Origin of the sequence: Chryseobacterium metallicongregator, from assembly GCF_031324065.1 — a bacterium.
In the GTDB taxonomy this organism is placed as follows: Bacteria; Bacteroidota; Bacteroidia; order Flavobacteriales; family Weeksellaceae; genus Chryseobacterium; species Chryseobacterium metallicongregator.
In genome coordinates, this window is record NZ_JAVIXS010000016.1 from 1 (window position 1) to 57,671 (window position 57,671).

The window sequence follows — 57,671 nt, forward strand, 5'->3', positions numbered from 1 at the left end:
CTATAAATGAGAAAATCAATGTAGAATCAGAATTGCTTACTCAATACGAAAATCAAAAAAAGTATTTATTGCAAAATCTTTTTGTTTAAGAGACTAGCTTTTCAATCCAGCCTTGTCAAGGTTTTAAACCTTGACAAGGCTTCGTTTTTCAAATAAACAAATTAGATAAAACAAATTTTTTCTGAAGCTATAGCTTTTCTCAAATTTGTTTTTCTATTGCTATTTTATGTTCGATTAAGGAAATGAACTTACCTATAACTTTTTGTTCGGGTAAGCTTGGAAGACTAACCTCAACATCAGAAAATGATTTAACTGATATTGTAAATCGAGTACTCCCTGTTGCAAACTTTGATAATTGACTTAAAACAATTGGGACATTACAGAAATAGTGAGAATATAATATGTCAATCTCAATTTCTGGTCTAAAACGCATCAAGTGATAGCTAAACACAGCATTTTCAAGATTTTCAGAAATAACAACGGAATGACCAATATCATCAGGTGTTTCTGATGATGGAGTAAAAAGAATATCTCCTTTTTTTAAATTACAACTACTAATTTGCTGTTCTTTCGCAGTTACTTTTTGAAATGATTTTATTGTACTAGAATTTATATCTTCGTGTCTGTAAACGTTCATATAATTTACTAGATAGACCTCATTTTCGTTTTCCCTTGAAAGTTTATCAATACTACTTGTCTGAAAATTTCCAATTTCACCAAGTTTTAATTTTTCCCAATTAGGAAAATCATATCCTTGTTCGTTTTTGAATCTTAATTTTTGAGAAAAAATATTTGTACGGCTTACCTTCATTAAGGTTTCTAACTTCTCAATTATTTTCTTTTGGGTTTGAATTCTTTCATTTATTAAAGAAAGAAAAGATGCAATTTTCTGTTGCTCTAAAATTTCAGGAAAATACGCTGAACATTCATAAATATCTCCCAAATTTATTTTCTTTGGAAATGCGACGTGAATAATTCGTTTATGTAATTCATTTTTAAATTCCTTAGTCTCAATTCTTTGAGATAAAAAATTAATATTGTCTGAAGTTTTAATTCTGATAAGAGCTAAACTAACATAATATGCTAAAGGATTATCATTTTGCACTATTGCTGTCGCACCTATAATCCCAGCAGTAATTCTTGTCATCAAAATATCACCTTTTCTAGGTTTTATTTTATATTCCTTTTCAAATGCTTTTTCTGAAATAAATTTATCAGTATTGTATAAATCATTTATATTTTCTACACTAACAAATTTAACTCCATTGCTCGTATATTTTGGTGTCTGATGAGTTCCATCATAAATGTCAGATATTTCACCAAGTTTCTTATTTTTCCATTCCCCTTCAAATTCCGGAAATCGTAAATTAGGAAAATTCTTCACACTTTTATTTTTTTTTGTCATCTCGGTCATTTATTGTTATAGCTATAAACATTAAGGATTAAAAAAAATAAAAATTAGCTTACTAAGCCTAATTCTTTTAAATATACTTCGATTTCTGCATCTAATTGAGAACGCTTTGCTTCAAGCTGTTTAATTTCAGCCATTACCGCTTGAATATCAATTTCCTCCTCTTCTTCGAAACTATCAACATAGCGAGGAATATTCAAGTTGTAATCATTATCAGCAACTTCTTGTAAGGTAGCTTTATGACTGAATTTTTCAATTACTGTACGATTTTGATATGTGTCAACAATTTTGTCAATATGTTTATTGAGAAGCACATTCTGATTTTTTTGTTTTTCAAATTCTTTACTGGCATCCACAAACAGAATATCTTCATCGGCTTCACGACATTTCTTAAAGATTAAAATACAAGTCGGAATACTAGTACCAAAGAAAATATTGGCAGGTAAACCAATTACTGCATCTAAATAATTTTTTTCTTTAATTAGATATTTTCGGATAACTAATTCGGCTGCTCCTCGGAACAGAACACCATGAGGCATAACGACTGCCATAATTCCATTTTCATCTAAATGGTGAATCATGTGCTGGATAAAGGCAAAATCTGCTTTTGAAGATGGTGCTAATTTTCCATATTGTGAAAATCTTTCATCCAAAAGATGGAGTTCATTAGCGCTCCATTTAGCAGAGAAAGGAGGGTTAGCAACAATAGCGTCAAAAGTTTTATCAAGGTGTTGCGGCTTTTCAAGTGTATCTTCTTGACGGATATCAAAATTACTGTAATTAACACCATGAAGAATCATATTCATTCTTGCAAGATTGTAAGTAGTACGGTTCATTTCCTGACCATAAAAGTCACTTACTTTTGCTTCACGGGCAACACGTAAAAGTAAGGATCCACTACCACAAGTAGGATCATAAACAGACTTTAATTGTAATTTTCTACTGGTAACAATTCTTGCTAAAATAGTAGAAACTTGTTGCGGGGTATAGAACTCACCTGCTTTTTTTCCCGCACCGCTGGCAAACTGTGCAATTAAATATTCATAAGCATCTCCCAAAACATCAGCGTTAGTATCTGATAAATTGAAATCAATATCATCAAGGTGATATAAGACTTTTGAAATTAATGTGTTTTTTTCGTCTTCTGTTCTTCCTAATTTTGCAGAAGTAAGATCCAAATCATCAAACAATCCTTCAAAGTCATCTTCACTATTAGTTCCCAGAGTAGATTGCTCAATATTATTAAGGATTTTTGAAAGTTCGGCTAAGATGAAATTAGATTTACCTTCCTGCTTCTGATGTCCTTTTTTAGCAATATTACTAAAAAGCTCGGAAGGTTTTAGAAAATAACCCAGATCTTCAACAACTTCTTCATAAATAGCCTCAACAATTTCTTTTCCAGATTCAGAATTTTCATCAACATCATTATAATCAATATCTTCTCCAGAATCTAATAAAATTTTGTTTGCCGTAAAATGAATTTTTTCAGAAAGATATTTGTAAAAGATAAATCCTAAAATGTAATCTCTGAATTCATCAGCATCCATTTTACCACGTAAGGTATTAGCTATATTCCAAAGTTGCTGTTGTAACTGTCGTTTCTGTTCTTCTGACATTTTATCCTTAATTAAAAACTTTAAAGATATTTTATTTTGGATTAAAAAGAAAGAATAGAACTAAAAATTTCACCCAATATCATGATGTTAATCATAAAGTGTTGTAGTATAGACGGATGATTGTTGTATTTGACGCTAATTTTTACCCCCAAACTTCTTCACCCTGATCACCTTCTCCCTTACCTTAATCACAAAAGGCTCCAGCTGCACTATTTTCCCGGCTTCCACTTTGAAGGTATCAGTAGAGCGTTCACAATAAGTATTGGCAGGCAGGGAGTTTTTGTTCAGCTCAATCCTGTAGTTTCCGGAAGGTAGGAAGGAGGCAAATTCTCCGTTATCATCGGTGATAATATGATGTACTAACTGTTCATTGCGGTAAATATTGAAAAGAATACCTCCGACTTTGGGTGTGAAATCTACTGCTGTTTTGGTGTCAAAATCGTAGGTTATTTTTCCCTGGGTCGTTCCGTTTTGATGAAGAGGAATTTCAAAAGAGTAGTGGTGCTTGTCTACGGTAAATTCGGTTTCATCATAATACCAGCCTTGCTGGATCACCTGTTTCAGGGCATACTTTCCGTAAGGGATAGAACGGTAGCTGATAGAACCTGACGGATCGGTTTTAAATGAAATATTGTTGAGCATAATAAGGTAGCCTGCCGCTTCTTTATCGCCTTCATCATAGATATTATTTTCGTTCAGGTCATAATAGACAAATGCTTTAATATCACCTTTTTTACCCGGATCAAGGGTGCTGTTTCTAAGGTTGATAGTAACACCAGCTTCGATGGTCAACAGGTTATTGGTGAAGCTTCCTGCAGTATAACTGAAGTAGGAAGAGTTCAGGTACAGGGCATATCTTTCCTTTGAATATTTGAGATTTATAAAGCCTGAAGGCGATTTTCCATACAGAACATCATCCGTATAAGAAACCCCTGAAGTGACATTCAACTGACGGTTGAAGAAATTTTTATTGACAAAAGCAGAAAGCGAAAGCTTTTTGTAGGGAGTGCTTTGGTTCATCATTTTTGAAAAAGCATATTCGGAAAGGAAATAACTTCCATGCTGATAAATACCGTTCACAGTAAGCCATTTGTAGCCATAGGTTCCGCTTACTTTCATCTGGAACTGCTGTTTGTCTTTGTCCGGATATTGTACCCATCCTGTCTCCATGCTCAGGATAGAGGTATGCTGTTTATCAGGGCTCAGCCAGGTAAGATATTCCGTAAAACGTTGTGCTTTGAGTTGTTTCGTATTCTCGTAAGGCTGGGCATTGAAAAAATTATTATAAGAGTTGGAATTTTCTTCCTGATACTGATAGCCAAGTCCCATCCCGAAATTCCCTTTTTTAGGGAAGTTGATTCCTGTATCCAGTCTTATATTGCTTGAATTCAGTGTGTTGTCGTAAAAGTAGAACTTAGGCGAAAAATGGGAAGCCACAATGTTGGCATACACATAATGGTCTTTGAAAATCATGGTGGAAAAATTTTGCTGGATCTGCAAAATTCCTCTTCGGTTTCCGGGATAATAATCTGTGCTGTAGAAATAATTTCCGTTCAGATTGACCTTTTTTATCATTCCTGAATATTGGGATTCCAAAGCTAATGAAGGCTTAGCGGGCTGGTTGTTTTCGTAGAAACTCAGTCCGCTATACACCTTGGTATTGGTTTTCCAGTCTTTGCCGAAAGCATACTGAAGATCTGTTCCGGCTACATGATGTCTGGCCTTTTCGTAAGGATCATCCCTGAAAATATATGTTCCGGAAATATTGCGGGACGCATTTTGGGCTTCAAGAGTTCCTCTGGTATAGAACCCGTAGCCATACTTCAGAAATGAATTTCTTTCTATAAGGCTATAGGTCTGATCTACAAAACCTGCTTCAATTTTGGTATCCTTATCGGGAGAAGTGTAGGCATATTCCAGCCCTCTTCCGAACAGGGAAAGTTCCAGCATTTTGTTGATGTTTCCGATGGTGAATTCACTGTTTTCGCGGCGATAGGTCAGATAGGTATTGTTAACAACAGGATCGCTCTGGTTCGTCATGGTATAGATATTTCCCCGGATGAAAATATATCCTGACGGAAGATTAAAACCTCCTGAACCTACCAATTGATACATATCCAGGTTTTCTCCGGCATGTCGGTAACTTGCCGTGATGGTATTCCTCGTAAAATTGGAAAAAGCGGTGGATTCTATATCTTCATAGCGCTGCACCGAAGAAACATTCTGGATGGAGACACTGGTATTACCGAATATTTCTCTATCCGGCTCCCTGAAGCCTGCAATATTGACGGAAAGCTGAGTGCTGCGGGATCTGATTCCGGACGGCAGAAAACGGAACACAAAGACTGAATCTTTCTGCACACCAATATTTCCTGTTTTCTCTATAAAAGCATTTCCCTGCTCAGCTTCCGGAATTTTAAATACAACCGTTACGTGCTGCTTTCTGTTCCCAAGATTGGAAACTCTTGCCCTTACTTCTACCGAATCGGTAGCCTTATTTACATAGATCAGAGGATTTTCTGCCGTGATGCGCATGGCATTATTTTCAGTGACGGTGTAGGGCATTTCTTTTTCCGCCATTGTTTTATTCTGCTGGTCCGAAAGGCGGAAACCCAGACGGGATTCTCCTGAAACGGCATTGTTGCTGACCACAATTTTTACCGGTAAAAAAAGGTGTTCACCGGATTTCATTTCGACCTGAAGCTGGTTTCCTGAAATATTTCTGAAGCCCTTAGGAATCGTAATGTTTACTTTTCCTTTGAAATCATTTGTGCTTTGATTGTCAAGAACGATGATCAGATCCAGAATACCTGCTTTATCTGTTCTGGATTCATTACGGATATCAAGACTTACTCCGGAACTGTTCTGTGCCGGAATCCATATCTGAAACGAAATCAAAAAAATGAAAAAGATTTTTTTGAACAGGTCTTGAAGCATGGTTATTGGGGGATAATCTCGTATTGAAGGGTGGTGGAATATTCTTCCGATTTGGTATTGATCAGTCTTTCATCATTGGCTTTGGTGGAATATCGGATATCGTAATACAGGCTGGAGCTTCCGGTTGAGCCTCCTGTTGCAATAAGCTGTGGAGAAGCACTCAGCAGGATAGGATATACATTACCTGTGTTTCCCGAAACGGGGATGAGATTCATTTTTACGGTTCCTAAAGGAATGTAGTTTCCGGCCGGAGAGCTGAACTGCCCCTGAAGAGACCGTAATTTAATCTGGTAATTGGTATTGCTTTTTACGATCAGTCCATTGGAATAAGTGACACTTACTCCGTTGACATAATCCGACATGCTTTTGAATTCCAGTGATCCGTTGACCGCTTTTGCGGAAAACTGAAGCGACATTTCAGGTACATCTGTCGGACTTCCGCTGAGTGGCCCAATGTGGAACTGAAAAATGTGATCTCCTCTGCCGATAATATTGTTGTACTGGTCATACGCTGTAAACTGTACCGGAGCGTTAAATCTGGTCCAGGAAGGGTAGCTTCCCAGATAAGATCCTCCCATAACGGTCAGGCTGTATTTTACCTGCAGGTTATAATAGCCGTTGGGTTGTGGCGGCTGATTGTACAACGCTGCATTGGATTGAGGAATTAAAAAGACTTCCTGGTTGGCCTGAAGAAAAGTATTCAGCGGCATTCCGATCTGAGGAATGGTGGGTACAGGTCCGGGATAACCCTGTCCTGAAGTGGAAACCGGCTGAAATGATATTTTGTTGGCAGGCATCGTATAATTTCCGTCAGTAGAAGTGATAGGCTGTTTCAGCTTCATGGATATTTTCCAGTAAGGAATATTAAACGCTCCATTACCAGCCAGAGTAAAGGTATAAGCATCAGGATTGGTATTTCCGCTGTAGGAATTAATCTGCAGATAGCTGTTTATCCATGAGTTGTAATTGACCTGTGAGAAGCAGTTCAGGGAAACCAACAGAAAGAAACAGAAGAAGTTTTTACTATTCATAGCTGAAACTTAATTCTCCTAATTCCAGATTGTTGTTGTCTCCATAATCAATCATGACGGAAGCGGTATACTTTCCTTTTTCAAGGCTTGCCGGAAGAGGGATATTCATCTCCCTTTTGTTTGCGGGCATGGTGTAAAAGATAACGGGATCCAGCGATACTTTTTTTCCGGTTTGCGTATTCACAAAGTCGGTGTATATTTTTCCGTCTCCCCATATATCGCCCTGATTTTCAAAAAAGAGGTTGATCGTATTGGTTGTTTTTCCGTATACCAGATTCTGGATTTCAAGTTTTTTTGTTTTGGCTGCAGGCAGCTTATGGAATAATTTGATTCCTGAGCGGATGCTTACTTTGATATTCGCTCCTTTATGATCCACATCATCTACCGGATTCATCTGGCTTACGTACAGAACGGCCGTATGGGTAGCCAGCTGGTCTGAAAGCGCATTCGGAGCGGTAAGAGTTACCTCAATATCTTTTTTTTCTCCGGGAGCCAGGGTAAAGTAATTTTCTTCTTTTTTGACCGAAACCCAACTTGCGCAGGAAGTGGGAAGCGTATTGGCGGGATACGTTACATTCTCACCTTTGCCGTCATATTCCCAGTCTCCTAAACTTACAGCGAGGTCCAGAGAATTTTTGGCACTTACATTCGTTACCGTTATGGTCTGGGTATTGCTGTTTCCGTTTCCTGACTCAAAATACAGTCTTGGTGGTGAAACCGAAACCCCTGTTTGTGCATATCCATGAAAAGAGGATAGGAAAAGAAGACTGAAAAGGAGAAGAGAAAGTCTGCTCATGACGGAGATTAGTTTTTAAGTGTTGATAAAGTGCTGTGGTAGGTACAACACTTTATCATTACAAAATGATATCTATTATTGAGAAATAATGGTATACGTAAGTTCAGTAGTGTATACTGTAGGATCTTGTCCGGCAATATAATTGTTCAGGTACTTATTATCTCCGGCTCCTTTGTATTCAATGTTGATTTTTTTGTCTACTCCTCCGGTAGAAGAAGTTACCAAAGTAGCTTCGTTAGTTGATAATTGTACATTCTGAGCATATTGAGCACCGTTTACAGCGTCAGAACCTGCGCTTGCTTTAATCTGGATGCTGTTAGCCTGGATGTTTTTACCTCCATACTCTAATACATCGTTACCACCTCTTACTTTTACCTGGAATCCTCCTGTGCTGTAAATGCTTAAGTGATCTGCGTTTACAGAAGATACACCGTTGGCATAGTCATCTTTAGTGATGTAGTCTAAATTAACGACTTTTTGAGCGTTGTTAACAACAAGAGTCTGGATGGGCTTAAGTCTGACATTTAGTGTTACATTTTGTGCTTGTAATGTTGAGAATCCAAGGATAGCAAAAGATGCTAAGATAAAATTTTTCATAAGGTTAAAGACGTTTTTTTGTATTAATTTTTTTTAAAATTGCGGATGCAAAGGTAAATACAAAGAACATCAGGACCTTTGTGAAAAGATACTTATTATTTGTGAATTTTTACGGAGAAATAGGCGCGCACCAATCAGTACTTTTTATGAATAATTACATAAAAAGTATCTTTTAAATGCTGATAAAATCACCATAAAGTAAAAAGAATGTTTTATTAATCTTAAACATTCTTTTTACTTAATATATAGGGAATGAATAAATTGCAAGATTGTTATTCGTTGCATAGTTATTTTTTCAGGCCTTGCTTAATTTTTTACTGAGAAATTAGAGTTAATATTAAAAAATTTTCGTCGTTACTTCTGTTAACGCTTAAATTTTCCATTGCATTTTCAATCTCATGTTGGATAGGATATTGCTCCTGAACCACTCCTTTAGAATGGTTGATAAGAGTATATTCTTCAAACTTTTCTCTGTTGCTTTCGGAATTACCGATTGTACTGTGATATTCATCATATTTTGCATTGAGCTGAAACCCTGTCGGACTTGAGATGGTCACAGACTGAACTTCCCGGGAGGAAGACTCATTCCCATCGTCCGAAAATCCTGAGCCTATAGCGAGCATCTGTACCGGATAAAGCCTTACATTAAGCCTTAAACCGTCTGCTGCCTGGGCAAATGATTTTGTAATAGCAAAATAGAACAAAATGAATATAATGTACTTTGCAAGCATATAACCTGTATTTTTCCCCAAAAGGTTACTTATGTAAATATACAAATTATTTCATTTCTGAGGGATTTTTTCCGGTATGTTTTTTAATGAAATTGGTAAAATTTCCTTCATTGCTGAAACCCAGATCATAAGATATTTCAGAGATGGTGGAATTTGAAAAATTCAGTGCTTTTCGGCATTCAATAATAAGTTTTTCAATGATGATATGCTTGGCTGTTTTGCCCAGTACATACTCTGTCATCTCGGTAAGTTTCCTTGAAGAAATATTAAGTTCTTCCGCATAATAAGCCACTTTCTTTGCCTTTTTGTAATCTCTTTGTAAAAGAACTTTAAACCGGTTTACATAGTACATATAGTCAAATTTGATGTCCTTTTTGATTTCTTCGGTGGGAATATGTAAAAGGGCATCCAGCATCAGCCTTTCAATGGCATTATGGGCAGCAGATATATACAGGCTTTCGTCCTTTTTCCGGAAACTTTCCATGCGCTCCAGAAATATCATCCTCATCTGTTCTGCATTGAAGAAAGGAGCAATAAATATTTCAGAATTATAATTATAAAAAAGCTGCGAATTGATAAAAAGGCTGTCTTTGGTTGATCTTTCATAAAAACTGGATGAAAATGCAATTGAATACACATCTGATCTTTTGGTTTCTCCAAAAACTATTTTTTTTTGTGGTCCTACGAAAGCAATATTTCCCCCTTTTAATGGGTAAGGAACATTGTCTATCGTTAACTGGATATCTTCCAGAATGATATAGATACAAAAATATTCTAAGGTGTTGAATTCTCTTTTGTTTTTATTTCTATTGATAAGGTAATCTAAACGATTGATACTGAATCCTATATTCTTTAACTGATCCGTTATTTTGTACATACATTGTTAGTCATTCTGTCCAAGAAAAATTCTTGCAAATTTTTGATATAAATATAAAAAATTTACCAAATATCTAGTTTTAAAGAAAAAAATTAAGTCAGTCTTTGCGTAAAAATACCCGGTGATATCATGATCATCCGGGTATCGTTATCTTTTTTTTGATTTTAATTAAATGATATACAGTGCTGTAGTTGTTTTTTAACCAAAAATCAAGGGTTTACCTCTGCAGGTACTGATGCGACTTTGCACATCCATCTTCTCAACCTCCAAACCGGGAGATATACAAAAATTACCGACAGAATTCCTGCCAATGTTCCCACCACGACTGCCATTGCTGTGGCGTCCAGTTTATAATCTTTTGAGAAATTATACTGCCCGATAAAGAGCAGGGATAATACCAATAGTCCTGTAATCAAACCATGTAAGATGCTTAGTCTGGTCATCAGTTTTTTTATATTCAGCTGTTCATCTACCGTAAACTCTATCGCTTCCTGACTGGCGGCATCCGTTACTCTTTTGATGATATCAATGGTAAGGACCACCGGAAGGAAAATGGCCATTGGCAGGGTAAGACGGGCCAGGTTTTGGGTTCCTGAGAAAAAATGCGTGTAGCCTAATTCTTTGAAACTGGCATAAGCAATAATGAAATTAAAAAATACATTCGGAAGGACATAATAAATCGTACGCTTAATGAGAAAGCGTTTGAGGGTGGTTTTCTTTATAGGTTTAGGCTTCGGAGGTTTTATTTTAAATTTCATAGAGAGGTGGTCAAAAGCTCAATGGCTTTATCTTTTATCAGATGAGCTTCCTCTTTGGGAAGAAAATTTTCATTGGACATGAAGGTGAAGTCCATCTGCTGGTTGTATGTACTGGTGACTAAGGTATTTGAGTTCAGCCATGGGAAAGCCACAGTAGGACTGAATACCGTTTCCAGATTGAAATTTTTATAATCATTCGGGATATTGACCTTTCCCATATTGGATAAGGTTACATCATGTCCGCCTTCGCTGGATTTCAGCATATGGATCATGCGTTCCACAATGGGATGCATATGTTCGCCCATCCACAGGAGTTCACGGGCTTCCATTTTACTGATTTTCTCAATAAGATTCCTTTTGATTTCTTTGGCATTGCTCATCACATTTTTGTTGTCTTTCTTTACAGAAAGCTCTACCGTTGGGGCGAAAGCAAATAAATGATCTTCTTTAATTTCCGGAATAAAATGACGCACATCTACAGGACTGATCACCTTACCTTTGGCACGGTCTCCCTGAACATCACGGAATGCCTGCATTACAGAAGAACACAGTAAAGCATGTACAGAGATTCCGTTGGCTTTACATTTTTCAGTGATCTGCTGGGTTTCTTCCGGTGTCATTTTCCAGTGAATCGCGTAGTTTTTTCCTATGTTTCTCTTTTTACTTTTTCGCTGGATGGCAAAGAAAATTTTGGCAAACAGCAGATAAAGACTGGCTTTGTATTTTTTAATTCCCGTATTAAAATCCGAAGGAAGAAAATCATCAACAGATTCAAAAGCAACATAAGGAATTAAAGGAGCATAAGGATTATCCAGTAAACTCAAAAGTTCACGCATTAAAGTTACTCCCGTAGTTCCGTCAGAAATACAGTGAGGCATGATCCAAAGGATTTCGGAAGTGTTCTGTCCTTTTACCCAGACTACTTCCGCCAATGGTTTTTTAGGAGTTTCAAAAAGCTGGAACCATCCTTTTTCAGATTCTTTGAACCAGTCCTCATCCGTTTTTCGCTCTACAATACGAAGCGGAATGGGTTCGATATCTCTCTGTCCCATAAAGAAAGGATATCGTCCGTTGTTATGATCAATGTTGGCTCTCAGCATCGGGTGTTTCTGCTGAATTCTTACTAAAGCTGTTTTAAAATTTTCTTTGGGAATCTCCCCGTTGATTCTTGCTGTATAAACACAGTTTAAAGGCGTTTCAGGATCTACATACATGATCCTTTCCACCATCATTAAAGGTCTTTTGATCATGATACTGCCATTTGTTTCAGTTGTGAATGTATAATCTGCATCACCTCCTCACGGACTGCCAGAGCATCGGTGTAAGGCAAATATCCTTCGCTTCCCATGAATGAAAAATCCATTTTTCCACGGTAAGTAGAGACGACAAGAGTCGTTGTATTTCCTAATGGACCAATGACTGACGGACTGAAAATCGTCTCCACCGTAAACTCTTTGTATTCATGAGGAATCTGTATCCTTCCCAGATTGGAAAACATACAGTCATTGGATGACTTTCCGTTTTTTAACAGCCTGGTAAAATTCTTCAGTGCATCATGCCCGGATTCCATCACCATCATTGTGATGTAAGGATTCAGCTTTGAGGTCTTTTGTTCCACAGATTTCTGCATTGTCCTTAGATTGTCCTCAAAACTTAGCTTTTCATCAGAAGAAACCACAATCATCAGCCCGAAAGCGAAAATATGATCTTCTTTAATCTGATTGGCAAATCTTCTGATATCTACCGGACAGGAAACTTTGTTGAAGGATTTTTCTCCTCTTACTTTTTTAAATGCCTGCAATACGGATGCGCTCAAAAATGTATTGACGGTCACTTCCTGGGATTTGCAGTAATTAATTAACTCTTTGCTGATGGTTTCATCCAGTTTCCAGTGGATCAGGTAGTCGTTCTGTCTTTCCACCGCTTTTTTACCTACCGGAATCCATTTGATTGCAGTAGCAGCCAGTCTTCCGATAAACTTAGCTTTCAGTTTCTGCCTGCGGCTGTTCAGAATATGGGAGGGAACAACATCCTGAATGCCTAAGATTGGATTTTCTGTTCCAATATCGGCAGCCGGATTATCCAGTACCAGAAGAAATTCTTTTAAAAAAGCCATTGCAGAACCACCATCACATAAGCAATGATGGAACGCAAAAAGCATGTCAGAAACGTTTTCCCCTTTGATCCATACAAACCGGATCAGAGGTAATTTTTCGTAATTAAAAATGGTGTTCCATTCTCTCCTGGATTCTTCCTGCCATTGATCTTCACTTTGTCGGGTGATGATTCTTACAGGAATAGAAATCGGTTTTTCAGGAACATTAAACCATGGAATATTTTTTTCATCATGGCTGATCAATGCTCTCAGCCATGGATGTTTATTTTGAATTTGAGCCAGAGCCTGCTGGATCTCTTTTAAGGTAAAAGTACCTCTCAGTCTGAACGGGATGACCGCGTTAAAGGGTTCTGTACCGTCTCCCAATAACATGCGTTCACCAAATAACAATTTTCTTTTCATGTGTTGATTCATAGGCTATACAGAAGCTAATGTTGAATGTTCCTGCACAAAATTTTCTAACAGTTCTACCGCTTTATCGTTCCCTCCGGCAAGGGTAAATGTGTTTCGGACTTCCTGAGCTGCAGCTCTGTATTTCGGATTTTCCAATAATTCAAAAACAGTTTCACGAAGAGCATCTACACGAAGTCTTTTGTATCGGATACTGATTCCGCAACCTGCCTGTTCGATCAGTTTTGCAATATGGAAATGATCATAAGCAATAGGAGTGATTAACATCGGTAATCCGTTTCTAAAAGTATCGTTAACGGTATTGAAACCACCATGGCAGATCACCATATCCATTCTCTGCATCACTGCAGATTGAGGCACGAAACTGTTCACAATAAAATTATCCGGCCATTCTTCAAAGATTTCCGGTGGAGTAGCGGCAATCACCGTAACCGGCTGGTCTTTGAATGCAGCGATAATCTTTTCGAAGAAAGCTTTTCTGATATCTACCAGCAGCGTTCCCAATGATACAAATATCTTTGGAGTGGTGGAAGCGTTCAGTTTATCCCAGTCGAATGAGGCATCATTCGGACGGCCTTTTACCGGACCTACGAATTTCATATGGGAAGGAACGGTTTCAAAACCAGCAAAGGCTTGTGAAGTAAAGACCATATTCAATTTATGAGAATGGATGTAAATTCCTTCTTCATGAATGCCTACTTCTTTTTGAAGATCTTTGATTAAGTTCTGCTGCCATTCCCAGATTTTAGGGGCACTTTTTTCTGTATCTCCCATTACATCCGGAGGAACAGGAGTAGTGGTTACACAAGGAATATTATGTTTGTGAGCGAAAAGAGCACCTCCGAATGTAATACAGTCATTCACGATCACATCGGGCATCCAGCTTTCTGTCAGTCTGGTAAGTCCCGGCATCATCATTTTAGCAAAAGGAACATAGGTTTCTTCCAGTGCCAGTTTCATCACTTCAGGTCCGGAACATGCGGGTCCGTCATCCTGTCTTTTTAAAATTCGGGCAATTTCCTCCTGGTAAGGAACAAGATCTTCTTCAGGATAGAAATAAGAACCTCCTTCAGGAATATGTTTGCTGTCTAAAGGCGTAATTCCGAACCATTTTACTTCGTGGCCACGGGCAATTAAACTTGCTCCCACACTTAAAGTAGGGCTCACATGTCCGAAAAACGGGGGAACTACAAATAAAAACTTAGACGGTTTTTCAGGTTTTGAAGCTTTCAATATGGCTTGCTCCAGTAAGTTGGCTGCCGTAGCAGAACCTCCTGCTTCCACAAAAGACTGTCCCACTTTCTGAGCTGCTTCTTTGTAGCTTGGGTTATTCAGAATCTGCTGTACAGCTTCTCTCAGGTGATTTCCTTTAAATCTGTTAAAATTAAGACGTTCACCTGCTTCTGTACGCACAACGCGTCCGGCAACATGAGACTGGTCATAGGCAATCGGGATCACTACCAAAGGAATACCGTGTGATAGTGTTTCGGATACGGTATTGTGACCGCCATGGCAAACCACACCATCAAGATGAGGCAGAAGATCTAGTTGAGGAACCTGTTGATATACCATAAAGTTATCCGGCCACTGTTCGAAAAGCTGCGGATCGGAAACCACTATAACGGTTAAATCTTCATCTTTAAAGGCATCAATTACCTTTTGGAAGAAAGCTTTTTTATGATCATGATCGAAGGTAGTACCGATACTTACCAGAATCTTTTTGTTGTTTTTACTTTTTAACTTTTCCCAGTCGAATTCACATGAAACACGTCTTTCGGTAAGAACGGGACCTGTGAACTGATATTGAGAAGGCAGATTATCCATTTCACCAAAGAAATAATTGGAGGTCAGCACAAGTGTTAAAAGGTCTGAGGTTGCCAGAGAACGCTCTTCCTGAAAGCCCAGTTCTTTCTGTAGGTCAATGATCTGATTTACTTCCCATTCGTGTACTTTTGGAAGCTCATTCATGATTTTAATGGCGGCCGGAGCGGTAACGGAAGTGGCATAAGGGATTCCAAGAGTTTTTGCGGCAACAGGGGCAGCAAATAACTGATGGTCTCCGATAATTAAATCGGGTTGCTCTATTTTTAATAATGAAACAATACCGTTATAGCAATGTCTGTTCAGCGGAATAAGAACCTCTTCGTACAGGAACTTCACACTGTCTATGCCATACACTACTTTTTTGGAAATAATATCGAGATATTGTTCACTTTCTTTCTTTTCTTCGTCGGTCTGATCGTACAGGATCAGTAATAATTTTCCTCCCTCGGGAAGTTTAGCCTCCAATGTTGGGTCAAGGCTGATCCAGGCTACTTCATGTCCTCTTTCCAGCAGGGTAGCACCGATGCTTAAGGTAGGGTTGACATGTCCTGTCAATGGTGGAACTATAAATGCAAATTTAGCCATGGTTTTGTGTTAAAATTTTAGATAAAAATTGAGCGATTGTTTCCGCAATCAGATTGGGTTCCTGGATAGGAATGTTATGATCGCCCTGGATTAATTCAAGTTCAGATCCGCTGATTTGAGACTGAAGCCACTCACCGGTAGGTCTGCAGTTGGAGTCAGCTCCATAAAGCAATAAAGTGGAAGTTTCCAATCCCTTGAAGTCAGCTTCACCAAGGAAATGTTTTTCCCTGATCATATCTGCTTTAATGGTGGTCTGATTAAAGAGAAATTCATACATACGATGGTTCTTTTCCATTTGTCTTTTACCCATCTGCACTTTGGTAGTATCTGTAAAATTGGCTACGTAATGCTCAAGAAATTCTTTGCTGTATTCATCAATGATGTTACGGGCTTTTTCGTCCTGAGGATCCGGAGCTTCCATCACCACGAGCTGATTTACGCGGTCAGGATATTCTAATGCTGTTTTCAGTGCAATAAGACCTCCGAAGCTATAGCCTACAAGGTGTACTTTTTCCAGTTGAAGGTGATCTATTAAACCTATTAAATCGGATGACATGTTGTCAAGATCGTACCCATCCAAAAAGCGTTCACTCATACCGTGACTTTTCAGATCGTACATCACCACATGGAAATGCTTCGCCAGCACAGGGGCAATATTAAAATAATAAATGGACAGGTTACTGAACATACCGTGGATCAGTACCACGGTTTGTTCGGCTCCTTTGTTGAGTTCCTGTATATGAACTTGTCTGTTATTGACAGTGATTATTGGCATTCGTAGATATAATTGATGATCATACTAAGGTCAAGATTGATCAGCTGGTCAAGATCCATAGAAGATAACCAACCTGTAAAGTCGATCTGATCGCCAAAATGCGCCTTGATTTTTTCTGAGAAAGAAACAATCTCGATGCTGTCCATTTCAAGATCTTTGGTGAATGAACTTTCAGGAGTAATATCCATTTCTTCTACAAATTCAGCCCCAATCACTTCAGTAATAAAACCTTTTAATAAAGTAAAAAGTTCTTCGTGGTTCATTTTTAATGTTGCGTTTACAGTGTCCATCCGATAATATAATTTTTATGTTTAATAGTTTTGATTTCAATGTTGTTGATCCACAGGTGATCGTCTTTTATCATTTCGACTTCGAAGACTTTAGGATTTCCTTTCAGTCCTGTTCCCATGAACTTTCCGTAGGCTTCCTTGGCTACCCAGAAACGGGTGGTCCATTCGGCCTGATCTCTGTCTTTTAATAATGCTAATTCTTTGTCGGTAAATACCATTTCATAGAATCCTGAGCTGCGCTCTTCCATCAGTTCCATATCAATTCCTACAGATTTTCCATATCTCGCGATTCCTACGGCTTCTTTGCCTTTATGAGCTAAAGAAATATGAATATCTTCTGTAAAATCACTGATGAGGTAAGGTTTTCCTACTTCATCAGAGCGGATTTCAAACGTGATCGGGAAGCAGGCATGATTTTTTTCCTGACGAAGGAGATTTCTTACAGCATCTTTCACGGCTACACGGCTTACCATCCAGTTTTTCTTCTTGTTGGGTAATAGCTGCTGGTGATACTGTTTTTCCGTTTGGTTGAAATATCTTTTCAGGATAAAATCCCACGAAGCCACTCTGGTATAAGCCTGATGGAAGAAGAATACTTCAGGAGCAATCTCTTCTGAAAGGCGGTTGTGCAGCGGAGACATGGAAACATTCCATAACGGAGCATCAATTTCCAGTCTTCTGTTCTGCCAGCCTGTAATGGCGCACCATACTTTTCCGTCTCTTTTCAGGATGATATCTGCAATGGCGAATTCATCATTAAGCTCCGTCAGCATACAGGTACATTCAAAAATACCTTCCTGATCATGCATATCTCCGAAGAATTCAATATCTCTGATTTTTACAGGGAATGCAATACGGTCTTTCACCAAAGTAAGCTGCAGCCAAAGTCCAAATAACTGTCCTGCATTGTCCAATAAAGAACCTTTACCACCGTTACCTTTTATTTTTCCGATAATTCCTTTGTCTCCAACGGCTGAAACTTCAGTAATTCCCTGGTATTTATCTCCATGGAACATATGCATGTCATAGATTTCTTCAGGGGTTCTTTCGATAGGTAAAAGATTACCGATGGAAAGATTGAAGGCTGGTGTTGGAACTGAAGCGGATTTTAAAATGACTTCTGCGTTCGCAAAGTTTTCAATATCAAGATAAGCGTGATTCGGTGAACGCCATTCTCCTTTTACGGTTTTTTCGAAAGGTTTGGCAACGTTCATCCATTGGAATACACTTACATTCATGATTTTATGAACCAGTGTTCCCGGAATTTCTGCTTCTGCAATTTCTGCGAGCTGCTCAAAGATCATCGTCATCGGAATTACCGGTTCCATATCAGCGACATGAGCCCAACCTTTAGGCTGTCTCAATAAGCTGTGGTCAATCAGATAAGGGTGGCTTTCAAGCGTTACATATAAGTCTTTTGAGAAGTTTGTACTTCTTGGTGCTTTGGGAGCAACAGGAGCAGCAGGACGTTGGATCGTAATCTCCGGACGATTTTGGAATAAAGTCAATACTTCTTCCTGCATACGGATCATATCGGCAACGTTGTCCTGGAATGCCTGTACCAGCGGATGACCGCTTTTGGTGGCCATAGCTGAAGCTGTTGCGGTATATTGTTTTGGGGTCTCAAATGATTGAGCCAACGCTTTCACTTCTTTAAAATTACGGATGATAGGCGAGCCTAACTCCAGTTTAATTCCTTTTCCTGATGCTCTTTTTGTATGATTCTGAATTTCTAAAAAGTCAAGCGCAATGGTTTTCCCTTCTACAAATAATGAAGCAACTACACGTTGTAACTGCGCCAATGCCGAACGGGTAGGAACGCTGGAAGCAATCGTACTGAAGGCTTTTCCTTTTAAGGTATCATCAATAAATCCTATTAATCCTCCTGTACCTACCTGAATGAAAACTCTTGCGCCTTCTTCGTATAATGTATCTGTCAGTTCACGGAAACGAACAGGCTGAACCAAATGCTCTGCACTCAGTTTTCTGATCGCTGCCTGATCTGATGGATAAGGTTCTAAGGTTGTTGCAGACCACAGTGGAATTTTTGTCTGCTGGAACTGCGCTTTTTCCATTCCCGCAAGGATCACATCCAGTTTATCTGCGATAAAAGGAGAGTGGAATCCTGATTGGAAAGGAAGCACCTGATGGAAAATCTGTTTTGCCTTTAATAAAGGAACCAATTCCTCCAAAGCGGCATTGCTTCCGCAAAGAATCACCTGATTAGGGCAGTTGTCATTGGAAACATAAAGGTTTGAAATTTCAGTAATAAAAGGTTTTATCACATCAATTCCGGCTCCTATGGCGATGAACTTGGAATCTTTTAATTCAAATGTTTCAGGGTGGAGCACATCAATTAACGCTTTTACAGAATTGGCTTCCGCTAATTCGGATGAATATCCTGCCAGCCATTCTCCTAAACTGTGTCCCGCGTTCATATCGGGAATAATTCCCAGTTTTTTCAATGAATTATCAAGGATACTGCAGTTGTTGAAAATGTTTAAGGCATCGGTTAAAAGACCTTCACCTTCTGTTTCAATAGGAGCTGTCAATCCAAAATAACGGCTAACCGTCTCCACTTCACCTTTTGCAAGACCATCTAAGCCTGGAAATACAAAGGCTACTTTACCGCCATCTTTTAATAATGGAGTAGAAGTGTACCAGATATCCTGTTTGTTTTTCCAGATGATATTTTTGGAAACAATTTTAATGGCTTTTTCTATTCTTGCAGGCGTTGGATCGAATATCGCTACTCTGAAATCTCCTTCACCAATGGCGGTTTCATTATTTTGTAATGCGGAAAGCAGTTCTTGGTGTGTAGGTCTGGCTAATATCAGTACGTGGTCTTTTTTCGGCATATCATAGCCTTCCAGAACCACGTGTGCGTTAATTCCTCCAAATCCGAAAGCATTTACTGCCGCTACTTTTGGAAGTCCGGTTTTTGACCAGTTTTTTGCTTCCTGTACCGGTTCAAACCTTGTGTTCTGCATATCCGAAGTTGGATTCTCACAATATAAGGTTGGTGGTAAAGTATCATGGTGTAATGCCAGACAGGTTTTGATTAATCCTGCAATTCCGGCTGCCGGCATAGCATGCCCGATATTGGACTTTACAGATCCGATACCCGCTGCCTGAGCATTTTCTTCTTTTCCGAAGAACTGAGCTAAGGTCTGAAGTTCTGTTTTATCTCCAAGAGGTGTTCCTGTGCCATGAGCTTCAAGATATCCCACTTTATTTTTATCTAAATCAGCATTGATCCATGCCTGTTCCAAAGCTTTTAACTGACCTTTCACAGCCGGACTCATTACGCTGGTTCCGGTACCGTCACTGCTTACGCCAACTCCTTTGATTACCGCATAGATTTTATCCTGATCACGAACGGCATCTTCCAATCGTTTTAACACGACAAAACCGCAACCTTCACCAATCAATAGGCCATCAGCATCCATACTGAACGGTTTGATCTGCTGCTGGCGGGACATGGCTCCCAATTGAGCAAAAATACTCCAGAAAGCAGCGTTCTGGCCTGTGTGTACTCCTCCTGCGATCATGATATCGGAACGACCTCTCTGAAGTTCCTGTACAGCATGATCTACAGCAATCAAAGCAGATGCACAAGCGGCATCTACAGTGAATGCGGCTCCTCCTAAATTGAAGCGGTTGGCAACAAGAGAAGCAACGAGATTGGGAATTAATCCCATGGCGGTATCGGCTGCAAAACGTCCTTTACGCTGTTGGAAAGCATGTTTTACTTTTTCAATGTCTGCAGAAGAAACATGAGGCAGTAATTCCTGCAGTAACGAAGAAATCTGTTCTCCGGTTCTTACAATTTCAATAGCGCGGGTGGCTCCTGGACCGGTATAATTCCCTTTACCGATGATGATTCCCGTTTTTTCAAGAGAAATGTTCTTTTGAAATACGCCGGCATCTTCCAGGGCTTTCTGCACCAGATCAAGGGTAAGCAAATGGTCAGGTTCCGTTCCTTCAACGGCTAATGGCAAGATACCAAATGCTGTAGGATCGAAAGTATAATCAGGGATAAATCCTCCACGCTGACAGTAAAAACGGTCAACGGGACTTGTGGCATCACTGAAATGAACAGGATCTATCCGGTCTGCCGGAGCGAGCTCGGTAGAATCGACTTTATTGACAATATTCTGCCAAAAAGTGTTGGCATCCTGTGCCCCGGGAAAGACACAGGATAGACCAATTACAGCAACATCTGTTTTTTTCATATTGAGTTTATGCAGTGTTTTACCAATTATTTCCTGACATGATCAGCACCTGGCTTTCCGTTCCGTATTTGATTTCGTTAAGGAAGATTTCTTTCCCTTCATCCAATGGAATCATAGAAATACCTCTGCGTTCATATTCTGATTCAAGGGTGGAAGAAACCATTCCGGCACCTTTCCAAGGTCCCCAGTTGATAGAGATCACTTTTCCTTTTAATCTTTTATTTAAAGCATTGGCGTAATCATCCAGTACACTGTTGGCCGCAGCATAATCTGTCTGACCTTTGTTGCCGTATACGGAAGCAATACTTGAGAATAATACGACGAACTGGCAGTCTGTACGAAGCTGTTCAGCTAATACGCGAAGGGGTTTCACTTTGGTATCAAATACACGTCCGAAAGAGCTTGTCGTCTTTTGTTTGAATAGTTTATCTTCTAAAAGACCTGCTCCATGGATGACTCCGTCAAGGCGGTTATATTTTTCATAGATAATGCTGATCAGATTACTTAATCCTTCTTCGTCGCAAAGGTCTAATGATTGGTAAATAATGGTATTTCCAAGGTTTTCCATATCACGGATGGTACGCAGAATCTGATTGTTTTTGAAAATCTTCGTTGTTTCTTTTTCTATTTCTGCCGGAGATGTGAATTGACCTGACTTGATTAAGAAGCTTCTGATTTCTTCTTTGGTTTTCATTCCTTCAAAGTCTTTCGCAGAAAGTTCATTTCTTGGGTCAGCTGATCTTCCTACCAGAATGTAAGTACAAGGATAGGCCTGAGACATATGCTTCACCAATTCAGCCGTGATTCCCTGTGCTCCTCCCAATACCAGAACCACAGATTTTTTATCCAATTGAATATGCGCTTCATTCAGACTTGTTGATAATGGAGAAGGGATAATATCTACTTTGTGTCGCTGGTCATTTTTGTAAATGATTTCGGCAGGTTTATCGTTGGTTAAAATCTCTTTTAAAGTAATCTCAGCAATCTGATCTACTTCCTGAGGAGTACTTAGGCTGATCAGTCTGCAAGTTGTATTGTCAAATTCTCTTGCTAAACTTTTGAAAAGTCCCGGATATCCCTGGTGGTGGCGTAATACGCTTACATCAGAGATTTCCTGAAGATGTGCAGGAATATCAGAGATCAGATATACCCATTTTGCTTTATCAAAATCCAGTTTTTTGATCAGATCCACATGGTCGATAATGCTTGGTTTATCAGTTGTTGAGAATAGGTCCAGCATAATTAATCCCTCAATATTTGAAAGATCTTTTTCTGAGTCTACCAATTCTACGATGGCTCCATGTTTTTCCAGTGCTTCCCTGATCGCTGAGGTTTGCTTGCTGTCATCCTGAGTGATGGCAAAACGTTTTCCCTGCAATACTTCTGTATTTTGTACTAAAGAAGCATCGGTTGGAGTAATATCAAAGCGAAGTCGGGATAATACATTTTGAGTTGGCTCTGCAATGTCTGTTGCTTTCACTTCCTGAGCTGCTTCGTTGGTTTCTCCATTCATTTCGCTGATCCAGCTTGCCAGACCGCGAAGGGTTTTAATGGCAGCCAGTTTTTCCATAACATCATCTGCCTGTTCAAGGTTTTGGCCAAAACCAATTTTGGTTTTAAGATCACCGATGATTTCCATACGTTTAATGGAATCAATACTCAGGTCAGCTTCCAGATCAAGATCAAGACCTAACATTTCTTTTGGATAACCAGTTTTCTCACTTACAATATTCAAAATGGCATTTTGAAGATCTTCAAGAGAGAATGCCGGCTGAGCCTGTGATTTTGAAACTGATGATTCAGCTGCTGTTCCGTTTTTTTCTATGGCAGCTGTTGTATCTGCTCCTGAGAATTCTGTAAGCCATGAAACAAGTCCACTTAGCGTTTTTATTCCGGCTAATTGTTCCATAACGGTATCTTCACTGGTGTTTCCGTTGCCCAGAGTTCCCAATTCGTTACGAAGTGTTCCGATAATTTCTACTCTTTTAATAGAGTCAATACTTAAATCAGCTTCAAGATCCATTTCCATACCCAGCATTTCCTGTGGATATCCTGTTTTGTCACTTACCACCTGAAGTAATAAGGATTTGATATCTCTTGACGGAGCTTGTTTTACAGGAGCTACAGCTACAGGTTTTTCCTGATGAACAGGCTGGACCGGAATGGCTGATACAGGCTGATGTGCAGGAGTTGGTATTGGTGAATTGTATACAGGAGCAGGGAATGCCTGAGGATTCTGTCCCATAAAGGAAAGCATCACATCACGCTGTGCCTGTATCATTAATTTCATGCTGTTTAAATATTCCTGCAGCATACGTTCAGCAGTAGACTGAGCTTCAGTTGCAGGTGCCTGTGGATTATTAGTAAAATTGTTCATGGGAATAGGGTTTATTAGTGGTAAAGCACCATTAGATGGCAGATTACCAGTAGTTGGATGGGCAGTTTGCCCGTTAACACGCCAGATAGCAGGGCTTTTCTTGTAAAGCTCAGGTTGGTTGATATCAATAACCTTAACGCTTCTGCCATCAAAAAGTTTATTAATATTGAAGCTGCGGCCTGTTCCTAAATATTGAGCCAGCATACAAAGCAGATGACTGAATTTATTACGGCTGTTGTCTTCAACGTATAAGGTCAGCTGATCTTTTTCCAGGCAGGATTTGGTGAGTCCGGTAAGAACTTTTCCTGGTCCTACTTCGATGAATATTCTTGCACCATCATTGTACATGGCTTGAAGCTGTTCTACAAATCTCACCGGATATACAAGATGATCAGTAAGTCTTTCTTTTATTTCTGATGGATTTGAAGGGTATACTTCTGCTGTAGTATTAGACCACACAGGGATCTGCATTTCCTGGAAAGGAACATCTTTTAATACTTCAGCATATAAATCTTTGGATTTTGCCAATAATGGACTGTGGAAAGCACATGCTACTTCCAGTTTTTTAGCAGAAATACCTTCCTGTTTAAGAACTTCCAGTAATTTATTAATCGCTTCTGTACTTCCTGCAATGACACATTGGGTTGGAGCGTTGAAGTTCACAGGGTAGCATCCTTCTACTTTAGCAATAATAGGCTGTAAACGTTCTGCTGTAGCACTTGCAGCCAGCATTGAACCAGGATCTCCACCTTCCACTGAATTTAAAATAGACTGCGCTCTCTGAACACTTAAGTCAACCAGTTTATCTTCTCCAAATACTCCGGCAAAGCATAAAGCTGGTATTTCACCATAGCTGTGGCCTGCCAGCATATCCGGAATAATACCCAATGATTCTAAGAATTTAGCCAGTGCAAGGTCTACAATTCCTAAAAGGGGTTGTGCTAAACGGGTATCTTTAATGGTTTCTTTTTGTTGTTTTAAATCAGCCTCATTAAAGGTCTTAGATGGGAAAACGACTTTTTCAAGTTCAGGATACTCATCAATAATCTTACGCATAGCAGGGAAAACAACGAATAAGTCACGAGCCATATTGATTCTCTGGCTGCCTTGTCCAGGGAATGTGAACGCTACTTTACCTTCTTTTTTATTTACGGTAAAAGTATCTTTTGTCTCAATCCCTAGCAGTACTAGCTCGAGCTTCATCATCAAGTCTTCAACTGTATCGGCTACAATGCTGAACTGAATTGGTTTTTCCGAACTGATGCTTAAGCTATAAGCAATATCTTTTAATGGAATACCATCATTAATTTCTAATAAAGCCTTAATCTGGCCCGACTGTCCTTTGGCTTCTTCATACGTATCTCCACGGAAAACAAATAGTTCCGAAGGCCACGACTGCATTGCGATTGAATTATCCTGCTTAGGATGGTTGGCAATAACCGTATGGAAGTTCGTTCCTCCAAATCCGAAAGCACTGATTCCTGCATAACGGTTCTTCTCGCTCCATAGTCCGCTTTCTGCATGGAAAGCAAATGGGCTGGTTTCTGCATTATAATAAGCATTAGGCTGCTGAAGATGAAGGGTAGGTGGTTTTACCCCGTGATATACAGCCAGGGAAGCTTTGATTAATCCTGCTAATCCAGCGGCACACTTGGTATGTCCGATCTGTGTTTTTACAGAACCTAAATGAGTCTGCCCGGGTAAAGCTCCTGAACGGATGAATAAATTAGTTAAGGCACTTAATTCTGTTTTGTCCCCTACAACGGTTCCAGTACCGTGAGCTTCCACTAAACCTACAGAAGCAGCACTGATACCAGCCTGGGAATAAGCACGTTCTAATGCTCTTACCTGGCCTATTTGTCTAGGAGCAGTCAATCCCAAAGCTTTTCCGTCACTGGATCCACCAACTCCTTTGATTATTGAATAGATACGGTCACCATCGCGTACAGCGTCTTCATATCTTTTTAAAACAAGAATGGCAATACCTTCTCCAAGGGCAATACCGTCTGCCTCACCATCGAAGGTAGCACATCTTCCTTTTCTGGATAAAGCATGCGTACTGGAGAACATCAGGTAATCATTGATTCCGTTGTGTAAATCGGCTCCTCCGGCAAGAACCATATCCGATTTACCTAATACAAGTTCCTGGCAAGCCAGATCAATAGCGGCCAAAGAAGAAGCGCAAGCTGCATCTACGGTAAAGTTTCTGCCTCCAAGATCCAGTCGGTTGGTAATTCTACCCGCGATAACATTGGCAAGAATACCCGGGAATGAGTCTTCTGTGGTATGCGGGAAGGCTTCTTTTACTTCTTCATGAAGTTCTCCGAAAACCTGTTTATAGTATCCTCTGAAACTATAGCTGTTGGCAAGATCATTACCTCCTTCAGCTCCGATAATTACAGAGATATTTTCTCTATTGATGTGTTTTTCACCATATCCTGCATCTTCCATGGCGCGTTTTGCGACCAATAAGGTCAACAATTGTGTAGGTTCAATTGCTGCAAGGGACTGTGGCGGAATTCCGAATGCCAGTGGATCGAAATCAATTTTAGGAATAAATCCTCCCCATTTGGAGTGGGATACATCCGATTCGTTGGAATCCGGTTTGTAATACAATTCTTTATTCCATCTTTCATCCGGTACTTCGGTAACACTGTCTTTTCCTAAAATAATATTTCTCCAGTATTCATCGAGGTTTTTAGCACCAGGGAAAATACATTCCATTCCTACGATGGCGATGTCCAGAGGTTTTTCTACAGAAACGGGTTCTTCCGGCAATGCTGCTTCCTGAATGTGTTCGTAATTATCTACCACACTCTGATGAAGTGCAGCTAATGAGATCACGCGGTTATGCATCGTAGCTACCTGTCCGATCATGTACATTCCTAAGTCCAGCTGGTCATCTTTAGGAATGTTGACCAGTTTGTCGCCCTGACGTTCTATACCTTTAGCCGCAATACGTAAACGGCCTATATTTAATTTTTCAAGCTGTTCCCAGACTTGTTTCTTATCCATTCCGGCAGCAAGAAGTTTTGCTTTTTCTGTATTGAAATGGTGGGCAAATGCAGTGTTTAAACAACGTGTTTCATGTCCTGGAGCTGTTTCCAGTAAAACGGTATCTTTTGCCTGCATAGCCTGAGACTGGAATTCTTCCTGAATAGCTCCGGTTTGTACAGCCTCATGAGTATACAGATAAGCAGTACCCATCAATACTCCAATTTTTACTCCTCTTGCAGCCAATGGTGCAGCCATAATGGAAACAAATGCCGTTGAAAATGCATTATGAATTCCTCCTGCAAAAAAGACACTGATGTTTTCAGGATGGTCTTCTTTTAAAATACGTTCAATTTGCTTTTCCCAAAGTACTGTACTTGAAAGTGGTCCTACGTGTCCTCCGCATTCACGTCCTTCGAAAATGAAGTTTTTAGCGCCTTCTTTCAGGAAAATATCCAGAAGAGCAGGGGAAGGAACATGTAAGAATGATTTTATTCCGGCCTTTTCAAATACTTTGGCCTGGGCAGGTCTTCCTCCGGCAATTAAAACTACGGGAGGTTTTGCTTCTAATATATAGGATGTCTGTTCATCTCTTAATTCCTGTGGTGCGAATCCTAAAATTCCTACACCCCATGTTTTTTCACCAGCAAGTTTTTTGGTATCCATTACCAAAGACTTCGCGGATTCTCCTTTTAATAATGACAAAGCAACAAAAGGTAAAGCTCCGGCATCTGCAACTGCATTGGCAAATGAAGGGACATCACTTACACGGGTCATTGGTCCCTGAGCAATAGGGTATTGTAATCCCAATTCCTGAGCTAAAGAGTTACCTTTATCAATGACATTCAGTGCTTTTGCCTGCTTCAGGTGTCCATACATGGCTTCTTTAAATCCGAAAATCAGTTTTTTCAGTGTTTTGAAGTCTTCATACAGGTCAATTGCAAGGGATATGTCTTGTCCCATTGGGATATAACATGTGCTAAGGTCAAAACCTGTAAAATATTGTTTCAGCTCTTCAGCGGTTACGTTTTCAGGTAAAGCTGGTGAATTGGGTCTTACCAATACACGGTGGTTCGCGATCACCTTAGTTTCTGTACCATTCAGTTTTGAGCATACTTCTTTCAGGTCCTTGGGAACTGAACTTTCCGGGAACAATGCCAGCTGGCTGTCCAGTATAACTCCGGTTGCTCCCAAAGCTTTTGCTGCGGCTGCGGTATGAAGACCTATTCCTCCCTGTACCCACACCGGAATGCTCTGGATTTCTTTGATCACACGCTGGAATAATACAAACGTGGATTCATAGCCTACTAATCCGCCAGCTTCATTTCCTTTGATAATAATTCCTTGTGCTCCCGCCTGTTCAGCTTGTCTTGCTTCTTCTAAACTGGTTACCTGATAAATAACAGGTACATTGAGTGGCTTAGACATTCCGAATGGTAGGATCGCAAATCGTACTTTTTCCGGAATTTGAAGAGTCGTGAAATTGTCGTTAGAAAAATAAATACCATACGATGGTACGTCTATCTGGTCAAGTTGATGTAACGCTTCCTGGGCTTTCGCTAGCTCATTTCCTAAACTTAGAACGGGAAGTGCACCCGCCTGGTGCAGTTTAGATATAAGGTTAACGTCCGGCTTTTCAAAAGGCGTCAGTCCAATAATGGTTAATTTTTTCATGGCGTGTTAATTGAATTATTGAATGATAGCAAGAGTTCCATAACAGAATGCAAGGTCTTTCGATCGTAAGACCATTACTCTTTGCTACGATATAGTAAAAATTGTTTTTATTAAATCGTTAACAATAGGTATTGTTTTGTGGTAATTATTTAATAATCTATCGGTATGGGATAGATTTTGGGTTGTAGTAGTTATATCCGGCTTTTCAAAAGACATCAGCCTGATTTTGGTCAAGTTTTTCATAGCATTTACGGTATAGAAATGATTAATGATATCTCATAGCAAAACATCAATGTTATTCGTATAAATAACAATTTTCTGTTATGAGGAAATAAAAATAATAAAACTATAATATATCTTCAATAATACACGCTATTTGATAATGATTTTTTAATATGAAAATATCAATTGTTCAAATGCTATTAAAGTATATTTATTGTTTCCTTATTCTTAGAAACATGGCCGGTACAATCTTATAAATTTTAACTATAAATAGTTATAGTTAAAAAAATGTTAAGCAAATATAGGAATAAAAAATAAAATATTTCAAAAACAAGAGATTTGTTTTTAGGTATATTACAAAAAGATAATATACAATGAATAAGGTTCTAAAATGTAAGAATTACCTTTATCAATCTGATAAAATGGCAAGGCGAATTTAAATAAAATTAATCAATATATTGTGATTTAATTTGAATTATTTGTGAATTTTTTCTATCTTTTTGATAAATAAATAGATAGGTATTTTTAAGAATAAATTAATATTATTTCGAAATTCATAAAAACAGTAATGTTAATAAAATAATGAAATGAGATTTATGACTTTTTCCTCTTCTTCAAAATAAAGAAAAAGATAGGTTTTCGGTGAATCGTTAAGAAATATTTAAATTTCTGTTTAAAATTAACTGTCATTTGCCTGCATGGTAATAGAAGTAATTCTTAATAAAGGAAATAATCATGTAAGTGTTGGTTTAATTTTTATCATGTGTTTGTATTTTATCTTGGTGTGAGAATTATAAAGATGAATTTTCTTTCTGTAAAAGTATATTATTCAATCATGTTTTAAAAAAATATCCTGTAGATATAAGCCGTTGAGATAATATAATAATACTACTTAAGTGTAGGCGGCAAGATATAATTGTGTAGATGTTAAATTGTTGAAAAAGTGAAGTTTGGAAAATAAAAAAATCCGTTGAAATATTTTATTTCAACGGATTTGTATTGTTTAATTTTTGTTGTTAGTCTGTATTAAAAGAATTAATTGAGATTGATATTCTTTTATTGAATTCATTGTTCTTGAACCTTTAATAGGGTTAAAAAATACTTAATCCGTACTGCTTCGCCAGATCTAAAATCATATGATATCCGGCAAGAGAATTTCCGTGTTGATCTAAAGCAGGGCTGAATACCCCGATTCCTATTTTTCCCGGAACACTTACTGTAATTCCTCCTCCAACACCGGATTTGCTTGGTAAACCAACCGTTCTGGAATATTCCCCACTGAACTCATACATTCCGGCAGTAAGCATTTGTGATTCTACTAATTTTGCCATATCTGCGTTTTTATAGGTGGAATCTCCGTCAAATCTTACACACTGGTTGGCAAAGAAGTATCCTATTTTTGCGAGATCTTCAGCAGTAAGTTCAATAGAGCATTGTTTGAAATAGTTGTCCAGCTGGTCTTCATTTCCTGAAATCAGTCCGCTGTTTTTCATGATGTAAAACATTCCACGGTTGCGGTGTCCTGTTGATTTTTCCGATTCGTAAACCGATTTATTGTAATCTATGGATGGGTTTTTGGTAATATACCTTACCATATCCAGTATTTTAAGGAATGGCTTCTCACCATCTCCTGAGATCAGTGAAGTGGTAAGAATAGCTCCGGCATTCATCATTGGATTAAGCGGTTTCCCTGTAGTTTCAAGGTTTGAAAAATGGTTGAAGGGTTTGTCTGATCCAAAGTATCCCATTTTATCAAAAATATGAGTTTCTCCTTTTTCATTTACAGCTACCATTAAGGATATAATTTTGGAAATGCTTTGCATGGTAAATTTTTTGCTTACATCACCGGTATTGAATACTTTCCCATTTTTATCAACCACTGAAAAAGCAATTGCTTTAGCATCCATTTTCCCTAGTTCAGGAATGTAATCTGCTACTTTTCCCTGAGCATAATAAGCTCTGTTTTTTTCCAGAATGGTATTTAATGTTTTTTCTGAAAGGGTCGAGATATCTGCTGCCTTCTGTGCGTAAACGATTGTGTTTAAGGAAAGAAAAGCTGCAGTACAGATTCCTTTGGCAGAAAATAAAAAGTTTTTGTTTCTCATATAGGAGTTGTTGAATATAATGTTTATGATAAGCCTTGAAAAACAAAGATAAATTATTTTAATCTTGTCGGCAATTCTAATGATTATCCTTACCGATATTGATATAGGTATGGATGGGAAAAGCTTATAGATGAAGATTAAATTGTTGAAATACACATAGTTTTTTTAAGAATTAAGAAATAGGTAAAAAGCTTGTTATTTTATCTGTTTTGAATGTGATTAATTTTAATAAAAATTAATATTATTTAGTAAAAAATAAATTAAATTGAATTTTGTCTATTGATTTTGGGATTTGTTGATTTGAAATTTAGGATTTTATTTGATTGAAAATGCCTTGGTAACCCCGAAATTAAAAAAAAGATGATTTTTTTTATATAACTAATAGGTTGGTGAAATAACATATAAGTATGAATTTATATATATTGTTGAAATTCAAATGTGAAATAATGTTATTTTTTCACGATTAAATGATTTTTGTATTATTATTTTTATTAATTTGACAAAAAATTAATAACACTTTTTTAATAACTATGAAAAACAACACCTATTTTGGTAGGCAGCACATCTTCAGATGGCTCCTGCTATGTTGGCTTCTGGTACCCTGGGTACTGCAAGCTCAAGCTCGAATTACATGGACCGCTCAGGTCGGATGCCAGGAATTCCGTGGCGAAAAAGAAGGTCAGATCCCTGACAACGGAATCGCTTATTCCTACATCAACTCATCTCAATGTCTCCGTGTCTGTGAGCAATCAACTGTAAAATACGAGATTCAGGGACCGAATGTTTCCAATGTCCAATGGACGGTTTCAGGAGGTACTGCAGCTATTTCAGGACCTGCGAATACCATAGCGAATGTAAGCTGGGGAGCAGCGGGGAACGGATCTTTACAGGCGGTTATCACCTATAATGACGGAACTGTTGAAACCCAGACCATTTGTATCGAAAAGATTAACAGACCGATTGCTAAATTCGAAATGTTAAACCTGGCTGATACTGTATGTAGAAATACGACGATCTATTTCGATAATCTTTCTGAACAGAACGGTGGATCGGATATCATTAACTACTTCTGGGACTTTGGCGATGGTACAACTTCTACCGCTTTTGAGCCGTCTCATTTGTATGCTAATCCCGGAAACTATACGATCACTCTGACGGTAACCAACAAGTGTGGCTGCCAGGATAAAATTAAAAAACAGATCAAGGTATTAAAAGCTGATCCTGTACAGATTAACTGTGCTTCCGTAGTATGTGAAGGCAGTACTGAAAAATACAATGTACAGGATGGATGCAACAAAGGACAATGGAAAGTTATCGGAGGATCAATTGTCAACAATAACGGTAACGAAATTGAAGTGGTTTGGGATCAGGTAGATCCGTCTGACGGCTTTGGATATGTAATGTACATGTCAGAATGTGCTTGTCCTGAGTGGACGACAATTAAAATTCCTGTAGTTTTAAAAAATGCAAAAATTAAAGGACAGGAAGTGATATGTACTGGCAGACAGTATACCTATTCAATTCCTCAGTGGCCAACAACCAAAGTTAACTGGAATGTTTCTGGTCCTGCGGGAGGTCTGTTGACGAATACTCAACAGAGAAATGAAATTGTTTTCTCCGCAAATCAGCCAGGGACTTATCATCTTACGGCTAATTATTTCAATACTTTATTGACATGTGAAGGACAGGCTTCTATAGATATCATAGTAGAGGCTCCTGTATTGGTAAGTGGAGGTGTGGATGAAATCTGCGCCGGAACAAGCCAGGGATTTACGGCTTCTCCTAACGTACCGGTGATCTGGAAAGTAACAACCGGAGCATCTACCTATACTTCGCCACCAATGACGGGAATATTCAACTACAACTTTGCAACGGCAGGAACATATACTGTGACGGCTACCAAGCAAGGTGGAGGTTGTGAAAGCAATGGAAGAATTATTAAGGTATTACCAATTCCACAGGCACCTAACGGAACCATTTCCGGAGAAACAAAAGTGTGTCCAGGAAAACCTTATGTTTATACCATCAGTACAGTGGATCCAGGAATGGTACCAGTTTGGAGTGTTACCAACGGAACTATTCAGGGAAGTAACGCAGGACAATCTGTTACGGTGATATTTAATGCTGGTGCTTCATCATATACAGTGTCTGCACAGAATAAATCGATCAGCAGTGCAGCATGTCTTTCAGCTCCAAAATCATTCAATGTAACGAAGCTGGATCTTAGCACGATTGTTATTAATCCAAACTCAGGACCTTTCTGTCCCAGTAGTACTCAAACTTTCAGTGCAAACCTCAACGGTATTGTTCCGGATTTTATGGAATGGTCATTTGCCAGTTCAAACTTCGGAAGTGTAGTGGGAGGACAAGGTACAGCTAATATTACGGTAAACTTCAATGAAATTTCTTCAACAAATACTACCAATCTGATCTTGAAAGTAGTAAAATGTGGAGTGACGAAAATCATCACTATGCCGGTATCTTTAATAACGCTTCCGGTAGTAAGCTTTACCAATGTTGGTGGAATTTGTTTAGGATCAAATCTTACTTTTACAGTAAATCAGGGAACTATTACTTCAGCCACAAGTGTTACTTTCACTTTTGCTGGCGGAACGTTTACGACAGCCTTTAATCCGGCTGGAATTTATAGCTTCCCGAATAACGGATATATTCAGAATAATTCAGGAAACAATGTTTCTCACACAGTTACTGTAACTTATGCAGGTACTAACGGATGTAACTATAAACCTACAGCAAGTGCTAACTTTATTGTATATCCTGAAACCATTATTACTGTTTCTCCGGTATATAATATTGCAGTTTGTGATCCTACCACAATGACACCGTATACTATTACGGCTAACAGCTCTACAGGACTTACCAATATCATGTCCTGGCAGTGGTATAAAAATAATGGTATTATACCAGGTGCAACTACAAACTCGTTTACGATTTCAGGAGCAGGTGCTTTTGGAACATATAGAGTACAGGCTGTAGACATTAACGGTTGTGTGGTTTCTTCACAGAATATTAATGTGACTCAGTCTTGTCCGAGCAGTGGAAGTTGTACAGCAAATCCTCAGATTAACTTTGTTCCGGCATGGTCTGCTTGTAACAATATTACGGTTTCTGGTTTAACATACAATGGAACTCCGGATGAAATCCAATGGTTGTCAGATCCTATGCTTACTTTGGTTTCCGGTCAGGGAACTGCTTCACCGGTATATCAGACTAATCTTGCAGGAGCACATCTTGTTTTTGTACGTCTGAGATACGGATCATGCTGGTACAGCAAAGGGGTAGAAGTGAGAAAGAATTATGAACCTAAATTCAATATCAGTACAGTATGTAGTGGAAATGGTTATAGTGTAACACTTTTCAATACTTCTACAATATTTGAAATCAATCCGGCGTCTATTACTTACACATTCACTTCGCCGGGACAGCCTACTCAAACAGGGCAGTCAGCTACTTATAATCTTGCACCAGGGATTTATACCTTTACAATGACGGTGTCTGCACCAGGGAAGCCAATATGTACCACTACGCAGACTATTACATTAGCTCCGATCCCTGATACCTCTTTCTTGGTTCCTGCCTGGTTATGTGCACGTTCGCCTATAACGTTCAGTCCAATAAATTATGTTCCCGGAAATACCTACACATGGATTTTTGATGGTACATCTTATATTACGACAGGATCAGGTGCTACAATAACGTACAATACAGCAGGAACAAAAACAATTCAGTTGAAAATTAAAACTCCTATGGGATGTGAATATCTTTCTCCTGTAATTGGTGTTGATGTAAAAGAGGCCACTCTCGATGGAGATTTGGCGCCTCCTACACTTGTTGCTTGTATAGGAAGTGCTCCTAATATTATATTCAGCAGTACACTAGGGTCTCCTACTCAGTATATCTGGATGAATGGTTCTCAACCTGTTTCAGGAGCACCAAACTCTCCTGTATTCACACCAACACAATCAGGTAACTACTGGCCTGTGCTGGTATCATCAGACGGATGTACAACAAGTATTATGAGTACTAAAGCAATACCGGTAACGCTTAAAAATCCTCCATATGTTAACATATCAGGAACAGCGAATATCTGCGAAGGATCTTCAACAGTACTTACAGGTATTGTAACAGATAATACACTAGAATATCAGTGGAAAAAAGGAAATTCTGTGATTGTACCATGGGCTTCTTCTCCTTATCCTATTGCTATAAGTACAGGACCATTATCTGCTGGTACTTATGTGTATACGCTGGAAGTAAGAACTCCGGGTACCTCAGGATGTACAAGCAGCAAAAGCTTTACAGTTACTGTAAATAGTCCACCGGCACCGATTTCAGTAACTTATAATATGGTAAACTGCCAGCCTTATCAGGTGATGTTGACAGCATCTGGACCGTCTGCAGGAGTTTATAACTGGAGCAACGGGATGACAGGGCAATCTATTACAGTGAATGAAGGTGGTGCTTATCAGGTTATTTATACGGCACCAAGTGGATGTAAAGTTGTAGGTAATACACAGGTTCCATTAAGCCTTGAAAGCCTGATGTGGGTATTCCCAACGGGATGCTATGATGAATGTCTTAGAAAGAATTATGTTTTAGGACCAAAAGGAGTCTTCGATCATCATGATTGGCTGTTGTTTGGAAACAGCATCCAGAGCGGAAACAATAATTATATCTATCCGCTGTATATCAATGTTGCAGGGACCTATCAGCTGCAAATCGATCATCTGGGATGTCAGTTTACTTCCGGAACCATGAATTACTATCCAGGTAAAGAATGTGGATTCGAAACAGAATGTAAACTGGAAGCAGATATCAAAAATATGAAATGGGTTGGTGACCATTATAATGTGTATGGAGTAATCTTCAATACCGGAAGCCAGCCGATAAGTCTTACCGTTTCAAGTCTTAATGGATTTGGAATTTATCTTCCATCTATTATTACGATTCCGGCAGGCGGGGTGTATGATATGAACGCTAATCCATTGGCATTCTATCCAAACTCAGGCTTCCAGGGTACAGATGAGATTTTATTCTCTAATGAGACATGTAAGTTTACTACCAAAGCGGTGGATCCAAACTGGATGGGTATGAAAAGTGCAGAAAGAAGTGTAATAGCGACTTCAGTTTCTTCTCTGAAAATGATCCCAAATCCTGCTAAGGAAAAAGTGAAAATCTCGTATAATACGGGCAATGAAAAATTACAGGCAAAACAGGTTACAGTTTTTGATGCCATGGGCAATGTCAAATTCCGTAAGGAACTGAAAACGGCTTCCGGAGAGGTAGATGTGGATGTTACCAGCTGGTTGCAGGGTGTTTATATTGTTATCGTACAAACGGGAGACACCTCATTACAAGGAAAACTAATTAAAAATTAGTAGCTTATAAAGCAGTGTTCTCTTCGGAGAGCACTGTTTTTTATAGGATGTGATAATTAAATGAATTTTTATGATACAATTAAAAAACAAACTTTGGGGATTACTTCTGATAGTACCAGGATTATCTTTTAGTCAGGCTTATCAATGGCAATGGGGAAAACAGGCAGGAGGATTAACAGGTTCTGCTGATCCGGGGTTTCATTATGTATTTGATGAATCTATAAGGGATATTGTAGTGGATAATAACAATAATACCTATTATCTTGCCACAATGCGTGAACAGGATCAAAATCTGAATGGAGCTTCTGTAACCAATTACGGTCTGAGTGATCTTTTTCTGTTCTCTGCAGACTGTGCAGGAAATATAAGATGGACCAGGCCAATAGGAGGTTCAGGAGATGGAGAAAATGCATGGCATATTAAAGTAGATAATAACGGAGGATTATATGTGCTGGCAACCCTTTATAACAATTCATATGTAGGAGATCCTAATGTTGTTCCTATGCATTTTGATGATACCCATACACAGCCTTTGTATACTTATTATGACCAAACGATAGAACCAGCCCATAAAGCTGCTTTTCTCCTAAAATATAATACTTCAGACGGTACATTGGCATGGAGCAAGTCTTTACAGGGTGATGTTAGCTATTCCACGCGAATGTGTGATGTTCAGATGATGTATATGGATGCATCTAAAAATATTCATGCTATAATGGGGTTTAGAGCAGGTACGCATTTAAACGGATTAATTACAGTGCCTTCAACCTTTACATCAACGTATCAGTATTATGCCGTTAAATTCAATTATGATAATGGGAATATGACACCAGCGACTCCTTTGCTTCTTCCTGTTACAGGAGGAGCAATAAATATTGTAGGAAGAGAGGGAAAAGTGAATGTAGTATACGATGAAAGTTTGAATCGTTATTATATCGCTGGTAAAAGAATGGATCCGGGATTCAGTAATCTGGTTGATCTTTCCTATAACAATGTTCCATTTACGAAAGCAGCATATGTACTTGCTTTAGATGGTACTACCGGAGCTGAGGTATGGAGAAAAGAACTTAATAATGGTACAACAAGTACGGATGATGAAATTCATGCAATTATAAAAGACCCGGTTACTTCAGATATTTATATTTCAGGGCGTTATTTTAACGGAATAACCGTGCCTGCAACTTTCGGAAGCTATACTTTTCCTCTGAGAAATTATGTGGAAGCTGTTCCGTTTGTTATGAAGATGAACGCAGCAGGTACAGTACAATGGGCAAGAACTCCGGAAGCAATGTCTGGTCTTCAGTTTGGTTATCGTTTTACCAAAGGAACAATTGCTATAAATGGAAATGAAATAGCCTTTGCTAAAGGAAGTTGGTCTGATGTCTGGGGAAGCTATGCAATGGTACGTCCTGATGGAGACAGATCAGATCCTTTATTGGTGAGACTTAATAAAGATACCGGAGATGTTTTGGGAACAGGAGAAATCCGCAGTAACTATTATGTTATAGATGAATTTACGGCGGTTGCTGCAGATAATGATGGCAACTATGTGGTGGGAGGTTTTTTTCATGATCAGTTATTTACAGATGCCAATGACAATGTCAATACAATGGCGGTTAATGTAGCAGGAGGAAAATCTCAGTCTTTTTTTACAAAATTTGCTAAATCAGCGTGCAGTCAGATGTCAGTAGAAGAAACTGCTGCTCAGGCAGGAATGCAATTATATCCTAATCCGGTTCAGGATGTATTAACGATTAAGAGTAAAGAGCCTTTGGTTTCTTATGAGATTTTTGGGGCTACGGGACAACTGGTAAAACAGGGAACTTTGAATATGATGCAGGAACAGATTGTAGTATCTTCTCTTCAGACAGGAGTATATTACGTTAAACTTAAAACCAAATCTTCGACAGTAACGGAAAAAATATTGAAGAAGTAAAAAAAACAAAACTGAAAACTAATAACCTTATATATAAAGCAGTGTTCTCCAAAAGAAAGCACTGTTTTTTTATCGTTGCTGGTTGATGGAATTGAATAACCTATTCCGTATTTTTGCACAGAATTAAATGGCTAAACTGTTTATTCCAAAATATGAACAATATGTTTTCTGATAATCGTCAAATTGGAGTGGTTTCTTCCTTTTCTGAACTTGTAAATACCCATTTTCAGGGAGTGATGAATGCCATTTGCTGGCATCGAAATATGGCGGGTGATTTTAAAGAAATTGTGGCAAAGCTTCAGTTAAAAGATAATATCACCGAAGTCACCAGTGAAGATCTTTTAGCACTCCAACTATCAGAAGAAGGCAGTATAGCGAGAGAAATTATTTTAAATGATTTGCAGTTACTGACAGATTTTGGAGCATCTCCTGTTCTTAATTTACTGAAATGCTATGAACGTGACGAAGAACTTGGTTTTATTTCAACAGACGTATACTCGTATCATGTAGACCGTTCACCTGTAGGAACAGATACTTTTCTTTGTACTTATCACGGGGCAGCAAGCGACATCATAGCCAATGATGAGGTTGAACAGAAAATTTTAATTCCTGAAATCCGGGAACAGCTCAAAACATTACACGACGGTCCGGAAGAAGAATTTGAAGACTTCCTGAAAGAGTATTTCTTTGATCTTCATTATCAGCCTAAGCCTGATGCAAAGCCTGTCAATTTGGGTGTTGGCCATCTTTGGCGGATTGCTGTAGATCATCCTGACCAAGAAGCATTACCTTGTGTTCACAGAGCACCTGTTGAAAATGATGGAGCATACAGATTGCTGTTGATTTGTTAGATTATATTTTGAGTAAAATCAATTGATTGAATAAAAAAATCCAATATCGGAAAGATGTTGGATTTTTTATGGCTGCTTATAAAGCGCTTTTTTACTCCTGACTGATTGCCTTTAGTTCGTTTAAGTAATCTTTACTTTCAATATTCCCGACGGCAAATTCGTGTTCCAGCAGTTTGATTTTTTCTGTCTTAGTGTAAGATCGTTTATAGATTTTTTCCAGTATGCTGCCCTCATCAGGCAAAGGATTGAAGATGTTTTTCAGATCCCGATACGCATGATAATACCTGATTCCCAGTAATCTTTGTGAATGTGCATTGAAATGTACACCGTCAGGATTGGCAGTAAGGTCTTTTGCGGTGGCAAAATAACAGTTTTCATGAGTCTGTGCAAACTGTTCCAATTGCTGATTGACTAAAGGATAATGAATGAAATACGGTCCAAATATTCCATGGGATAGATAATCGCCTAAGCCACCAATGATAAGAGGAATTTTCGGACTGTTTAATTCTTTACGCAGCGTTTCAATAATTTCAGAAAATTTTTCCTGATACTTTTCTGCCTTTTCAGGAGAGCAGTCACTCTCACCCTGATGCCATAAGATTCCTTTGATTTCGCTTGTTCGTTGGGCAAGTCTGGCTTGTGATATAGCGTTTTCAAATAAAGCACCATCCACAGCCCAGTCATCAAGACTGGTGCCTCCGTCAGCACATGGAATTAATCCAATTTCATTCTGCGTATTATCAAGTCTCCATGCTGCTGCAAATGAAGCCGCAAGCCCGATACCCGAACTTGGACGATCATAATTTATCGGTTCTGACATGATTTGCCATAATCCGTTTCTCAGTATTTTAATATGTTCGTCAAAAATAGGAGGGACTTCCTTTGCGTAGCCGCGTCCAGCCATATTGGACTGGCCTATCATTAAAAAAGAATGTATCATTATTGTTTATTTAATTGCATGCCTATGCTTCTGCTAAAGGCATTCCAGGCTAGTTTTTTTATTTCATTGGGAGCAATATCTCCGGATCTGTAAGCGGTGATGGTTGCAGTGATCGTATTTGTGAAAAGAATTTTTATCCAGACTAATGGCAACTGGCTGTCTATCAATCCTTCTTTTTGTAGTTTTTCAATTGTACTGAACAGCTCATTTCTTACTTTTAAATACTCCTTACCTGTTTCGGTTTTATAGGTAGGCTCAATTTCATTCAGTTTTATCAAAAAAGCATACTTTGTTCCGCTCTCAATTCCTGCATATAATAAGTTTTCAAGTTGTACCAGCGGATCTGTGGAACTGTTACAAGCTTTAATAGCTGCATTTTCCCAGGCCTGCATCATATTTTTGTTGCAGGCTTCCAGTAATTCGTTCCGGTTTTTGAAATAGCGGTGCAATGTCCTTCTGTTAAGATTACAATGTTCTGCAATCTCTTCAAATGTTGCCGAAAAGTTTTCATTGAAAACCGTTATAGCGGTATCAATAATTTTTTGTTGAGTACTCATTATTTTTTATTGGCTCAAATTTACGACAAATGTCTCAATATTGAGACATTAATTTAAAAAATCATGATCAATAGAAATCGGTATTGAGAATAATATGCAGTAAATCAAGTGATTAAATTTATTTTTTTAAATCCCAAGCAAGGATATGGAATTTCTGTATTTATATAGATGAGTACTCAGTAAAATATTTTTTTAATCAAAATAATTAATTAAAATCAAAATGAAAAAATTCATTCATGTAAAATTGATATCTATGCTTGTGATCTTATTGGCTATTCCTTTTGCTCTGGCAAGCTGCAGTAATGATGATGAATCTCCTAAACCTAATCCTGTGACCATCAGTTTTGATGATCTTAATGGTGAATACACAGGAAAAGCAAGTGTATCCCAGGGAACTGTAAACGGAGAAACAGCGATTGCTTTTACGGCCAAGAAAAACTTGATTTCCTATTCAGAATTTCCAATGAAAGAAATTATTTACTCTGTAATTTCTGATCCCGTGAAAGCTAATCAAGCCTTAACAGCCATTGGGAAAATAAAATATGACCTGGATTATACAGCAGTTTTATATCAGTATAAAAAGGAAATAGAACTTAATCTTCTTCCTAAAGAATTAACGGTTCAGGTTCCTATGGATGGAGTAAACAAAAAGGTGGTCATAACATTTACAGCTTCCAAAAAAGGATTGTTTACCAAACAGAGCAAGCAAAATATGAATTTTGAACTGCTTGCGAGTAAAATAACCGTTGAAGGAACAGCTGTCAATCCTTTCAATCCTATAAAATATAATTTTCAAATGCTGAAGAAGTAATCGCAGGATTAAATATTGTACAGATGCACTTACACAAGTGCATCTGTTTTATTTCTTAATTACCATTTGATCCTTATTTTAGGAACTACTTTTTTTATTTCTTTGGCTACATTAGTTCCTGCTTTTCCCAGTTCATTACTTATGTTTCTGACCACTTTTACGGCTTCATGATTTTTTCCGGGACCGTATTGTAAATCATGAACGGTCGTATTCCATGTTTTAACGATATCATTCGTAGGTCCGAACTGATTTTTTAAGGCATCTCCAATTTGATTTAATCCTTTAACAATCGTATTATTCTTTCCAAAACATCCATGATCTCCACCTACACCGTTTGTTAAACATTTGCTTAATTCACGGTAGGTCAATTGGCCGCCTGCACAACCTGCAAATGCATAAGGCTGGCCTCCGGTACTTACAGCGCATTCCACTGCTATTTGTGCTTCCGTATTCAGATTAAGCTTTCCTGCGCCGTAGCACACAGCAGTTCCCATAAAGGTTACCTGACCACTGCTGGCCTGATCTTTAAAGCAGGAAACTAATTGTTTTAACTCCGGATTATTTACTTTATCAGCAAAACAAAGCGGATACATTTCGTAATTATTACCATATTCTTTATAGCATTTCATCATATCCTGAGTAATCTGTCTTTCTTTTGAACCTCCTAATATACTGAGCATACAAAGACTTTGTTCCTCAGGGGTTTCTGAGTTTTTGGCGCACTTATAAATTTCAAGTTCTTTTTTGCCAGCCATATTTGTTACCATACAATCCCCGAATTCCAGCTTATTGATTGTTCCGTCAGGATTCATGGTGTTTTTATAACAGTCTACAGCCGTTTGTTCGCTTGTCATCATGACGTCCCCGAAAGGTTTTTGTTCATCCACTATTTGTGTAGGTAAGGGTCTCAATCCGTCAGCGGTTTCAATTCCTATTTGATTATCGTAAGTTGGTTTTGGCAGGAACATCACAGGTCGGGGAGGGACAGGAATCGTGGAATAACCAATAATCCGGTATCCCAATCGGTAATCTAATTCAATAATATTTCTATCAAAGTCAAGAAAAAATGCCTTTTGATAAGGAACTGCCGAGGGCAAACACAGATAATTAATTCCGGTTTGGTCATATACTGCCTGGCCTGCATTTCCCGGATTTCCATTCTGAACAATTACTCCCGTGTTATACATGGTAAAAGACTGGCCGTAAGTGGTCAAAACCATTTGCCCGATTGGATAAACCTGCGCAAACAGGAAGGAACAGAAACTCATCAGTGAAATCAGTACACTTAAAATTGATAGTTTTTTAATAATTGCGTCCATGGTACTTATTTTTTGATAAAGTTACCTCTGTAAACAAATACTAAAACATTACCCTTTTTCGCTATTTTTCAAAGCAAACGATTAAATAAAGGGAATTAAATTACTTCCAGGTAAAAAATAAACTGCAGTGATCATTGTTGCTTAGAAAGTAAAGAAGAATTCCTGAACTGAGCGTTTCTGAAATTGAAATGTATCAGGAGTAGGACGGTAAAGAGTCAAGCTGTAAATTCCTATTCTGACGAAATAATTTTGTTTTGTTCATTCGTGGTTTCGGTAACCTTACTTTTTTCTGCAGGTGTATGAGTTGTCCCAAAAATATGTCTTCGATGATTCTCGCCCCAATCCTGTAATGAAGTTACCACCTGATCCAATGTACTGGTATAATCTGTAGGGAAATATTCAATAATGACAGGGTAGCTCTCTGTTACGATCCGTTCAATCAGTCCGTTCTGTTCCAGTTCCTTTAATTCCTTTGCCAGTACTTTTGGTGTCAGCTTTGGAATGCTTTTTCGTATTTCTGTAAAACGTCTGTTTCCTGCATTCACGGAAATGATAATCTGCAATTTCCACTTTCCGCTGATGATGTCCAGAGTGTCCCGAATGGGTCTAAGTGCTTGCAGGCATTCTTTATGATCATGATGTTCTTCCATGTTGCTTTCCTTTAGGTAACTGCTATACTTTGGAATGTGAATTTACAATAATTTTGTCCCTGTCAAAAACAAAAAATTTAGAAATGGCAAATATTTTAAATATCAAAACAAGCATCAGCGGTGAAGATTCGGTAAGCAGCAAACTGTCACAGGCAGTAATTGAACATTTATTGGCAAAAGATAATTTGAGCAAGGTTGTTGTTCGTGACCTGGCTAATGATATCATTCCGCACATGGAACTTGAGCACTTCAATGCCTTTAATGTAAGAGACGAAGAAAAAAATGAACAGGAAAGAGAAGTTTCAAGGTTCTCAGATCAGGCGATAAAGGAAATCCAGGAAGCAGATATTATTGTGATTGGTGTTCCGTTTTACAATTTTGGGATTCCTTCAACATTGAAATCATGGATTGATCATATTTCTATTGCAGGGAAAACATTTTCTTACGCCGACGGTACACTCAAAGGACTTCTTGAAAATAAAAAAGTATACCTGAATTTTGCGGTAGGAGGAGTCTATGATAATGGAATCGTAGAGAATATGGAAAAATACCTGAAGACATTTTTTGAATTTATAGGAATTACCGATGTGGAAGTTTTCAAAACAGAAGGTACAGTGATACCGGAACTAAGGGAAGCGAGTTTTCTGAAAGCTGTAGAAGACATTGAAACAGCCATCACTCAGGCCTGATAAATATGACAGCTACTTATCTTAAAATACAGATAGGTAGCTGTTTAGCTTATTGTAAAGATGTATGCCGGATTAGCAATTATTATTTTTCGTGATTAATACTGTTTTAGGATGGTCAATAGAGATTAAGGTTTTAGTTTCCGATGCAGTATCAAAGAAGTGTTTATAATGGTGGTTAAGACAATACAAGGTGTACAAAACTGGTACACGGTTAAGATGCTGCAACATCTTTTTTTTACATTTTTGCGAGAATATATTTATCTTAAATATTTGTTAGTCATTGTTTTATATTTTTTATAGATAAATTTAAAGACACATTTGCATTACTTTTGTAAACCTTTAATTTTATAGGCAATTACAAATCAAATACTTAATAATTCTCGATGTAACTATGATAATTGATACATTTTGCTTGTATCCTCAATTTTTTTATCAAATTATGGATGAAAATAAGGTTTGAATTTAATAACAGATTGTCCAGATTTCTAAATTAAATTTTTTCAATAAATCTTTCTAACAAAGCTAAAATTTTGTTTGACTCAAATTTAAATCAACATTATTCAGTGAATTTTAAATAAATTTCCCTATTATTTTAAATCATCGCTATTATAATCCATAGAATAATTAAGAGTTAGAATTACTAGCTTTTCTTCATTTTTTCTATTTGCTGAAATCTGTTCTAAAATATCTTTAATACCAGATACTCTAAGTTGAGGTCAAGTTACAATGATGGAAATCATCATTTGTTTTCAACTTATCCATTAAGAAGTCCGAATAAAATATTCTTTAAGCTTATTCATCAGCATCATCTCATGAGTATAGTTGTTACTATTCATTATCTCATTAAATAAATCAAATAACTCTGACCGAGCAAGTGCTATTGATCCCATTCCATATTTATGAAGCTTTCTATTTAATTCACAAATATGCATTGTATAAGATCCCTTTGGTGAAAGATCTATGTAAATATCTCCAATTTTACGAATGTGTTCTTCATAATTGTCAAAATGTGGATGCACAACTAAGAATCTATCTGAAGATCTCGGATATAAAATTAATGTCCTTTTTCCCTTTACAACTTCCTCCAACGTTCCAGCCACTTCTTTGTTATTCTTAATCTCATTGCAGTCAGAACATATAACACATAAATTTTTAGGTTCAAACATAAAATTTAAATATTTGCTTTTAGGAATAATATGCTCGACATGACAATTTTTCACAGACCTTAATGAAATCTCGTTTCTACAATAAAAACATTTCTTTGTTAAGTTTCTGTAATAATTTCGAATAATTTTTCGAATATCTTGGATTTCATCTTCACCCCAATCTGAACTCTTAAGATCAGGCCTAGCTAGAAAATCCAAAACTCTCATTTTTATCTCATGAGTATAAACAATTGGATTATTAATATCAGCCATTTTTTTTAAGTTCTTTAATTAATTGAAATAGGTTTTTTATAGGATCATTATTCTGTAAATTTTTTATTTGAGATTTCAAAAGCTCAAAATTCCTTAAATCTTCATCGTCAAAATGGTTCGTTTTACCTACTTTTGAAATAATAGAAAATGATATCCTAGCTAAGTATTCGTTTTTAAACCCGGGTGCATTAAAAACATTTGCTAATTGAAAATCTACAGAATTATTGGCCATCTCATAACCATTTTTTAATTCCATCTCATCCATTTGTAATATAAAACAGTTCTGTTGTGACAGTCTTGCGATTATTTGTGGGGAATGGGTAGCTATAATAAAATGGCAATTCTTATAGTTTTGGAATGTTTCCATTAAAAGAGTAATATACCTTTCTTGCCACTCTGGATGTAATGAAATTTCTGGTTCGTCAATTACAATTAAGCTGTTATCTTCAATATGGCAGGCAATACCTAGAAATGTCGTAAATATACATTGCTGACCTGAGCTCGCTTCATTAATTTTATGAATGCGCTCAGTTTCGAGTTTCATAATTTCCACATCCTTTAATCTTGCAATACCGCACTCAATTAAAAACAATAGATCGTGAATATGCATTTCTGAATGGATATATTCCACATTCATAGTTACGATAGGTAAACGTTTTTCCTTTCTAAAGTCGTATTCAAAAAAAATATTTTTTAACTTTTCAATTTTTTCTGTTTTAAATTGATCTTCGAAAAAATACCTATGAAGTTTACTAGGACCTTTAGATAGATTGCTCAAATCTTGATCTTCCAAAAATTTTTTGACCTGAGTAGAGGTAGTTCCTATTTCAAATGTGATGATGAGCTCTTCCGAATATCCTAAGTACTTTAATACATTTATTACTTCTAAATAATTCCCTTCTTTGCCTAATCGTATATAGAGTAATTCTTTAATAATTTTAGACATAAAACCCAGTGAAATATCAAATGATTTCACATCTCTAATTCCTATATAAGAATAAAAAGTATTAATAATTGGCTCGTAATATTGAGGTTGTATAAGTGGGAATTTATCATAAGGACTTGTTGAAACTGCAATTATTTTTTTTGGTGGTTCAGTACATATAACTTCTCCAGGCTTACTATTTCCGTGTTTTCTGATTAAATTATGAGGAATAAAATTTTCGATAACTCCGTTCAGTAGGCGACTCTTACCACTTCCGTTCTTTCCAACAATTATCGTATAAATATTTTCTGAATTTTTGTAAGTACGGTTATAAAATTTATAGGATTTATGTCCTTTATTATAGCTAATTATCATATTATAGTTTTCCTTTGCATGGTTTATGCTGTTAATATACAAGTATGTATTATCAGTTAAAAATATTCACTAGTTATGATTTCGAACTTGGTATATATTAAAATGTTGCCTTTAAAATTTTTCCAGTTTTAAACTAGAATTCTAAATTTTAGAATTAAATGGCCATTTTTTACTTTGATCGTTCCATGAATTAATATTATTAAGCATGCTGAGATAAGTTGGCGGTTGAGAAGCTTCCATCATTGTCTTCCAAGATGGTGAAAAGAGTTGAGTAGTATTTGGCCTTTGAACTATGCCCAAAGATTCCCAAGTTTTAAAAAGATTGCTCTGAGATCCGTATATTCCACCACCTAATCTTTCGTTTGTTTGCCACGAAGACTCCCTATCTCTAACACTTTGATGCTGCCATTCGTCGTTATTTGAAATAATTTTTTGTTCTTCTTCGACCATCTCTTTCGTTACTTCAATATTAACTATTTCAAAAGCTTTTGTCAATTTATTAGTTAAAAATATGGAATTTTCTGAGTTAACTCTATCTCTGAACTCTTGTGCTAACCAGTCATTTAAATGTGGTTCTTGTTTAAAAATATATCCATAATCAGAATCTCTTGTTACAATAATAACAGATTTTCCAGAGGTTTTAGCACACTGTATTATCCACTCCCAATTAATAGCATCACCGATTGAGTTATCGCTATCTTTTCTTGGAGGATATCCTAAATCAAATCTTTTTCTAGCCACTTCAGCTATAACAGTGTTTGCTATATTATCGCGGTTAAGATTAAATTCTGATTTATGAGCAAATATCTCTTCAAGTTTTTTGTAAACTTGATCATGCTCCAATGGGTTGGTCAAAATTGATGCAAATTTGTCTTCAAGCTTTGACTGGTATTCGTTTAACTTTTTCTTTGTCTCATTAAAATCCTTAACTTCTTCTTCAACTGTTAAGATATGTGGCAAGCTCAATGAAAAGTTTCTAGTTTTAGTTAATTCAGTATAAGTTTGTCCAAAAACAATTTGTCTGTTTTTTTTAAACTCCATTTCGATTTGAGTTGTAATAATTACAGAGTCTTTGCGTTTCAGTATTTCATCTAATAATTTTATTGACACATCAGAATTTCTAATCCTATAAAAATCTAGAAAAACATTTGTATCTATAAATATAAGAGAGTTAGTAAAATCAGAAACTTTTTCCATTGCACTTTCATTCTGAGTTAAATTATCATCTATTTTTTTGGGTACACTCTCATTCCCAATATTATTATTATCCATTTAAATTATGATTTTTTTAAATCTTGATGAATTTTAGCCAAATTAGCTTTCATATCCGCTAATCTTTTCTCTTCTTCTTTTAGTTTGAATTCTTCTTCCAACATCATTACAATAGCATCTAATAAAACTTGAAAGTATGCTAAACACTCATTCTCTGAAAGCTCATGAATGCCTTTGCTTACAATACCGTAAATACTTCTGTGAGAAACTAAAATAGTTGGTAAATGATCTTTTAATATTAAAATTTTATCATCCATTCTGGCTACTTGATATGCTGCTTCATCCCAACCTTGCAAAATTTTGCTCTTCTGATGTTTACTTTCTATTAAATTTTCAAAAACTCTTCGTAGATAGACATAAGATCCAATACCTACCCCATTAGCCGCTAAGCCGACCGCCTTTTTTATTTCGTGAAGAGAAGGTTTGTCAATAACTTTAGAAAATTTATTAAGTTTCGAAAATTCCAAATCAGCTAATGATGGATATTGTCCTATCTTTACTAGAAATGATTCGTAAATATCTTCTTCAATTTCAATTGATTGTAAAATGAAAAAATATTTGAAAAGTTCTTGTGTTCTCACACAAACTAATTCTATATTATGGAAACCGTTATATTTTTCATAATTTGAAGTGACAGTTCCAAAATGTCTATTTCTTCTAATAATAAAAGATGTATTTTCACCAATTGATGGATTGTAACCCTCTATCTGATATGTATAATGAAAAAAATCGCTTATTAATTCAGAATGTGTTTTGTCAAGCTTGATTTTTTGATATAGTGGTAACGAGAAGAATAAATCTTGAACAGTCATATGGTGTATAGTTATTTTACCAAATATAGCAATAATATTGTTCACCTATCCCAGAAACTCTGATCCTAAAAATCTTTTCGCTTGTTTCTGTAAAGTTTCAGCTAAGGTTGAGGCAAATTAAATATTTAAAAGCATATGACATATTAGTTGAATATATTGGAAGCTTTTATTACTTTATATAAATTAGTTTCTGTGGATGCACATTTAAACCTTTGGCTAACTCTTGAATAGTAGAAATTCTAAGATCCACTTCCTATTTTTCTAATATTGCTATGATCTACATCGCATTTTTGAGCTAACTCTCTATAACTCAAATCAAGCTTTTTCCTTAGCATCTCAACTCTCGTACCAAATGCTATTCTAAATTCTCTGTTTCGCAAAGTCTCCAGACTTTGAGTCAGTAATAAAGCTCCAAAGTTTGAAATTTTCGAACAGGGACTTTAATAAACAAAAAAACAGTCTTAAAAAGACTGTTTTATATTTTGAATTCAAGATTTTTAAAAGATGATTGTATCTATTTTCCGATACAAAACTTAGAAAAAATATTCCCCAGTACTTCATCATTCGTCACTTCTCCGGAAATTTCTCCAAGATGTTCCAGGGCGTTTCTAAGCTCATACGCCAGTAATTCTGTAGAGATTTGGAAAGAAATAGCTTCTTTTACCTTATGAACGGCATCCAGAGACTTTCTTAAGGCTTCAAAGTGGCGCTGGTTGGTAATGACAACATTGTTTTCTTCAGACTTTAACTGCTCAACATACGATGAAAGTTCATTCTTCAGATCCTGAATATTTTGATTTTCAACAGCTGAGATTTTAATGAAATCAAATTCGTGGGAAATGGCATTTCTGAAAATATCTTCTACCGTTTCGTATTTGGTAGGAGTCACTTCATCAATTTTTGTTGCACAGATAATCAGCTTCAGATCTTCTCTTAACAATGATTGAATCATTTCAATATCTTCCGAAAAATCTTCCGTAGCAGCATCGGCCAGGTACACCAAAATATTGGCGTTTTCTACCTTTTCTTTTGCTTTTTTTACTCCGATAGCTTCAATTTCATCCACCGTTTCACGAAGTCCTGCGGTATCAATCAATCGGAAAGCATGTCCTTTAATATGAAGAATTTCTTCAATGGTATCTCTTGTTGTTCCTGCAATATTACTCACGATTGCTCTTTCTTCCTTTAAAAGAGAGTTCAGCAGCGTAGATTTTCCGGCATTGGGTTTTCCGATAATAGCCACGGCGGTTCCGTTCTTAATGGCATTTCCGTATTGGAAACTCTCAATCAGAGAATTTAATTTTAATTCAATTTTATCCAATAATCCACTCAATGCACTTCTGTCTGCAAACTCTACATCTTCTTCAGCAAAATCCAGCTCCAGTTCAATTAAGGAAACAAAATTCAGAAGATCGGTTCTTAATACAGATATTTCGTTGGTAATTCCTCCTTTCAGTTGATTGATCGCTACTTTTCTGGAAGCTTCATTTTCAGAGGCGATGACATCAGCAATAGCTTCCGCCTGGGAAAGGTCAATTCTTCCATTGATAAAGGCACGAAGGGTAAATTCTCCCGCCTTCGCCATTCTTGCTCCGTTTTTGATCAGTGTTTCAAGAATACGTTTTCCGATATGCGGAGACCCGTGAAAAGCAATCTCCACAGAATTTTCCGTGGTGAAACTTTTTGGAGCCAGGAAGATTGAAAGCATTACCTCATCAATAGCTTCCTCCTCATCCATAAAATAACCGTAATGGATGGTGTGGGATTTCTGTTTTTCCAGATTTTTAGCCGGAAAACTTTTCTGAACTACAGATAAAGCCTCATTTCCAGAAACTCGGATGATGCCCAAAGCACCTATTCCATTGGCAGTAGCCAGTGCACATATCGTATCGTTATTCATGCTGCAAATTTACGGTTTTTAATGTGAATTTTCATGGAGGTCTGCTATTCAGATTATCTATTGTTGTATTCAGTTAAAAACAGCGGAATTATTTCTATTAAACATAGGATGAAAACACGATTTGAAATATAAAATTTTGAAAACTAATTCTGTTGAATATAAACAGAATTGGAAAGGTGTAGTTTGCTGTGGTGTAACATTTATAAGTGTTTTTTAATAACATTGGCAGTGATGGATGATGGTTAAATGTCATATATGGAGTGAAAAATTAAACAGTTGTTTGGTATGTTAATTGTTGTTAGTGGGGTCGATGATGTTGAAAATTTAAATTTTTATTATTAAAACAGTAATAATTTGTTAAAGTATTATAAATGTATATGAATAACCTATTTTTTTTAAAGATTAATAAAAAATTATCTTTTTTATTAATGCTTGCTTTGAGCGCTGTGGCTTATGCTCAGTGTATTCCTTATACAGGGCAGGCGATGACAAGTGGAAATACGTATTGTCTTAACGGAAATCTTAATGTAAGTACCAATATCAGTATCCCGAACGGAGCAACTCTTATGATACAATCCGGACAGTTGCAATCCAACAGTATCCAGGTGGATGGAGTGCTGGAAATTGGTGATGGAGCAAGTGTTAAGTCGACAGGAACGGTGAAAGTAGGAACTTTCGGATCTCAGAAAAATTCAAAAATTAAACTGGGAACCAAATCCTTTCTATCGCTTGTAGGATCGGTCGTTCAGGAAGATCCAACCTTTGGTGGCTTTTATCCCGGAACAACTTCTGTTATTGAAATGGGAACAAGCAGTGTGGTAGAAATTTGTGGAACATTTACCCAGCAGTCCACTACGTATCCTTCCGTTGAATATGTAGGTATTCCTACTGGCAGAGCTTATTGTATTGCAAAAGCAGATGTAAGTGGTGGAGGTGGAGCTTCCATTATCAGTGATGACAGTCAGATCGTAGCTATTGTAATGGGATCTGTGACAGGATTAGGAATGGGAAATTCCAGTTTTTGTGGTCCCAATGCCACCAAAGCAATGTGTCCTTCTCTTTGGCCTGAAGGATTGTCTGAAGATAAATCAAGTTGTGGAAATGCGCCTGTGATTATTGATGAGATCGATGGATTTTGTACAAAACCCGGAATTTCCGGTACACCAGATGGATTTACTAAATTCGGAATTACCATACAACAGAAAAATAAGGCATGGCCGGAAAATGTACCGAATGGATTTTTGGCTATGGAATCAAAAAACAAAGGTTTTGTCATTACCAGAGTTCAGCACGTAAGTCAGACACCACAGTCTGGAGATGCCATCGCAGAACCGAAAGAAGGAATGCTTCTGTATGATATTCAGGATAAATGTGTAAAGCTTTATAACGGCACCGAATGGAAATGTGTACAAAGAAGCTGTAATGATTAAACCGATAAATAGATCGTATGAAAAATATAAAAAATATAGGGATAGCAATAGCTTTGGTTATTTTTAACTCGTTTTTTGCTCAGGTAGCTATTGGTAAACAGGTGATAGACGGAAGCAGTACGGTGTTAGACTTTGATAACGTATCAGGAAATACAAAAGGCTTAATTCTTCCCGCTACCTCAGGATTTCCTACAGGATCTTTGGCAAATGGAACATTCATCTTCGATGTCACAGATAGCAAAGTAAAAGTCTATGAAAATGAGGTCTGGAAATCCTTATCAGATGCCGGAAATTCAAGTGCGGTTATTGTCAACAATTCTGCAGAGTCAGGGAAAGGAGTCATTATGGGAGAGGCAATAAGTTCTGCTGATGGAGTTTTGGTGCTGGAATCTCAAAATAAAGCAATGATTCTTCCTAAAATAACATCACCCCATCTTAATGTGAAAAATCCTTATCCGGGAATGATCTGTTATGATACAGCCAGCAAGACTCTGGCAGTATTTGACGGCTCAGTCTGGAACTACTGGAAATAAGTACAGGCAGAGTAATCTGTCTTAAAATAATAGAAAGCAGCTGTATTTTTATGCAGTTGCTTTTTTATTTCCCATATTAAACAATCTGAGCACTTTCCTTGATACTGTTCATGACAAAAATACTTTTGGTCTGACCAATTCCTTCAATTTCAGATAATTTGTTCACAAAAAACTCATGGAACTCATCCATATTGGGAGCAAGAATCTTCAGCATAAAATCAAAATCTCCGCTGATATTGTAAAACTCTACCACTTCCTTCAGTTTGCCCACTTCCTCAATGAATTTTCCCGCTGTTTTTTTATTATGGACATTTAAGGCAATCATACAGATCACCATCATTCCTTTATTGACCTTTTTACGGTCTACTACAGCAGTATATTCTTTAATGATTCCCTGTTTTTCCATACGTTTGATACGCTCATGCGTAGGCGTAGGACTCAAATTGATTCTTGCCGAAATGTCTCGGACACTCATCTTTGCATCTTTCTGAAGCAAACGGAGGATAGATAAGTCTTTTTCATCTGGAATATAATTTTCAGTTGCCATTTTGTTCTGTTTTTATAGGTTTTTTCTGGTAGATCAGATGTTTTGTTCTTTTAAATGTTTTAAATATTAAATATTGTTCCAAATTTAAGGTTAAATTTTTAAATACGTTCTGTTAATTTTAATTTTGCAGGAAATTTGAAACATGGATACAAGAAAGAATGTAATATTAATTTTAGCATCGGTAGGAACATTTGTAGAGGCGTTGGATATTGCCATTATTAATTTAACCATTCCTTCCATTCAGCAGCAGTTTCAGATTGGAGCCGAGACTGTTCAGTGGTTGCAGACGCTCTATGTATTGTTCTTTGGAGGATTTCTGATCATTGGAGGGAAACTTTCAGACCAGATCGGGAGAAAAAAAATGTTTCTCCTTGGAGCGTTGATCTTTATGCTCACTTCATTAGGCGCAGGATTATCTCAAAATTTTGAGGTACTGGCCATCTTCCGTGCTTTACAGGGATTGGGAGCTGCGTTAGTAATGCCATCAGCGCTGTCTATTGTAACCAATACGTTCAGGGGAGAACAGGAAAGAAACCGGGCCATCGGAATTTTCAGTTCATTTGCTGCTATTGGTTCAGGAAGTGGTCTTTCAGTAGGAGGAATTATCAGTACATACCTAAGTTGGCATTGGGTTTTCCTGATCAATGTTCCTATTCTTTTAATCACATTGGTGTTATCGTACTATTATCTGCCGGCAGATGAGAAAAATGAAACTGCTCAAAAAACAGATATGGTTTCAGGAATATTGATGGTACTTGGGCTTTTAAGTCTGACTTACGGAACTCATGAATTGATTCATATTAAAGAACAGCCTTTCCTGGTAATAGGTTCTTTGGTACTAGCATTAGTACTGCTTGTTATGGTGTATTACCGTTTAAAATCTGTTGCTGAGCCTTTGGTAGATTTAAAACTATTTAAACATAGATCTTTAGTGGTTTCCAATGCGGTATTCTTTACCCTGGGAGCATTTTTTATCGGGTTTTTATTTCTAATTTCACTGATGCTTCAGAAAGATATGGGATATAGTGCTGCTTCTGCAGGATTAATGCTTGTTCCGTTCAGTATTCTTTCTGCTTTGACGGCTAAATTTATTCTGCCACACGTATCAAAACGTCTGAGCTCTTCCCAGATGGGAATTTTAGGGTGGTCTTTCATGCTGACTGGAGGTTTGTTACTCTTGATTTCTGTTTATACCGGACATCCGCTAACAGTAGTTTTATTGGGAGCGGCATGCATCTCCGGAGTTGGAATGACATTTTGTTTTACCGCACTTTCAGTGATGGGAATTCAGGATGTGGAACCTGCACATTACGGGTTGGCATCAAGTTTGAGCTCTACAAGTTACTTTCTGGGAGCAGGAATCGGATTGTCATTCATGACATTGATGAGTCAGATTTTTCCATCAGAACTTGCAGTCGGAAGCCTGAATCTGATTATTTTGATCAGTTATGCTTTACTGGCTCTCGGAATGTTATTCTATTTTATATTGAAAAGCGTAAAAATGAAGCAGACAGAAGTAGCCGTTTCATAACAAGCGGCCTTAAAAATACACAAACTATATGAGGAAAGAATCGGTGCTTAGGTGCCGGTTCTTTTTTGGTTTTTTATATTCTGTTTCCCTTTACTACCTTTGCTATTTACTATATATCATGAAAATACAGGTTATCAGCGATCTTCATCGGGAATTTGGAAGTACGGAATTATGTTTTAATCACGCAGATGTGTTGGTACTGGCAGGGGATATCAATCTGGGAACCAAAGGAGTTGAATGGATTAAAGAAACAATACCCAATAAACCTGTCATCTATGTTTTGGGCAATCATGAATACTATAAAGGCTCATACCCGAAGACACTCAATAAAATTAAGGAAGCAGCATTGGATTCCAATGTTCATGTGCTGGAAAATTCATTTGTAGACATTGACGGTATTCGTTTTCATGGGGCAACGCTGTGGACAGATTTTTCAATCTTTGGAAATCCTGTTCAGTACGGAATGCTTTGTCAGTCCAAAATGAACGATTATAAAATGATCAGGAGAGATCCTTCCTATTCGAAAATGAGAACATTAGATACCTTTAAAATTCATCAGCTTTCAAAACAATGGTTAAAAGAAAGTCTTGAAGATTCAAAAGGACTTAAAAATATTGTCGTTACCCATCATGCTCCCAGTCTCCAATCAGTGCCGGAGCATTATAAAGAAGATCCCGTTACCTCTGCCTATGCATCTGATCTGGAAGATGTAATCAAAGAATATCAACCTTTGTACTGGATTCATGGGCATATCCATACGCCATGCAGATATAAAATTGAAAAAACAGAAGTGATCTGTAATCCTCATGGGTATATCGATGAAAAATATAACGGCTATGATAAAGAACTGATTGTTATCGTTTAGCAAAAAAGTAGTTTTGCCTACAGCCTACAGCCTACAGCCTACAGCTTACTGCCTATTCTTTCTCCTTAATCACTATCTTCGTATTCTAATACCTTTCCAATGCCTAAAAAATCCCAGCCAAAACCTGATTTTGTTTCGCAGCTTGCTTTTGATGAAGTTCTTCAGCAGGTGGAATTTGATCTTAGAATCAAGGAATTTGTGGTGATGGAAATTGACAAGGCAAACTACATCATACAACCTAATATGCCTTATCGTTCCGACTATTTCTGCATTTTTATGGTGCAAAAAGGAGGCGTTACATTCAGGTTGGATGATAAGAGTTACAGCGTGACCAAAGGAGATATTATTTTTTGCCCCATGCTGGAAACATTTTGGCTGGATGAAATTACAGAAGACTACAATGCTAAATATATTTTCTTTTCATTGAACTTTATATCCGATGCAGGCTTTAATTATAAATCAAATAATGTTCTCAAGAGCCTGTCTTCTGATCCGGCCAATATCATCAGGAATGAATCGGATGTATACCGGAAAGTGAATTTCCATCTCGACGAGTTGAAAGTTTTGAATGACAAGGAAAAAGATAATTATTATTTCAATGAAATGATCTGGCATCATTTTTCACTGGTGATTTACGAAATTGACAATTATTTCAAGAAAACGGAGAGACCTCATCCGGTTACCCACAGAGAAGATGAGCTGACGACCAGTTTCTTTAAGCTCGTTCAGCATCATTTCAAAGAAGAACACAATGTTCAGTTCTATGCCGATAAACTTTTTATCAGCCGTAAATACCTTACGAAAGTGATCAATAAAACGGTATTTAAATCCCCGAGAGATATTATCCATCAGGTATTGGCTGTTGAAGCCAGGCTGCTGCTGAAAAATCCTAACCTGAATATCAGTGAAGTGGCATCCAAGTTGAGTTTTTCAGATCAGGCATCTTTCAGTAAATTTTTTAAAAAACACACGGGAAGATCTCCTTTGGAATACAAAAAAGATGATTTGTATTGATAATCAATGATTTGTATTTTTAAGACGTCTTTTTACCAAATTTCAACTATTATTTTGATTAAAAATAGCAAATAGTATCATTTATATTGTCTATGAATGATATTTCTCATGTTTTTTTAAATAAGGAGTCTTTTTGACAAAATAAGGAGTTTTTCGAATAATCCTATTGAATTTTTTTCGTTCGATTTTTGTGCGGAAAATTTAAAAGGACTATTGTTATGCAAAGATTTTTTATTCAAAAATCGACTCTACTTTTTCTCTCGCTGATTGTATTGGCGGGTTGTAAGAAGAATAATCAAAACCAGAGCTATCAGCAGCAGGCGCCGGAATTACCCGTGGCAAAAGTAACACAGGGAGACGCTTCTGTTTCCAGAGAATATGCAGCATCTATTGAAGGGGTTTCCAATGTGGAAATAAGACCTCAGGTAACAGGATATTTAAGCAAAATTTTTGTAGATGAAGGTGATTTTGTAAGGACAGGGCAGCCGTTGTTCAAAATTGAAGATCAGGTTTTCCGTGAGCAGCTGAAAAGTGCTCAGGCAGCTTTGATTACCGCTCAGGCGAATCTTTCCACTTCTAAAATTGATCTGGACAGAAAAAAAGAACTGTTCAAGAACAAAATGGTTTCAGAAATTCAGGTGAAAGAAGCTGAGGCAGCTTATAATGCGGCACGTGGAGCAGTAAGCCAATCCACTTCTACCATTGAATCGGCTAAAATCAATTTGAACTTCTCCACCATTAAAGCTCCGGTAAGCGGATTTATCGGAAGGTTCAACTATCGTCTGGGAAGTTTAATGACTCCGGGAAATCAGGAGCCAATTACCTTATTATCAGATATTCACCAGGTATACACTTACTTCAGCCTGAGTGAAAATGATTTTAATAATTTCCAGAAACAATACACAGGAAGCAGTATTGATGAAGTCATTAAAAATACTCCGGCAGTATCATTATTGCTTTCGGGAGGTGAAAAATATGCGGAAACAGGAAAGATTGATGCTGTAGAAGGACAGTTCAATAAAACAACAGGATCCATTACTTTAAGAGCGAAATTCAACAATCCCAACAACCTTTTGAGAAGCGGGAATACAGGCAAGATTATACTTGATCAGTTCTACAGCAATGTTGTTTTACTTCCTATTGCCTCTACCAGAACCATTCAGGATAAAGTTTTCGTATTTACTATTCAGGGAGGAAAAGCCGCAATGCTTCCGATTGAAGTAAACGGAAAAGCAGGCGATAATTTTATTGTAGCGAAAGGACTTAAGGCAGGCGATGAATATATCACCAGCGGTTTTGACCGGTTGCAGCCGGGAACTCCTGTAGTGGCACAAAAGAAAAATGCTCAACAGAAAAAATCCTAAGAAGAAGTCATGTTAAAGAAAATTATAAAAAGACCCGTACTGGCAACGGTTATCTCCGTATTGCTTGTTATTCTGGGGATCGTCGGGATGGTAAGCCTTCCGATTACAAAATTTCCGGACATTGCACCTCCTACCGTTATGGTAACAGCTGCTTATCCGGGAGCTAATGCT

General features: G+C 37.4%; 39 protein-coding genes (1 of these 39 running past the window's edge). 12 read left to right on the forward strand and 27 right to left on the reverse strand.

The features are described 5' to 3' along the window. Window positions 1-199: 199 nt before the first annotated feature. The 17 genes from REB14_RS16725 to glsA all read right to left on the reverse strand — a co-directional run bounded on the left by REB14_RS16725 (window position 200) and on the right by glsA (window position 30,362). Window positions 200-1,405 carry a restriction endonuclease subunit S gene (locus REB14_RS16725; RefSeq protein ID WP_309522744.1) on the reverse strand — a complete coding sequence of 402 codons (1,206 nt, stop codon included), beginning with the start codon at window positions 1,403-1,405 and terminating at the stop codon, window positions 200-202. Between the two features lie 53 nt (window positions 1,406-1,458). Then, entirely contained in the window at window positions 1,459-3,027 is a 1,569-nt protein-coding gene (locus REB14_RS16730; RefSeq protein WP_309522745.1) for a type I restriction-modification system subunit M, read from the reverse strand. Window positions 3,028-3,162: 135 nt separating this feature from the next. Further along, the gene (locus REB14_RS16735; RefSeq protein ID WP_309522746.1) at window positions 3,163-5,925 is read right to left on the reverse strand and encodes a COG1470 family protein; all 2,763 of its coding nucleotides are present in this window, start codon (window positions 5,923-5,925) and stop codon (window positions 3,163-3,165) included. Between the two features lie 41 nt (window positions 5,926-5,966). Further along, the gene (locus REB14_RS16740; protein ID WP_309522747.1) at window positions 5,967-6,995 is read right to left on the reverse strand and encodes a hypothetical protein; all 1,029 of its coding nucleotides are present in this window, start codon (window positions 6,993-6,995) and stop codon (window positions 5,967-5,969) included. Further along, a complete protein-coding gene (locus REB14_RS16745; RefSeq protein ID WP_309522748.1) occupies window positions 6,988-7,791 on the reverse strand; it encodes a fimbrial biogenesis chaperone in 804 nt (267 codons plus the stop codon). Before REB14_RS16745 ends, REB14_RS16740 begins: the two co-directional genes overlap by 8 nt. A gap of 75 nt (window positions 7,792-7,866) precedes the next feature. Then, window positions 7,867-8,388 carry a hypothetical protein gene (locus REB14_RS16750; RefSeq protein ID WP_309522749.1) on the reverse strand — a complete coding sequence of 174 codons (522 nt, stop codon included), beginning with the start codon at window positions 8,386-8,388 and terminating at the stop codon, window positions 7,867-7,869. Between the two features lie 314 nt (window positions 8,389-8,702). Further along, complete coding sequence (locus REB14_RS16755) at window positions 8,703-9,119, reverse strand: hypothetical protein (protein WP_309522750.1); 417 nt, start codon at window positions 9,117-9,119, stop codon at window positions 8,703-8,705. A gap of 46 nt (window positions 9,120-9,165) precedes the next feature. Further along, window positions 9,166-9,996: a helix-turn-helix domain-containing protein gene (locus REB14_RS16760; RefSeq protein WP_309522751.1), complete on the reverse strand. Its 831-nt coding sequence runs from the start codon at window positions 9,994-9,996 to the stop codon at window positions 9,166-9,168. 209 nt (window positions 9,997-10,205) lie between these two features. Further along, window positions 10,206-10,754 (reverse strand): hypothetical protein, encoded by a 549-nt coding sequence (locus REB14_RS16765; protein WP_309522752.1) that lies wholly within the window; start codon window positions 10,752-10,754, stop codon window positions 10,206-10,208. After that, window positions 10,751-12,004: a phthiocerol/phthiodiolone dimycocerosyl transferase family protein gene (locus REB14_RS16770; protein WP_309522753.1), complete on the reverse strand. Its 1,254-nt coding sequence runs from the start codon at window positions 12,002-12,004 to the stop codon at window positions 10,751-10,753. The genes REB14_RS16765 and REB14_RS16770 overlap by 4 nt, the downstream gene beginning before the upstream one ends. Next, entirely contained in the window at window positions 12,001-13,272 is a 1,272-nt protein-coding gene (locus tag REB14_RS16775; protein WP_309522754.1) for a condensation domain-containing protein, read from the reverse strand. The genes REB14_RS16770 and REB14_RS16775 overlap by 4 nt, the downstream gene beginning before the upstream one ends. A 15-nt stretch (window positions 13,273-13,287) precedes the next feature. Continuing rightward, the gene (locus REB14_RS16780; protein ID WP_309522755.1) at window positions 13,288-15,690 is read right to left on the reverse strand and encodes a glycosyltransferase; all 2,403 of its coding nucleotides are present in this window, start codon (window positions 15,688-15,690) and stop codon (window positions 13,288-13,290) included. Next, window positions 15,683-16,465 (reverse strand): alpha/beta fold hydrolase, encoded by a 783-nt coding sequence (locus tag REB14_RS16785; RefSeq protein WP_309522756.1) that lies wholly within the window; start codon window positions 16,463-16,465, stop codon window positions 15,683-15,685. The genes REB14_RS16780 and REB14_RS16785 overlap by 8 nt, the downstream gene beginning before the upstream one ends. Beyond that, complete coding sequence (locus tag REB14_RS16790; protein WP_002977699.1) at window positions 16,456-16,755, reverse strand: acyl carrier protein; 300 nt, start codon at window positions 16,753-16,755, stop codon at window positions 16,456-16,458. The genes REB14_RS16785 and REB14_RS16790 overlap by 10 nt, the downstream gene beginning before the upstream one ends. Then, on the reverse strand, window positions 16,743-20,990 hold the full coding sequence (locus tag REB14_RS16795) for a beta-ketoacyl synthase N-terminal-like domain-containing protein (RefSeq protein WP_309522757.1): 4,248 nt from the start codon (window positions 20,988-20,990) through the stop codon (window positions 16,743-16,745). The genes REB14_RS16790 and REB14_RS16795 overlap by 13 nt, the downstream gene beginning before the upstream one ends. 19 nt (window positions 20,991-21,009) lie before the next feature. Next, window positions 21,010-28,035, reverse strand: a complete 7,026-nt coding sequence (locus REB14_RS16800; RefSeq protein WP_309522758.1) for an SDR family NAD(P)-dependent oxidoreductase — start codon at window positions 28,033-28,035, stop codon at window positions 21,010-21,012. Between the two features lie 1,313 nt (window positions 28,036-29,348). Further along, window positions 29,349-30,362, reverse strand: a complete 1,014-nt coding sequence (gene glsA / locus REB14_RS16805; RefSeq protein ID WP_099049852.1) for a glutaminase A — start codon at window positions 30,360-30,362, stop codon at window positions 29,349-29,351. Window positions 30,363-30,892: 530 nt separating this feature from the next. Between glsA and REB14_RS16810 the strand changes: the two genes are divergently transcribed. The 3 genes from REB14_RS16810 to REB14_RS16820 all read left to right on the forward strand — a co-directional run bounded on the left by REB14_RS16810 (window position 30,893) and on the right by REB14_RS16820 (window position 38,548). Continuing rightward, window positions 30,893-35,761: a PKD domain-containing protein gene (locus REB14_RS16810; RefSeq protein ID WP_309522759.1), complete on the forward strand. Its 4,869-nt coding sequence runs from the start codon at window positions 30,893-30,895 to the stop codon at window positions 35,759-35,761. Window positions 35,762-35,831: 70 nt separating this feature from the next. Then, on the forward strand, window positions 35,832-37,697 hold the full coding sequence (locus REB14_RS16815; RefSeq protein ID WP_309522760.1) for a T9SS type A sorting domain-containing protein: 1,866 nt from the start codon (window positions 35,832-35,834) through the stop codon (window positions 37,695-37,697). Window positions 37,698-37,849: 152 nt separating this feature from the next. After that, on the forward strand, window positions 37,850-38,548 hold the full coding sequence (locus REB14_RS16820; protein ID WP_309522761.1) for a DUF1826 domain-containing protein: 699 nt from the start codon (window positions 37,850-37,852) through the stop codon (window positions 38,546-38,548). Between the two features lie 91 nt (window positions 38,549-38,639). On the opposite strand, the gene REB14_RS16825 is transcribed toward REB14_RS16820, so the two are convergent. Both REB14_RS16825 and REB14_RS16830 read right to left on the reverse strand, forming a co-directional pair. Further along, window positions 38,640-39,488 (reverse strand): sialate O-acetylesterase, encoded by an 849-nt coding sequence (locus REB14_RS16825; protein ID WP_309522762.1) that lies wholly within the window; start codon window positions 39,486-39,488, stop codon window positions 38,640-38,642. After that, window positions 39,488-40,045: a TetR/AcrR family transcriptional regulator gene (locus REB14_RS16830; protein ID WP_079242465.1), complete on the reverse strand. Its 558-nt coding sequence runs from the start codon at window positions 40,043-40,045 to the stop codon at window positions 39,488-39,490. The genes REB14_RS16825 and REB14_RS16830 overlap by 1 nt, the downstream gene beginning before the upstream one ends. Before the next feature lie 220 nt (window positions 40,046-40,265). Between REB14_RS16830 and REB14_RS16835 the strand changes: the two genes are divergently transcribed. Next, complete coding sequence (locus REB14_RS16835; protein ID WP_309522763.1) at window positions 40,266-40,856, forward strand: DUF4840 domain-containing protein; 591 nt, start codon at window positions 40,266-40,268, stop codon at window positions 40,854-40,856. A gap of 59 nt (window positions 40,857-40,915) precedes the next feature. Here REB14_RS16835 and REB14_RS16840 read toward each other — a convergent pair whose 3' ends face one another. Further along, a complete protein-coding gene (locus REB14_RS16840) occupies window positions 40,916-42,175 on the reverse strand; it encodes a hypothetical protein (protein WP_309522764.1) in 1,260 nt (419 codons plus the stop codon). A 230-nt stretch (window positions 42,176-42,405) separates the two neighbouring features. Further along, entirely contained in the window at window positions 42,406-42,825 is a 420-nt protein-coding gene (locus REB14_RS16845) for a winged helix-turn-helix transcriptional regulator (RefSeq protein ID WP_309522765.1), read from the reverse strand. 83 nt (window positions 42,826-42,908) lie between these two features. On the opposite strand from REB14_RS16845, the gene REB14_RS16850 reads away from it, so the two are divergent. Further along, window positions 42,909-43,514 carry an FMN-dependent NADH-azoreductase gene (locus tag REB14_RS16850; RefSeq protein WP_309522766.1) on the forward strand — a complete coding sequence of 202 codons (606 nt, stop codon included), beginning with the start codon at window positions 42,909-42,911 and terminating at the stop codon, window positions 43,512-43,514. A gap of 761 nt (window positions 43,515-44,275) precedes the next feature. Here REB14_RS16850 and REB14_RS16855 read toward each other — a convergent pair. The 5 genes from REB14_RS16855 to mnmE all read right to left on the reverse strand — a co-directional run bounded on the left by REB14_RS16855 (window position 44,276) and on the right by mnmE (window position 50,216). Continuing rightward, a complete protein-coding gene (locus REB14_RS16855) occupies window positions 44,276-44,932 on the reverse strand; it encodes an HNH endonuclease (RefSeq protein WP_105680876.1) in 657 nt (218 codons plus the stop codon). Beyond that, the gene (locus REB14_RS16860) at window positions 44,925-46,232 is read right to left on the reverse strand and encodes an AAA family ATPase (RefSeq protein ID WP_123864402.1); all 1,308 of its coding nucleotides are present in this window, start codon (window positions 46,230-46,232) and stop codon (window positions 44,925-44,927) included. The genes REB14_RS16855 and REB14_RS16860 overlap by 8 nt, the downstream gene beginning before the upstream one ends. A 141-nt stretch (window positions 46,233-46,373) precedes the next feature. Beyond that, window positions 46,374-47,504: a PIN domain-containing protein gene (locus REB14_RS16865; protein WP_309522767.1), complete on the reverse strand. Its 1,131-nt coding sequence runs from the start codon at window positions 47,502-47,504 to the stop codon at window positions 46,374-46,376. 5 nt (window positions 47,505-47,509) lie between these two features. Continuing rightward, complete coding sequence (locus tag REB14_RS16870) at window positions 47,510-48,316, reverse strand: hypothetical protein (RefSeq protein ID WP_309522768.1); 807 nt, start codon at window positions 48,314-48,316, stop codon at window positions 47,510-47,512. Window positions 48,317-48,830: 514 nt separating this feature from the next. Next, window positions 48,831-50,216, reverse strand: coding sequence for a tRNA uridine-5-carboxymethylaminomethyl(34) synthesis GTPase MnmE (gene mnmE / locus REB14_RS16875; RefSeq protein ID WP_309522769.1), 1,386 nt, complete (start codon window positions 50,214-50,216; stop codon window positions 48,831-48,833). A gap of 428 nt (window positions 50,217-50,644) precedes the next feature. On the opposite strand from mnmE, the gene REB14_RS16880 reads away from it, so the two are divergent. After that, complete coding sequence (locus tag REB14_RS16880; protein ID WP_309522770.1) at window positions 50,645-51,646, forward strand: hypothetical protein; 1,002 nt, start codon at window positions 50,645-50,647, stop codon at window positions 51,644-51,646. Between the two features lie 17 nt (window positions 51,647-51,663). Next, window positions 51,664-52,179 carry a hypothetical protein gene (locus tag REB14_RS16885; RefSeq protein WP_309522771.1) on the forward strand — a complete coding sequence of 172 codons (516 nt, stop codon included), beginning with the start codon at window positions 51,664-51,666 and terminating at the stop codon, window positions 52,177-52,179. 76 nt (window positions 52,180-52,255) lie between these two features. Here REB14_RS16885 and REB14_RS16890 read toward each other — a convergent pair whose 3' ends face one another. Next, window positions 52,256-52,726: an Lrp/AsnC family transcriptional regulator gene (locus tag REB14_RS16890; protein ID WP_034696927.1), complete on the reverse strand. Its 471-nt coding sequence runs from the start codon at window positions 52,724-52,726 to the stop codon at window positions 52,256-52,258. 142 nt (window positions 52,727-52,868) lie between these two features. On the opposite strand from REB14_RS16890, the gene REB14_RS16895 reads away from it, so the two are divergent. The 5 genes from REB14_RS16895 to REB14_RS16915 form a co-directional block, all read left to right on the forward strand. Next, the gene (locus REB14_RS16895) at window positions 52,869-54,257 is read left to right on the forward strand and encodes an MFS transporter (RefSeq protein WP_309522772.1); all 1,389 of its coding nucleotides are present in this window, start codon (window positions 52,869-52,871) and stop codon (window positions 54,255-54,257) included. Window positions 54,258-54,375: 118 nt separating this feature from the next. After that, complete coding sequence (locus REB14_RS16900; protein WP_309522773.1) at window positions 54,376-55,122, forward strand: metallophosphoesterase; 747 nt, start codon at window positions 54,376-54,378, stop codon at window positions 55,120-55,122. A 99-nt stretch (window positions 55,123-55,221) separates the two neighbouring features. Beyond that, on the forward strand, window positions 55,222-56,136 hold the full coding sequence (locus REB14_RS16905; protein WP_309522774.1) for a helix-turn-helix domain-containing protein: 915 nt from the start codon (window positions 55,222-55,224) through the stop codon (window positions 56,134-56,136). A 218-nt stretch (window positions 56,137-56,354) separates the two neighbouring features. Next, window positions 56,355-57,500 carry an efflux RND transporter periplasmic adaptor subunit gene (locus REB14_RS16910; protein WP_309522775.1) on the forward strand — a complete coding sequence of 382 codons (1,146 nt, stop codon included), beginning with the start codon at window positions 56,355-56,357 and terminating at the stop codon, window positions 57,498-57,500. A gap of 9 nt (window positions 57,501-57,509) precedes the next feature. Further along, window positions 57,510-57,671, forward strand: partial view of an efflux RND transporter permease subunit gene (locus REB14_RS16915; protein WP_079242440.1) — the start only. Its footprint extends 2,979 nt past the window's final position; only the first 162 of its 3,141 coding nucleotides appear in the window; its start codon is at window positions 57,510-57,512; its stop codon lies beyond the right edge, outside the window.

Coding starts and splice junctions, on each gene's coding strand:
- REB14_RS16725 (WP_309522744.1), bottom strand. CDS start 1,405: ATGACAAAAAAAAATAAAAGTGTGAAGAATTTTCCTAATTTACGATTT.
- REB14_RS16730 (WP_309522745.1), bottom strand. CDS start 3,027: ATGTCAGAAGAACAGAAACGACAGTTACAACAGCAACTTTGGAATATA.
- REB14_RS16740 (WP_309522747.1), bottom strand. CDS start 6,995: ATGAATAGTAAAAACTTCTTCTGTTTCTTTCTGTTGGTTTCCCTGAAC.
- REB14_RS16745 (WP_309522748.1), bottom strand. CDS start 7,791: ATGAGCAGACTTTCTCTTCTCCTTTTCAGTCTTCTTTTCCTATCCTCT.
- REB14_RS16750 (WP_309522749.1), bottom strand. CDS start 8,388: ATGAAAAATTTTATCTTAGCATCTTTTGCTATCCTTGGATTCTCAACA.
- REB14_RS16755 (WP_309522750.1), bottom strand. CDS start 9,119: ATGCTTGCAAAGTACATTATATTCATTTTGTTCTATTTTGCTATTACA.
- REB14_RS16760 (WP_309522751.1), bottom strand. CDS start 9,996: ATGTACAAAATAACGGATCAGTTAAAGAATATAGGATTCAGTATCAAT.
- REB14_RS16765 (WP_309522752.1), bottom strand. CDS start 10,754: ATGAAATTTAAAATAAAACCTCCGAAGCCTAAACCTATAAAGAAAACC.
- REB14_RS16770 (WP_309522753.1), bottom strand. CDS start 12,004: ATGATCAAAAGACCTTTAATGATGGTGGAAAGGATCATGTATGTAGAT.
- REB14_RS16775 (WP_309522754.1), bottom strand. CDS start 13,272: ATGAAAAGAAAATTGTTATTTGGTGAACGCATGTTATTGGGAGACGGT.
- REB14_RS16780 (WP_309522755.1), bottom strand. CDS start 15,690: ATGGCTAAATTTGCATTTATAGTTCCACCATTGACAGGACATGTCAAC.
- REB14_RS16785 (WP_309522756.1), bottom strand. CDS start 16,465: ATGCCAATAATCACTGTCAATAACAGACAAGTTCATATACAGGAACTC.
- REB14_RS16790 (WP_002977699.1), bottom strand. CDS start 16,755: ATGGACACTGTAAACGCAACATTAAAAATGAACCACGAAGAACTTTTT.
- REB14_RS16795 (WP_309522757.1), bottom strand. CDS start 20,990: ATGAAAAAAACAGATGTTGCTGTAATTGGTCTATCCTGTGTCTTTCCC.
- REB14_RS16800 (WP_309522758.1), bottom strand. CDS start 28,035: ATGAAAAAATTAACCATTATTGGACTGACGCCTTTTGAAAAGCCGGAC.
- glsA (WP_099049852.1), bottom strand. CDS start 30,362: ATGAGAAACAAAAACTTTTTATTTTCTGCCAAAGGAATCTGTACTGCA.
- REB14_RS16810 (WP_309522759.1), top strand. CDS start 30,893: ATGAAAAACAACACCTATTTTGGTAGGCAGCACATCTTCAGATGGCTC.
- REB14_RS16815 (WP_309522760.1), top strand. CDS start 35,832: ATGATACAATTAAAAAACAAACTTTGGGGATTACTTCTGATAGTACCA.
- REB14_RS16820 (WP_309522761.1), top strand. CDS start 37,850: ATGAACAATATGTTTTCTGATAATCGTCAAATTGGAGTGGTTTCTTCC.
- REB14_RS16825 (WP_309522762.1), bottom strand. CDS start 39,488: ATGATACATTCTTTTTTAATGATAGGCCAGTCCAATATGGCTGGACGC.
- REB14_RS16830 (WP_079242465.1), bottom strand. CDS start 40,045: ATGAGTACTCAACAAAAAATTATTGATACCGCTATAACGGTTTTCAAT.
- REB14_RS16835 (WP_309522763.1), top strand. CDS start 40,266: ATGAAAAAATTCATTCATGTAAAATTGATATCTATGCTTGTGATCTTA.
- REB14_RS16840 (WP_309522764.1), bottom strand. CDS start 42,175: ATGGACGCAATTATTAAAAAACTATCAATTTTAAGTGTACTGATTTCA.
- REB14_RS16845 (WP_309522765.1), bottom strand. CDS start 42,825: ATGGAAGAACATCATGATCATAAAGAATGCCTGCAAGCACTTAGACCC.
- REB14_RS16850 (WP_309522766.1), top strand. CDS start 42,909: ATGGCAAATATTTTAAATATCAAAACAAGCATCAGCGGTGAAGATTCG.
- REB14_RS16855 (WP_105680876.1), bottom strand. CDS start 44,932: ATGGCTGATATTAATAATCCAATTGTTTATACTCATGAGATAAAAATG.
- REB14_RS16860 (WP_123864402.1), bottom strand. CDS start 46,232: ATGATAATTAGCTATAATAAAGGACATAAATCCTATAAATTTTATAAC.
- REB14_RS16865 (WP_309522767.1), bottom strand. CDS start 47,504: ATGGATAATAATAATATTGGGAATGAGAGTGTACCCAAAAAAATAGAT.
- REB14_RS16870 (WP_309522768.1), bottom strand. CDS start 48,316: ATGACTGTTCAAGATTTATTCTTCTCGTTACCACTATATCAAAAAATC.
- mnmE (WP_309522769.1), bottom strand. CDS start 50,216: ATGAATAACGATACGATATGTGCACTGGCTACTGCCAATGGAATAGGT.
- REB14_RS16880 (WP_309522770.1), top strand. CDS start 50,645: ATGCTTGCTTTGAGCGCTGTGGCTTATGCTCAGTGTATTCCTTATACA.
- REB14_RS16885 (WP_309522771.1), top strand. CDS start 51,664: ATGAAAAATATAAAAAATATAGGGATAGCAATAGCTTTGGTTATTTTT.
- REB14_RS16890 (WP_034696927.1), bottom strand. CDS start 52,726: ATGGCAACTGAAAATTATATTCCAGATGAAAAAGACTTATCTATCCTC.
- REB14_RS16895 (WP_309522772.1), top strand. CDS start 52,869: ATGGATACAAGAAAGAATGTAATATTAATTTTAGCATCGGTAGGAACA.
- REB14_RS16900 (WP_309522773.1), top strand. CDS start 54,376: ATGAAAATACAGGTTATCAGCGATCTTCATCGGGAATTTGGAAGTACG.
- REB14_RS16905 (WP_309522774.1), top strand. CDS start 55,222: ATGCCTAAAAAATCCCAGCCAAAACCTGATTTTGTTTCGCAGCTTGCT.
- REB14_RS16910 (WP_309522775.1), top strand. CDS start 56,355: ATGCAAAGATTTTTTATTCAAAAATCGACTCTACTTTTTCTCTCGCTG.